The organism is Microbacterium sp. RG1, assembly GCF_005347485.1.
GTDB lineage: Bacteria > Actinomycetota > Actinomycetes > Actinomycetales > Microbacteriaceae > Microbacterium > Microbacterium binotii_A.
In genome coordinates, this window is record NZ_CP034121.1 from 1136182 (window position 1) to 1192381 (window position 56200).

55 protein-coding genes and 2 tRNA genes (2 of these 57 running past the window's edge) are annotated in these 56200 nt (G+C 69.1%); 24 read left to right on the forward strand and 33 right to left on the reverse strand.

The window, feature by feature from the left end:
- Window positions 1-135, reverse strand: partial view of a 3-isopropylmalate dehydratase large subunit gene (leuC, locus tag EHF32_RS05450; protein ID WP_137417175.1) — the 5' portion only. It extends 1335 nt beyond the left edge of the window; the window shows 135 of its 1470 coding nt (coding positions 1-135); its start codon is at window positions 133-135; the stop codon falls past the left edge of the window.
- A gap of 246 nt (window positions 136-381) precedes the next feature.
- Here leuC and EHF32_RS05455 point away from each other — a divergent pair, with 246 nt between their 5' ends.
- Both EHF32_RS05455 and EHF32_RS05460 read left to right on the forward strand, forming a co-directional pair.
- Window positions 382-1701, forward strand: a complete 1320-nt coding sequence (locus EHF32_RS05455; RefSeq protein WP_137417176.1) for an O-acetylhomoserine aminocarboxypropyltransferase/cysteine synthase family protein — start codon at window positions 382-384, stop codon at window positions 1699-1701.
- On the forward strand, window positions 1698-3014 hold the full coding sequence (locus tag EHF32_RS05460; RefSeq protein WP_137417177.1) for an LLM class flavin-dependent oxidoreductase: 1317 nt from the start codon (window positions 1698-1700) through the stop codon (window positions 3012-3014). Before EHF32_RS05455 ends, EHF32_RS05460 begins: the two co-directional genes overlap by 4 nt.
- Before the next feature lie 9 nt (window positions 3015-3023).
- On the opposite strand, the gene EHF32_RS05465 is transcribed toward EHF32_RS05460, so the two are convergent.
- A complete protein-coding gene (locus EHF32_RS05465) occupies window positions 3024-4022 on the reverse strand; it encodes a TerC/Alx family metal homeostasis membrane protein (protein ID WP_137417179.1) in 999 nt (332 codons plus the stop codon).
- A 121-nt stretch (window positions 4023-4143) separates the two neighbouring features.
- Here EHF32_RS05465 and EHF32_RS05470 point away from each other — a divergent pair, with 121 nt between their 5' ends.
- The 7 genes from EHF32_RS05470 (at window position 4144) to EHF32_RS05500 (ending at window position 8898) form a co-directional block, all read left to right on the forward strand.
- Entirely contained in the window at window positions 4144-4692 is a 549-nt protein-coding gene (locus EHF32_RS05470) for an RNA polymerase sigma factor (protein WP_137417181.1), read from the forward strand.
- The gene (locus EHF32_RS05475; RefSeq protein ID WP_137417183.1) at window positions 4689-5780 is read left to right on the forward strand and encodes a DUF4349 domain-containing protein; all 1092 of its coding nucleotides are present in this window, start codon (window positions 4689-4691) and stop codon (window positions 5778-5780) included. Before EHF32_RS05470 ends, EHF32_RS05475 begins: the two co-directional genes overlap by 4 nt.
- 64 nt (window positions 5781-5844) lie before the next feature.
- Window positions 5845-6444, forward strand: coding sequence for an ECF RNA polymerase sigma factor SigK (gene sigK / locus EHF32_RS05480; protein ID WP_192900699.1), 600 nt, complete (start codon window positions 5845-5847; stop codon window positions 6442-6444).
- On the forward strand, window positions 6444-7193 hold the full coding sequence (locus EHF32_RS05485; RefSeq protein ID WP_137417184.1) for an anti-sigma factor: 750 nt from the start codon (window positions 6444-6446) through the stop codon (window positions 7191-7193). The genes sigK and EHF32_RS05485 overlap by 1 nt, the downstream gene beginning before the upstream one ends.
- An 88-nt stretch (window positions 7194-7281) precedes the next feature.
- Entirely contained in the window at window positions 7282-7809 is a 528-nt protein-coding gene (locus tag EHF32_RS05490) for a hypothetical protein (protein ID WP_137417185.1), read from the forward strand.
- A 148-nt stretch (window positions 7810-7957) separates the two neighbouring features.
- A complete protein-coding gene (locus EHF32_RS05495; RefSeq protein ID WP_137417187.1) occupies window positions 7958-8365 on the forward strand; it encodes a DUF4383 domain-containing protein in 408 nt (135 codons plus the stop codon).
- Entirely contained in the window at window positions 8362-8898 is a 537-nt protein-coding gene (locus tag EHF32_RS05500) for a hypothetical protein (protein WP_137417189.1), read from the forward strand. Before EHF32_RS05495 ends, EHF32_RS05500 begins: the two co-directional genes overlap by 4 nt.
- A 4-nt stretch (window positions 8899-8902) precedes the next feature.
- Here EHF32_RS05500 and EHF32_RS05505 read toward each other — a convergent pair whose 3' ends face one another.
- Entirely contained in the window at window positions 8903-9376 is a 474-nt protein-coding gene (locus EHF32_RS05505) for a CinA family protein (protein ID WP_202876836.1), read from the reverse strand.
- A 173-nt stretch (window positions 9377-9549) separates the two neighbouring features.
- A tRNA-Glu gene (locus EHF32_RS05510) sits at window positions 9550-9625 on the reverse strand.
- Window positions 9626-9734: 109 nt separating this feature from the next.
- On the opposite strand from EHF32_RS05510, the gene EHF32_RS05515 reads away from it, so the two are divergent.
- Window positions 9735-10373 (forward strand): MBL fold metallo-hydrolase, encoded by a 639-nt coding sequence (locus EHF32_RS05515; protein ID WP_137417192.1) that lies wholly within the window; start codon window positions 9735-9737, stop codon window positions 10371-10373.
- 69 nt (window positions 10374-10442) lie between these two features.
- Here the strand turns inward: EHF32_RS05515 and EHF32_RS05520 are convergent, their stop codons facing one another.
- From EHF32_RS05520 to EHF32_RS05545, 6 genes are all read right to left on the reverse strand, one after another.
- Window positions 10443-10712: an HPr family phosphocarrier protein gene (locus EHF32_RS05520; RefSeq protein WP_137417194.1), complete on the reverse strand. Its 270-nt coding sequence runs from the start codon at window positions 10710-10712 to the stop codon at window positions 10443-10445.
- A gap of 33 nt (window positions 10713-10745) precedes the next feature.
- Window positions 10746-12806 carry a PTS fructose transporter subunit IIABC gene (locus tag EHF32_RS05525; RefSeq protein ID WP_137417196.1) on the reverse strand — a complete coding sequence of 687 codons (2061 nt, stop codon included), beginning with the start codon at window positions 12804-12806 and terminating at the stop codon, window positions 10746-10748.
- A 24-nt stretch (window positions 12807-12830) separates the two neighbouring features.
- Window positions 12831-13775, reverse strand: coding sequence for a 1-phosphofructokinase family hexose kinase (locus EHF32_RS05530; RefSeq protein WP_137417197.1), 945 nt, complete (start codon window positions 13773-13775; stop codon window positions 12831-12833).
- Window positions 13772-14557, reverse strand: a complete 786-nt coding sequence (locus tag EHF32_RS05535; protein WP_137417199.1) for a DeoR/GlpR family DNA-binding transcription regulator — start codon at window positions 14555-14557, stop codon at window positions 13772-13774. Before EHF32_RS05535 ends, EHF32_RS05530 begins: the two co-directional genes overlap by 4 nt.
- An 84-nt stretch (window positions 14558-14641) precedes the next feature.
- On the reverse strand, window positions 14642-15073 hold the full coding sequence (locus EHF32_RS05540) for a hypothetical protein (RefSeq protein WP_137417201.1): 432 nt from the start codon (window positions 15071-15073) through the stop codon (window positions 14642-14644).
- Between the two features lie 132 nt (window positions 15074-15205).
- Window positions 15206-15979: a hypothetical protein gene (locus tag EHF32_RS05545; protein ID WP_137417202.1), complete on the reverse strand. Its 774-nt coding sequence runs from the start codon at window positions 15977-15979 to the stop codon at window positions 15206-15208.
- Between the two features lie 162 nt (window positions 15980-16141).
- Here EHF32_RS05545 and EHF32_RS05550 point away from each other — a divergent pair, with 162 nt between their 5' ends.
- Entirely contained in the window at window positions 16142-18154 is a 2013-nt protein-coding gene (locus tag EHF32_RS05550) for a DUF262 domain-containing protein (protein ID WP_137417203.1), read from the forward strand.
- A gap of 10 nt (window positions 18155-18164) precedes the next feature.
- Here the strand turns inward: EHF32_RS05550 and EHF32_RS05555 are convergent, their stop codons facing one another.
- The 5 genes from EHF32_RS05555 to EHF32_RS05575 are packed head-to-tail and all read right to left on the reverse strand — an operon-like array spanning window position 18165 to window position 22974.
- Window positions 18165-19805: a M1 family metallopeptidase gene (locus tag EHF32_RS05555; RefSeq protein ID WP_137417205.1), complete on the reverse strand. Its 1641-nt coding sequence runs from the start codon at window positions 19803-19805 to the stop codon at window positions 18165-18167.
- A 5-nt stretch (window positions 19806-19810) separates the two neighbouring features.
- On the reverse strand, window positions 19811-21157 hold the full coding sequence (locus EHF32_RS05560; RefSeq protein ID WP_137417207.1) for a DUF2207 domain-containing protein: 1347 nt from the start codon (window positions 21155-21157) through the stop codon (window positions 19811-19813).
- A 32-nt stretch (window positions 21158-21189) separates the two neighbouring features.
- A complete protein-coding gene (locus EHF32_RS05565) occupies window positions 21190-21843 on the reverse strand; it encodes a formylglycine-generating enzyme family protein (protein WP_137417209.1) in 654 nt (217 codons plus the stop codon).
- 52 nt (window positions 21844-21895) lie between these two features.
- Window positions 21896-22123, reverse strand: a complete 228-nt coding sequence (locus tag EHF32_RS05570; RefSeq protein ID WP_137417211.1) for a hypothetical protein — start codon at window positions 22121-22123, stop codon at window positions 21896-21898.
- The gene (locus tag EHF32_RS05575) at window positions 22120-22974 is read right to left on the reverse strand and encodes a CPBP family intramembrane glutamic endopeptidase (RefSeq protein WP_137417212.1); all 855 of its coding nucleotides are present in this window, start codon (window positions 22972-22974) and stop codon (window positions 22120-22122) included. The genes EHF32_RS05570 and EHF32_RS05575 overlap by 4 nt, the downstream gene beginning before the upstream one ends.
- 218 nt (window positions 22975-23192) lie before the next feature.
- Here EHF32_RS05575 and EHF32_RS05580 point away from each other — a divergent pair, with 218 nt between their 5' ends.
- From EHF32_RS05580 to EHF32_RS05605, 6 genes are all read left to right on the forward strand, one after another.
- Complete coding sequence (locus EHF32_RS05580) at window positions 23193-24692, forward strand: amino acid permease (RefSeq protein WP_137419138.1); 1500 nt, start codon at window positions 23193-23195, stop codon at window positions 24690-24692.
- A gap of 113 nt (window positions 24693-24805) precedes the next feature.
- Window positions 24806-25822, forward strand: a complete 1017-nt coding sequence (locus EHF32_RS05585) for a phosphodiester glycosidase family protein (protein ID WP_137417213.1) — start codon at window positions 24806-24808, stop codon at window positions 25820-25822.
- Window positions 25823-25825: 3 nt separating this feature from the next.
- Window positions 25826-26980, forward strand: coding sequence for a bifunctional glycosyltransferase family 2/GtrA family protein (locus EHF32_RS05590; protein ID WP_137417215.1), 1155 nt, complete (start codon window positions 25826-25828; stop codon window positions 26978-26980).
- Complete coding sequence (locus EHF32_RS05595; RefSeq protein ID WP_137417217.1) at window positions 26977-27618, forward strand: DUF4956 domain-containing protein; 642 nt, start codon at window positions 26977-26979, stop codon at window positions 27616-27618. Before EHF32_RS05590 ends, EHF32_RS05595 begins: the two co-directional genes overlap by 4 nt.
- Window positions 27615-28457, forward strand: coding sequence for a polyphosphate polymerase domain-containing protein (locus EHF32_RS05600; protein ID WP_238343799.1), 843 nt, complete (start codon window positions 27615-27617; stop codon window positions 28455-28457). Before EHF32_RS05595 ends, EHF32_RS05600 begins: the two co-directional genes overlap by 4 nt.
- Entirely contained in the window at window positions 28442-29992 is a 1551-nt protein-coding gene (locus EHF32_RS05605; protein WP_137417218.1) for a carbohydrate-binding domain-containing protein, read from the forward strand. Before EHF32_RS05600 ends, EHF32_RS05605 begins: the two co-directional genes overlap by 16 nt.
- A 62-nt stretch (window positions 29993-30054) precedes the next feature.
- On the opposite strand, the gene EHF32_RS05610 is transcribed toward EHF32_RS05605, so the two are convergent.
- The 7 genes from EHF32_RS05610 to fepB all read right to left on the reverse strand — a co-directional run bounded on the left by EHF32_RS05610 (window position 30055) and on the right by fepB (window position 37569).
- Window positions 30055-31533 carry a glycoside hydrolase family 28 protein gene (locus EHF32_RS05610; RefSeq protein WP_137417220.1) on the reverse strand — a complete coding sequence of 493 codons (1479 nt, stop codon included), beginning with the start codon at window positions 31531-31533 and terminating at the stop codon, window positions 30055-30057.
- 60 nt (window positions 31534-31593) lie between these two features.
- Window positions 31594-32469, reverse strand: a complete 876-nt coding sequence (locus EHF32_RS05615; RefSeq protein WP_137417221.1) for a siderophore-interacting protein — start codon at window positions 32467-32469, stop codon at window positions 31594-31596.
- On the reverse strand, window positions 32466-33587 hold the full coding sequence (locus EHF32_RS05620) for an LLM class flavin-dependent oxidoreductase (RefSeq protein ID WP_137417223.1): 1122 nt from the start codon (window positions 33585-33587) through the stop codon (window positions 32466-32468). The genes EHF32_RS05615 and EHF32_RS05620 overlap by 4 nt, the downstream gene beginning before the upstream one ends.
- A complete protein-coding gene (locus tag EHF32_RS05625) occupies window positions 33584-34405 on the reverse strand; it encodes an ABC transporter ATP-binding protein (protein WP_137417225.1) in 822 nt (273 codons plus the stop codon). Before EHF32_RS05625 ends, EHF32_RS05620 begins: the two co-directional genes overlap by 4 nt.
- Entirely contained in the window at window positions 34396-35475 is a 1080-nt protein-coding gene (locus EHF32_RS05630) for a FecCD family ABC transporter permease (protein ID WP_192900700.1), read from the reverse strand. The genes EHF32_RS05625 and EHF32_RS05630 overlap by 10 nt, the downstream gene beginning before the upstream one ends.
- Complete coding sequence (locus EHF32_RS05635) at window positions 35472-36512, reverse strand: FecCD family ABC transporter permease (protein ID WP_137417227.1); 1041 nt, start codon at window positions 36510-36512, stop codon at window positions 35472-35474. Before EHF32_RS05635 ends, EHF32_RS05630 begins: the two co-directional genes overlap by 4 nt.
- A 61-nt stretch (window positions 36513-36573) precedes the next feature.
- Complete coding sequence (gene fepB, locus EHF32_RS05640) at window positions 36574-37569, reverse strand: Fe2+-enterobactin ABC transporter substrate-binding protein (RefSeq protein ID WP_137417228.1); 996 nt, start codon at window positions 37567-37569, stop codon at window positions 36574-36576.
- Window positions 37570-37712: 143 nt separating this feature from the next.
- Here fepB and EHF32_RS05645 point away from each other — a divergent pair, with 143 nt between their 5' ends.
- Window positions 37713-39164: a helix-turn-helix domain-containing protein gene (locus tag EHF32_RS05645; RefSeq protein ID WP_137417230.1), complete on the forward strand. Its 1452-nt coding sequence runs from the start codon at window positions 37713-37715 to the stop codon at window positions 39162-39164.
- A gap of 219 nt (window positions 39165-39383) precedes the next feature.
- On the opposite strand, the gene EHF32_RS05650 is transcribed toward EHF32_RS05645, so the two are convergent.
- From EHF32_RS05650 to EHF32_RS05660, 3 genes are read right to left on the reverse strand one after another with little or no spacing between them, the layout of a single operon-like run.
- On the reverse strand, window positions 39384-40355 hold the full coding sequence (locus tag EHF32_RS05650) for a FecCD family ABC transporter permease (RefSeq protein WP_137417231.1): 972 nt from the start codon (window positions 40353-40355) through the stop codon (window positions 39384-39386).
- Window positions 40352-41392, reverse strand: coding sequence for a FecCD family ABC transporter permease (locus EHF32_RS05655; protein WP_137417233.1), 1041 nt, complete (start codon window positions 41390-41392; stop codon window positions 40352-40354). The genes EHF32_RS05650 and EHF32_RS05655 overlap by 4 nt, the downstream gene beginning before the upstream one ends.
- On the reverse strand, window positions 41370-42254 hold the full coding sequence (locus EHF32_RS05660) for a siderophore-interacting protein (RefSeq protein WP_161594061.1): 885 nt from the start codon (window positions 42252-42254) through the stop codon (window positions 41370-41372). The genes EHF32_RS05655 and EHF32_RS05660 overlap by 23 nt, the downstream gene beginning before the upstream one ends.
- Window positions 42255-42318: 64 nt before the next feature.
- Here EHF32_RS05660 and EHF32_RS05665 point away from each other — a divergent pair, with 64 nt between their 5' ends.
- The 3 genes from EHF32_RS05665 (at window position 42319) to EHF32_RS05675 (ending at window position 44927) form a co-directional block, all read left to right on the forward strand.
- Window positions 42319-43335: an ABC transporter substrate-binding protein gene (locus EHF32_RS05665; RefSeq protein ID WP_161594062.1), complete on the forward strand. Its 1017-nt coding sequence runs from the start codon at window positions 42319-42321 to the stop codon at window positions 43333-43335.
- Between the two features lie 64 nt (window positions 43336-43399).
- Window positions 43400-44122, forward strand: a complete 723-nt coding sequence (locus tag EHF32_RS05670) for a TetR/AcrR family transcriptional regulator (RefSeq protein ID WP_137417239.1) — start codon at window positions 43400-43402, stop codon at window positions 44120-44122.
- Between the two features lie 100 nt (window positions 44123-44222).
- On the forward strand, window positions 44223-44927 hold the full coding sequence (locus tag EHF32_RS05675; RefSeq protein WP_238343800.1) for an ABC transporter ATP-binding protein: 705 nt from the start codon (window positions 44223-44225) through the stop codon (window positions 44925-44927).
- Window positions 44928-45404: 477 nt separating this feature from the next.
- Here EHF32_RS05675 and EHF32_RS05680 read toward each other — a convergent pair.
- Window positions 45405-45476 (reverse strand) — tRNA-Gln (locus EHF32_RS05680).
- 133 nt (window positions 45477-45609) lie between these two features.
- On the opposite strand from EHF32_RS05680, the gene EHF32_RS05685 reads away from it, so the two are divergent.
- Together EHF32_RS05685 and EHF32_RS16010 are read left to right on the forward strand one after the other, a co-directional pair.
- A complete protein-coding gene (locus tag EHF32_RS05685) occupies window positions 45610-46893 on the forward strand; it encodes an ArnT family glycosyltransferase (RefSeq protein ID WP_238343801.1) in 1284 nt (427 codons plus the stop codon).
- Window positions 46785-47516: a hypothetical protein gene (locus EHF32_RS16010; protein ID WP_238343802.1), complete on the forward strand. Its 732-nt coding sequence runs from the start codon at window positions 46785-46787 to the stop codon at window positions 47514-47516. The genes EHF32_RS05685 and EHF32_RS16010 overlap by 109 nt, the downstream gene beginning before the upstream one ends.
- 9 nt (window positions 47517-47525) lie before the next feature.
- Here EHF32_RS16010 and gltX read toward each other — a convergent pair whose 3' ends face one another.
- Window positions 47526-49040 (reverse strand): glutamate--tRNA ligase, encoded by a 1515-nt coding sequence (gene gltX / locus EHF32_RS05690; RefSeq protein WP_137417243.1) that lies wholly within the window; start codon window positions 49038-49040, stop codon window positions 47526-47528.
- Between the two features lie 11 nt (window positions 49041-49051).
- Window positions 49052-50017 (reverse strand): LysR family transcriptional regulator, encoded by a 966-nt coding sequence (locus EHF32_RS05695; RefSeq protein WP_137417245.1) that lies wholly within the window; start codon window positions 50015-50017, stop codon window positions 49052-49054.
- 84 nt (window positions 50018-50101) lie between these two features.
- On the opposite strand from EHF32_RS05695, the gene EHF32_RS05700 reads away from it, so the two are divergent.
- Entirely contained in the window at window positions 50102-51154 is a 1053-nt protein-coding gene (locus EHF32_RS05700) for an aminotransferase class V-fold PLP-dependent enzyme (RefSeq protein ID WP_238343803.1), read from the forward strand.
- Here EHF32_RS05700 and EHF32_RS05705 read toward each other — a convergent pair.
- The 5 genes from EHF32_RS05705 to EHF32_RS05725 all read right to left on the reverse strand — a co-directional run.
- Window positions 51151-52398, reverse strand: coding sequence for an MFS transporter (locus EHF32_RS05705; RefSeq protein WP_137417248.1), 1248 nt, complete (start codon window positions 52396-52398; stop codon window positions 51151-51153). The two genes, EHF32_RS05700 and EHF32_RS05705, sit on opposite strands and share 4 nt — an antisense overlap.
- Window positions 52391-53158, reverse strand: a complete 768-nt coding sequence (locus EHF32_RS05710; protein WP_137417249.1) for a fumarylacetoacetate hydrolase family protein — start codon at window positions 53156-53158, stop codon at window positions 52391-52393. Before EHF32_RS05710 ends, EHF32_RS05705 begins: the two co-directional genes overlap by 8 nt.
- 34 nt (window positions 53159-53192) lie before the next feature.
- Window positions 53193-54299, reverse strand: a complete 1107-nt coding sequence (locus EHF32_RS05715; RefSeq protein WP_137417250.1) for a branched-chain amino acid aminotransferase — start codon at window positions 54297-54299, stop codon at window positions 53193-53195.
- Window positions 54300-54360: 61 nt separating this feature from the next.
- A complete protein-coding gene (locus EHF32_RS05720; protein ID WP_137417251.1) occupies window positions 54361-55413 on the reverse strand; it encodes a 3-isopropylmalate dehydrogenase in 1053 nt (350 codons plus the stop codon).
- Window positions 55414-55442: 29 nt separating this feature from the next.
- Window positions 55443-56200 carry the 3' portion of an MFS transporter gene (locus tag EHF32_RS05725; protein ID WP_137417253.1) on the reverse strand. Its footprint extends 790 nt past the window's final position, so only the last 758 of its 1548 coding nucleotides appear in the window; the start codon falls outside the window, past its right edge — the gene reads right to left on this strand; its stop codon occupies window positions 55443-55445.

Below are 56200 nucleotides of genomic sequence, written 5' to 3' on the forward strand. Positions count from 1 at the left end.
CTCGTGCACGAGGTGCAGGTCGATGTAGATGAGGTCGGGCTGGCCGTCCTCGCCCTTGACCACCAAGTGGTTGTCCCAGACCTTCTCGGCCAGGGTGCGCGGCGCGGACGCCGCGGAGTGATCGGGATTGCTCATGCTGTCGTTCTCCTGAGATGACGGTGGATCAAGCCCGCAACGAACTCCGCGACGAGGGAGGCCTGGGTCTAGGACTCGTCGCGGCTGCGAAGGAGAAGGCGAGCGATCCGCACCCGCACAGGCTACCACCGCCCTCCGGCGCCGAGGCCCACCGCACGGGCCCGCAGGTGACGTTGTGTGTCGGCGCACTCGTCCGCGAGTGGTCGGTGCTTTTAGGCTGCTGCGACCCGAGACGGCAGGACCCTCATGACCGAACCCACCCACGGATTCGCCACGCGACAGGTGCACAGCGGCACCGAATGGACGGATGCGGCATCGCGCACCGTCCCGGTGTACATGACCGCCGGCTTCCGCTTCGACGACTTCGATCACGCGGCCGCTCACTTCGCGACGGGCGACGGCTACGGGTACACGCGCACCGGCAATCCGACCGTCGACGCCCTCGAGCGTCGCATCGCCGAGCTCGAGGGCGGTGCCGGTGCCGTGTTCGTCGGCAGCGGCCAGGCGGCCGTCTCCGTCGCGCTGCTGTCGCTGCTCTCGGCCGGTGACCACCTGGTCAGCTCCACCCACATCTACGAGGGAACGCGCGGGCTCGTGAACGACCTGCTGTCCCGGTTCGGGGTGACGGTCACCTATGTCGACGACATCGCGGACCCGCGGGCGTGGGAGGGGGCGATCCGTCCCGAGACCCGTGCCCTGTTCGCCGAGTCCATCGGCAACGCGCGCAACGATCTGCTGGACGTGCCCGCCGTCGCAGCCGTTGCGGACGCCCACGGCATCCCGCTCGTCGTCGACAACACCTTCGCCACGCCCTACCTGGTGCGACCGATCGAGCTGGGCGCGGCGGTCGTCGTCCACTCGGCGAGCAAGTTCCTCGCCGGCCACGGGGCGGCGCTCGGCGGCGTCATCGTCGACGACGGCCGGTTCGATGCCGCCCGATCGGGCGCGCTGTTCCCCCAGCTGGTGACCGCGCGCCACGACGGCGCGCCGAGCGTCTGGGAACGCCACGGCCCCCGCGCGCGTCTCGCCTATGTGCGCGAGTCCGTGGCACCGCGGCTGGGACCCACACCGTCGCCGCTCAACGCCTTCCTCGTGTCGCAGGGCATCGAGACGCTGCATCTGCGCGTGCGCGAGCAGTCGGCGAACGCGGGACGGATCGCGGCGTGGCTCGAGAGCCGCGACGAGGTGGCGTCGGTCGACTACGTAGGGCTTGCGAGCCATCCGCATCACGCGCTCGCGAAGCGGCTTCTCCCCCGCGGCGCCGGTTCGGTCTTCACCTTCACGCTCCACGGCGGCGAGAAGGCTGCTCGCGCCTTCGTCGAGAGCGTGCAGGTCGTGACCCACATGACCCACCTCGGCGACGTCCGCTCGCTCGTGCTGCATCCGGCCACGACGAGTCACGCGCAGCACACCGACGATGCGCGCGCCGCTCTCGGTGTGCATCCGGGAACGCTGCGTCTGTCGATCGGCATCGAGGATCTCGACGACCTGATCGCCGATCTCGAGCGGGCGCTCAAGGCCGCATCCCTCGCGGCGTCCACGCGGACGATCGAGGTCATCGGGTGAGTCGCCCGCAGCACTTCGGCTGGTTCCTGGCCCGCGGTTTCGGCCCGCACGGCTGGGGCCTGCCCGGCCTGGACTGGGACTACGACTGGACCGCCCCGCACCTGTACCAGGAGTCCGCACGCACCCTGGAGCAGGCCGGGTTCGATCTGCTGATCATCGAGGATGCGCCCTCGCTCGGTTCCGCGGAGACGATCGATCTGCGGGTGCGGCACGCCTTCGGCGGCCCCAAGCACGACCCGTTCGTGCTGGCCCCGTACCTGTTCGCCGCGACCCGGCACCTCGGAGTGGTACCCACCGTCAACCCCGCGGCATACCTGCCGTACACGGCCGCCCGGCAGTTCGCATCGCTCCAACACCTGAGCGGCCACCGGCTGGGGCTGAACGTGGTGACCGACACCGGCAGCGCCCGGCACTTCTCGACGGACGCGCCGCTCGGACACGATGCCGCATACGACCGCGCCGAGGAGTGGCTGGAAGGCATCCGCTCGCTGTGGCGGAGTTGGGACGAGGGCGCGCTCGTCCTCGACCGCGATGACGACCGCTACGCCGACGGCACCCGGATGCGGGCGGTGCGCCACCGCGGCCGGCACTTCGGATTCGACGGACCGCTCAACGCACTCCCCTTCACCGACGGTGAACCTGCGATCGTGTCACCGGGCGGGTCGGAGCGGGGTCTTGCGTTCGCCGGAGCGCACTCGGACGTGCAGCTGGCGCTCGCGCCCCTGGACGAGGCGAGCGTGCGCGCCTACCGGGAGCGCATCCACAGCGCCGCACGCGAGCGCGGTCGCGACCCGTCGGACGTGAAGGTGCTGTTCGCGATCCAGCCCGTTCTGGTCTCCTCCCCCGAGGAGGCGGACCGACTGGTGTCCGCGTCGCGCACGCCCGACGAATCAGCGCTGCGCGCGATCGCCAGGCGGCAGTCCTCGGATCTGGAGACCGATCTGACCGCGCTCGATCTCGACCGGCCGTTGCCCGAGGGGCTGTTCGCTCCGCACGTGTCGCACGGCAGCATCCGCCGGCTCGTCGGCGATCATGAGCCGCGCGAAACGCCGCTGCGGGAGATCCTCGCCGCGCACGCCCGCCTCGGCCGCATCTCGGACGGCACCGGGTGGGTGGGAACGCCGGGCGAGCTCGCTGATCGCATCGAGCAGCTGGGCGACTGGGGCAACGACGGCGTCCTGCTGTGGGGCGATGTGCATCCGGTCACCGTGCACCGCATGCTCGACGAGCTGGTGCCGATCCTCCGCCGTCGCGGCATCCTGCGCCGCGAGTACGACGGCGCGGGCCTCGGCGCGAACCTGCGCTCGTTCTGACCGCGCGACTCAGCCCTCGTCGACGGATGCGGCCTCGCGCCGTGCCGCCACGAGACTCGCGACGGTCGCGGTCGCCATCGCGACCACGATCACGATGAGCGAGACCCAGGCGGAGATGTCAGGCGCCCATTCGACGCCGTGGCCGCCGTTGATGAAGGGCAGCTCGTTCTCGTGCAGAGCGTGGAGGAAGAGCTTCACGCCGATGAAGGCGAGGATGAACGCGATCCCGTAGTGGAGGTAGCGCAGGCGATCGAGTAGTCCGCCCAGCAGGAAGTAGAGCTGGCGCAGCCCCATGAGGGCGAAGATGTTCGCGGTGAAGACGATGAAGGCACTCTGCGTGATGCCGAAGATGGCCGGGATGGAGTCGATCGCGAAGACGAGGTCCGTGAACCCGATCGCCACGAACACGAGCAGCATCGGCGTGAAGACCTTCTTGCCGCCGACAACCGTGCGCAGCTTCGACCCCTCGTACTGGTCGCTGATCTGGACGAAGCGCCGCAGCATCCGCACGACGGCGTTCTCGCGCTGCTCGCCGTGCTCGTCGTCCCCGGGAAAGGCCTGACGCCAGGCCGTCCAGACCAGGAACAGCCCGAACACGTAGAAGATCCACGAGAGGTTCTCGATCAGGACGGCACCGAACGCGATGAAGATGCCTCGCAGCACGAGCGCGATGATGATCCCCACCATCAGCACCTCCTGCTGGTACTTGCGTGGGACGGCGAACTGCCCCATCAGCAGGACGAAGACGAACAGGTTGTCGACCGAGAGGCTGTACTCCGTCAACCATCCGGCCACGAACTGGCCCGCCGCATCCGCACTGCCCGAGACCCACAGCAGGATGAGGGCGAACACGAGCGCGAGCGACACGTAGAAGACGACCCACAGGGTGGCCTCCCGCGCGGAGGGGATGTGGGGTCGACGGAGGATGAGAAGAAGGTCGGCGGCCAGGATCAGAACGAGCACGATCAGCGCGACGATCTGGAACCACACCGGGATCTCGAAGCCCATGAGAGCCTTTCGGAATCGGCGAACGCCACAGTTTATGCGGATCTGAGACGATCGGGCGGCCGAGGACACTTGAGGGTGAGAGAAGACGTCGGCGCGTCCGGCGCTGAGGGATTGGGGCACGATGACCAGCGATGGGGAGCTGATCGCGCGCGCGTCGCACGGAGACCACGAGGCCTTCCGCGCGCTGTATCGCGGCAACATCGACGCGGTCTACCGCATCGCGGCGATCCTGTTGCCGACGACAGCGGACGCCGAGGACGCGGCACAGGAGACGTTCGTCACGGCGTGGCGGAAGCTTCGCGGCTTCCGACTGGAGGGAGCCTCGGCTCTCCCCTGGTTCGCGACGATCTGTCGCCTGGTGTGCGCGAACCGCCTGCGTGCGCTGCGCCGCGAACGCGAGCACGTCGGCGCGACACTCGACGAGCGCATGCCGTCGCCGATCGACGTGGAGCAGGCGGTCATCGACTCCGAGCTGGCCGATCGCGTCGCCCGGGAGGTGGCGAGACTCGGCGATCTCGATCGCGAGCTCTTCGTCCTGTGCGCCGCGCACGGCTACGCCTACGATGCCGCGGCCGTCGAGCTGGGCCTCACCCACGGCGCCGTCCGCAACCGTCTCTCCCGCATCCGCAGCCGCCTGCGCGGCACCGTCCAGGAGGGGAACGCATCATGACGATCGACGACCGGGATCAGGGGCAGGAGCGCTCCTTGCCGGAGGGCCCGACCGCAGAGCAGATCGACCGGATCGAGCGAGGGATCGACCGTGATCTCGCGTTCGACTGGGTCCGCCGGCGGGCGCGACGCCGTGGCGGGTGGGCGGTCGCCGCCGCCGGTGTCGCGGTCGTCGCGCTGGCGGCGCTCGTCTCGCCCGTCGTCCTGGGCGGTCGCGGGGCCGAGGTCACCAGCCCGGTGTCCCTCTACGATTCGGCGCCTGTCGGTGTCCAGATCCAGGAGGGTGCCATCGCGGCGCAGGACATCGTGGGGGCCGACGGCGGGCGGTCCGCAGCGACGGATACGAGCCGCGAGGTCACCGCATCCGGGTGGATCCAGATGAGCGTGGACGACCCCGAAGACACCCAGCAGCAGATCACCGCGATCGTGACGGGTGTGCAGGGGTACGTCTCGTCGGCGAGCATCGCCGGCTCTCCGACCACGACCGATCCGGTGTACCCGGTGCCCGGGCAGAGCTCGATCACGGTGCGGGTGCCCGCCGACCGGTTGCAGGATGTGATCGATCAAGTCGGTGCTCTGGGAACCGTGTCGGCGTCGTCGGTGGATCGCTTCGACGTCACGGACCAGGCTGTCGACCTGCGGGCGAGGATCGCGGCGCAGGAGACGTCGGTCGCGCGCCTCACCGAGCTGCTTGCGCAGTCGGCGTCGGTCGCGGACCTGATCGCGGCGGAGTCCGCCCTCGCCGACCGTCAGGCGGCGCTGGATGCGGACCGGCAGCAGCTCGAGATGCTGGAGGATCAGGTGGCGATGTCGACGTTGACCGTCAACCTCGCTTCGAGGGACGCAGCGCCGCAAGCGGATCCCGCCGGATTCGGCGACGGGATCGCCGCAGGATGGGCGGGGCTCGTCGCGACCGTGAACGGGATCGTCATCGGGCTGGGCTTCCTCCTTCCTTGGCTCGCGGTGATCGCCGTCGCCGGCGTGATCGTGTGGGTGGTGCGACGTGCGCGTCGCGCGCGTCGCATCCGCCGATCAGACGATGCCGCTGACGCGTCCGGAGGCCCGGGCGCGTCCCAGCCATCGCGCTGAGTGACGGCCTACCACGCGGTCCTGTCCGCCGCGTGCCCGCAGGGGGTTGTGTGCGCGATAGGGCATGCTGGTGACTGTGGTGATCGACGGCGTCGAGGTTCCCGAGGACGGCTCGGGGGGTATCGATCATGTGGCGACGCTGCTCGCCGCGATCGCTGGGGGCGATCAGAACGCCTTTGCAGAGTTGTACGACATGCTGTCTCCGCGCATGTTCGGCCTCATCCGTCGCGTCCTCGTCGACCCTTCGCAGAGCGAGGAGGTGCTCCAGGAAGTCTTTCTCGAGATCTGGCAATCCGCTTCGCGCTTCGCTCCGAACAAGGGACAAGGAAGGTCGTGGGTTCTCACCATCGCGCACCGCCGAGCCGTCGACCGCGTGCGGGCGTCGCAGGCCAGCGCCGATCGTGATGCACGCGTCGGCCTTCGCGATCTCGACGTCGCATATGACGGCGTCGCCGAGACGGTGGAACTGAAGATCGAGGGCGGGCGCGTCTCCGAGGCGCTCGCCGGGCTACCCGAAGCGCAGCGCGAGACGATCGTCCTCGCCTACTACGGCGGTTACTCTCAGACCGAGATCGCCGCCCTCGTCGGGGCGCCGTTGGGAACCGTGAAAACACGCATGCGTGATGGACTGAGCAGATTGCGAACCAGGATGGGGGTGCAGTGATGGAAGAAGAAGAAGAGTTCCGCGACCTCGCGGCCGGCCATGCCCTCAACGCGCTCTCCACCGAAGACGAGATGCGCTTCCAGGAGCTTCTGGTCGCTCATCCCGCCTGGGACACGATCGTAGCCATGGAGCTGGACACCGCAGCGGCCCTTGCCGACGGCGCAGGCGACGTGGTACCCCGTCCGCAGGTCCGCGACGCGTTGCTCTCGCGGATCGCCACCGTGCCGCAGAACGCTCCGCGATCGACCGCTCCGGCTGAACCGACCGGGGACCCGACCCCCGCTCGGGCGCCGCGCCGCCCCCGCTCACGGATGTGGTTCGCACTCGCGGCCTCCCTCGCCTTCATCCTCGCCCTCGGCATCGGCGGCCTCTCGCTCGGGCGCCTGCTGACCCCCGAGGACGGCGCTCAGGTCGCCCTGGAGCAGATCCAGGACGCTCCCGACGCGCAGTCGGCGAGCGTCACCCTCGACGATGGCGCGTCCGCGACAGCGCATTGGTCCGCATCCACGGGACGGGCCGTGCTGGTCACGGACGGCATGCCGACGCTCGAGGACGACAAGACGTTCGAGATGTGGTTCATCCGCGATGGCGCCCCCCTCCCGGCCGGCACCTTCTCGGCCGACGACGCCGTCTCCGAGCTCGCCGGCACGTTCCAGCCCGGCGACGTGATCGCTGTCACCGTGGAGGCCGCGGGCGGATCGCCCAGCGGTCTTCCCACGACGGACGCGATGTTCGCCATCACGACCTGAGATCTTTCCTCCCATCCGATCGAGTCGCGGCTCCGGATGACCTGTGTGCGGCCGAAAGGTCGCAGACGGAAAACAAGGAGAGATATCGATGCGTACGAACACGAAGAACCGTCTGGCAATCATCACCGCTGCGGGAGCAGGCGCTGCAGCGATCGCTGTCGCCGGGTTCGCGCTGCCGGCCTCGGCAGACGAGCCCCGCGGAGGCGACTGGTCCACCTTCACCACGACGCTGAGCGCCCCGGTCGAAGCCGCGCAGACCTGGCTGACGAGCGCGATCGAGGCCGGAAGTGCTTCGGTGTCCCCCGACACATCCGTCGCCCCCGACACCTCTGTCGGCGATGTGAGCGTGATCCAGGGACCCATCGTGGGCGACGTGCTCTCCGGCAACCAGGCGCCGGTCGCGTCGGGCAACGACGTGCAGGCGCCGGTCGCCTCCGGTAACGACGTGCAGGCTCCTGTCGAGGCACCGGTCGGCTCCGGCAACGAGACCGGCATCGAGGCACCTGTCGCCCCCGAGACGTCGGTCGGCGGATCCGTCGGCGACATCGGCACGCAGGTGGGCGACCTCGTCGACGGCCTCACCTCCAACCTCGACCTCGGCGGTCTTCTCAACTGACATCACCGCGCACGGGGCGTCGTTCCTTCGGGAGCGGCGCCCCGTTCTCTGTGAGGAGCCTGAAAGTCCTCCCATCCGTTCTCGGGGCCGTGACGAACAAGTGATGGATGCGGCACACGGTCGCATCCTCCCTACACCGGAGGTCATCATGAGCTCTTCCCCGAACCGCCTCGTCGCGACCATCTTCGGCGCGATCTATCTCCTCGTCGGTCTCCTCGGCTTCGCCGTCACCGGTGGCGTGGGCTTCCTCGCCACCGAAGGAGGGCTCCTCCTCGGCATCTTCGCCGTGAACCCGCTGCACAACGTCGCTCACCTGCTCATCGGTGCGGCGCTGCTCGTCGCTGGCCTCGCCAACGTCCGTGCAGCCAAGACGGTGAACACCGTCGTCGGCGCCGCCTACCTGCTGCTCGGCGTGGCCGGGTTCTTCCTCGTGGGCACGGCCGCCAACATCCTGGCGCTGAACGTCCCCGACCACTTCCTGCACCTCGGCAGCGCCGTCGTGCTGCTGGCCATCGGCGTCGGCGCCGACCGCGGCGCCCGCGTCGCCACGGCATGAGCGCTCAGCACACCAGCGCGGCTACGGGTCGGCGGGCAGCCCTGCTCGCCGGCCCGTGGCCGGCCGCGCTCGCATGGGGCGCAGCGCTCGTGCTCGCTGCCCTCGGGGCGGGCGCCGTCGTCCTCCCGGACGCGACATCGGCGAATCGGGTCCTCGGAGTCGGTGCCGCTGCGCTCGGGCTCGGCGGACTCGGATGGGGCATCGCAGCACTCCGGGCCGGCCGTCTCCTCGCTCCTCGCTGGATCACGGCGGGAACCCTCCTCGCGGTGCTCGTCGCCACGTCGCTGCTGGCGAGCGAACCCGCACACACGAGCATCGTGGGCGTCGCCGTGTGCGTCGCCTTCAGCGTGACCCTCGGAGCCTGTGCGGCAGCAGCCACGCGCCGCGACGTCCCCGCGCAGCATCTGCGGGTCGGCCAGCTGCTCGCCGCTGCCGCCCTCATCGCGGTCTTGGTGACCCCCGCGCTCGGCGCCGTCCAGGACGGGATCCTGCTGCGCGATGACGGCACCGTCCCGGTCGTGCCGCACCACTGAGCCCTCAGCGGTCGTCGACGCCTGACGCACCATCCAGGACCTCGGCGAGCATCTCGAGCGCCGCGTGCGTGGTCGCTTCGACGATCTGCTCCGGGTCGTCTCCCTCGAAGGAGAACTCGCGCGCTCCGGCGTGCGGCCCCCGCGCCCAGCCGATGAAGACGGTTCCGGGGGCGTGCCCGTCCTGCGGATCCGGCCCGCCCACACCCGTCGTCGCGACGGCCGCATCCACCTCCAGCGCATCGCGCACCCCCGCAGCCATCGTCCGCGCGCACTCCGCCGAACACGGGTCGATGTCTTCGGGCACCCCGAGCACGAGATTCTTCGTCTCGATCGTGTAGGCGACGACTCCTCCGGCGAACCAGTCGGATGCGCCCGGCGTCGCCCCGAGGGCCGTGCACACCTGCCCTCCGGTCAGCGACTCCGCCGCCGCGACGCGGATGCCCGCGGCCGTCGCCAGCTCACCGATCTTCTCGGTCACGTCCACATCCTGCTCCCCTCGATCGTCTCGGACGTCGGCACCGTATGCCGTGACCGGACGCGACCTGAGGGGATTGCTTCGGTGACCCGCGCGCACTACACGAGAGGGACACCGCCGAAGCGGGAGCCATCCAGAAAACAAGAAAACCCCCGGATTGACCGGGGGTTTTCTGTTGGTGACCCCAGCGGGATTCGAACCCGCGTTACCGCCGTGAGAGGGCGGCGTACTAGGCCGCTATACGATGGGGCCGCTGCCGTGGCAACCGTTCAAGTATGCCATGCGGTCTTGCGTTGCGCCAAATCGAGGCCGGGATCCGTGTCGGGTTGCCTCGGCGACCCCTGAAGAGTTGACTCGCGTCATGCGAATCACCAAGCACGAGCATGCCGCCCTCACCCTCGAGAAGCAGGGCCGCAAGCTCATCATCGACCCCGGTTCGTTCACGACTCCCCTGCCCGACACGGCGAACGTCGCAGCCCTCGTGATCACGCACGAGCACCCAGACCATTGGACGGCCGATCACATCGACCGCCTCGTCGCCGCGAATCCCGGGCTGCCCATCTACGCGCCCGAGGGCGTCAAGAACGCGGCACCCGGTTACGACATCACCGTCGTGGCCCCCGGCGACACGGTTGATGTGGAGCCGTTCCGTCTCCGCTTCTTCGGCGGTCGCCACGCCGTCATCCACGAGAGCATCCCGGTGATCGACAACGTGGGCGTGCTGGTCGACGACACGTTCTACTATCCGGGCGACTCGTACGCCCCGCCCAAGGGACACGACGTGGCCGTGCTCGCCGCGCCCGTCGGCGCACCCTGGTTGAAGATCGGCGACGCCATGGACTTCGTCCTCGCCGTGAAGCCGCGCCAGGTGTTCGCCACACACGACATGACGCTGTCGGTCGCGGGCAAGGAGATGGGGCGAGCCCGCCTGAAGTGGTCCGCAGAGCAGCACGGTGGCGATCTCGTCGTTCTCGAGCCGGGCGACGCTCTCGAACTCTGAACAGGAACGACGAAGGCGGATGCGGCACCCGGAGGTGTCCGCATCCGCCTTCGGCGTCTGAAGGATGCCTTACTCGGCGTCGAGGTCCGTCTCGAGCAGGGCGACGAGCTCGTCGAGAGCCTGCTCGGCCCCCTCGCCCTCCGCCTTCAGGGTCACGACACTGCCGTGCGAAACACCGAGACCGATGATCGACAGGATGCTTCCCGCGTTCAGGTCGGGGCCGCCCTCAAGGGCGATCGTGACGGGGAGCTTCTTCTCCTGCACCGCCTGCACGAAGAGCTTGGCGGGGCGCGCGTGAAGCCCCGAGCTGCTGGCGATTGTCGCCTGACGTTCTGCCATGAGTGATTCCTCTCGTCTTACCCTTCTATGCTCTCAGGCCGCGACGGGTGCTGCCGCCGCTTGCGCCTGAGCGAGTTCTTTGCTTCCGACCCACTTCTTCAGCGCGACGACCGCCAGCGCGGTCACCAGGGTCCCTGCGACCAGTGCCACCAGGAAGCCCCAGATCGGGTCGATGGCGAAGAACACGAAGATCCCGCCGTGGGGCGCCAGGGACGAGACCCCGAGAGCCATGCTCAGTCCGCCCGTGACGGCACCGCCGATGAGGTTGGCGGGGATGACGCGCAACGGGTCGGCGGCCGCGAACGGGATGGCACCCTCGCTGATGAAGGCGGCACCCAGCAACCAGGCCGCCTTGCCGTTCTCCTTCTCGACGGGCGTGAACAGGCCGCGAGCCAGGACGGTGGACGCCAGAGCCATGGCCAGCGGCGGGACCATGCCCGCGGCCATGACCGCCGCCATGATCAGGAACGGCACGGCGTGGATGTCGGCGGTCGACGCACTCGCGAGACCTGCGGTGGCGAAGGCGTAGGCGACCTTGTTGACGGGGCCGCCGAGGTCGAAGCACATCATGAGGCCGAGGATGATGCCGACGACGACGATCGCTCCGGTTCCCGCGAGGTCGGTCAGGCCCACGTTCAGCGCGTCCATGAGAGCCGCGATCGGCCGGCCCAGGAAGAGGATCATCAGACCCGAGGCGATGATCGAGCCCACCAGCGGGATGATCACGACCGGCATGAGACCCCGCAGCCAGCGAGGCGGGTTGAGGCGTCCGAGCCACCAGGCGATGAAACCGGCGAGCAGACCGCCGATGATGCCGCCGATGAAGCCCGCGTTCATGAGTACCGCGACGGCACCCGCGACGAAACCGGGGGCGATGCCGGGGCGGTCGGCGATCGCGAAGGCGATGTAGCCCGCCAACGCAGACACCAGGAAGCCCATCGACGTCGCGCCGATCATGAAGGCGACGGAGCCGAGGTATTGGCCGATGGGACCCAGCGGCGACGTGATGTTCTCCGTCGGCAGGTTCCACAGCGAGTTGTCGATGATCACCTTGCCGGCGTCGGCGGTCACCTGATAGCCGCCCAGGAGGAATCCGAGCGCGATCAACAGACCGCCGCCGGCCACGAACGGGATCATGTAGCTCACGCCCGTGAGCAGGATCCGCTGGATCTTGGCACCCCATCGCTCGTTCTGTGCGGGAGCGCTGCTGGTAGCCGAGGCGCCGCCGGACGCAGCCGGGACGCGCGCACCGCTCGGGTCCTTCGCCGCCGCGAGGGCCTCCGTGATGAGGGCGACGGGCTGCTCGATGCCGCGCTTAACCCCCGAGCGCACGACGGGCTTACCGGCGAAGCGCTGCGGCTCGCGCACATCCACGTCGACGGCGAAGATCACCGCGTCAGCGTCGTCGATCACGCTCTGCGGAAGCGCCTTGTAGCCACTGGAGCCCTGGGGCTCGACGATGAGGTCGATGCCCTGCTCCTTGCCGGCCGCGGTCAGCGCGTCGGCGGCCATGAAGGTGTGCGCGATACCGGTCGCGCAGGCGGTGACGGCGACGATCCGTGCGGGGCGACCGTCGACCTCGAGCGCGGTGGAAGCGGATGCGGCGGGCGCCGACGGGGTCGCCGCGGGCGCTGCGGCCTCCTCCTCGCCGATCGCCTGACGGACGATGGACACCACGGCGATCGCATCTGCGGCCTGGCGCAGGTCGCTCGTGAACGATTCCTGCATGAGGCTTCGGGCCAGGCGGGACAGCACGGCGAGGTGCTCCTCGGCGGCGTCCGCAGGCGCCGCGATGAGGAAGACGAGATCGGCGGGGCCGTCCGCGGCGCCGAAAGCCACCGCGGGCTTCAGCCTGGCGAAGGCAAGAGAGGCCTGCGAGACGGCGGGGCTCTTGGCGTGCGGGATCGCGATGCCGCCGGGCAGGCCGGTCTCATCCTTCTCCTCGCGCGCCCAGGCGTCGGCGAAGAGAGCCTCGGCATCCGTGGCCCGACCCGCGGCGACCACGCGCGCGGCAAGGGCCCGGATGACGGCTGCCTTGTCGGCGCCGAGATCCTCGTCGAGGACGACGAGCTCCGGTGTGATGGTGTCGGACACGATGACCTCCAGTGGTCGGGTTCGTCAGCGGATGATCCGCTGCACGGGAATCTCGGCGGTGACAAGATCCGCCGGGGTCGGGGGTTGGGTTCCGGGAAGGGATGCGGCGGCGGCGCCGTAGCGCATCCCCCTGCGCAGACGTTCCTCAGGCTCGGCGCCGGCGACATCGGCCAGTAGATATCCGGCGAGGGAGCTGTCGCCCGCGCCCACCGTGCTGACCGCGGTGATGCGCGGGGCCGTTCCCACCCAGACGCCGTCCTCGGTGACCAGCAGGGCCCCTGCTGCGCCGAGCGTCACCAGTGCTGCACCGACGCGCGGGCCGACGAGGTCCTGAGCGAGCGCGATGATCCCGTCGATGTCACGGGTGTCGGCGGGGGCGCCGGTGAGTTCGGCGAGTTCATGCTCGTTGGGCTTGATGAGGTCCGGGCGAGCCTCGGCCACAGCGGCCGCGAGTGCGACACCCGAGGTGTCGACGGCGATGCGAGGCGTCGCGTCGCCGTGCGCGGCGCGAACGGCGAGGATCACGCGCACGTAGAAGTCGTCACCGGCACCTGGCGGGAGGGATCCCGCGAGCACGAGCCAGTCGGCGCCCGCGGTGGCCGCCACGATCGTGCCGATGAGCGCGTCCGCATCCGCCGCGTCGAGCTCGGCGCCGGGCAGATTGATCTTCGTCGTCGTCCCCTGCGGATCGGCCAAGGTGAGGTTCGCACGGGCGTGGCCGTGGACGGGGACGGATCGAACGGGGATGCCGGTCTGCGCGAGCGCCGCTGCGTACGGATCCTGCTCGGCGAGCGGAAGCACGGCGAGTGTCGGCGTTCCCGCCGCGGCGACGACGCGGGAGACGTTCACGCCCTTCCCTCCGGCATCCTCGCGGACGCCGAGAGCGCTCTGCACCTCGCCGACCTCGAGCGGGCCGGCAAGCGAGACCGCTCGGTCGAGAGAGGGGTTCGCGGTGACGGTGACGATCATGCCTGCACCACCTCGATGTCGGCGCGCTCCAGCGCTTCGGCCAGCGAGGACGGCGGGGCCGCATCCGTCACGAGCACGTCGAGCGCGGCGAGCGGCGCGAACGAGACGAGCAGCTCGAGGTCGAACTTCTGGGCGTCGCAGAGGACGACGACGCGGCGTGCCGCCGCGACCGCCGCGCGCTTGACCGCCGCCTCCTCCGGGTCGGGGGTGCTGAGGCCGAACGAGGCGGAGAGTCCGTTGGTACCGAGGAAGGCGATGTCGGGTCGAAGGTTCTGGATGGCGGCGACGGTGGTCGCCCCGACCGCTGCGCCCGTGACGCGACGCACGCGACCGCCGACGAGGGTGAGGTCGATGCCGTCCTGTTCGGCGAGCAGAGGTGCGTGTGCGAAGGAGTGGGTGACCACATCCGCTCGTCCTCCGCGCGCAGCCAGATGCGATGGCAGCTCCTGGGCGAGTGCGCCGACTGTGGAGCCGGCGTCCAGCAGCACGGATCCGCTGAAGCGGTCGCCGAGGAGGTTCAGTGCGGCCCGCGCGATCCGTCCCTTCGCGTCGCTGCGTTCATGGATGCGCTCGCTGATGGACGTCTCGCGGGTGCTGGAGCGGCCCTGAGCGACGGCGCCGCCGTGCACACGCTGCAGAACACCGCGCTGCTCCAGAGTCGCGAGGTCGCGGCGCACGGTCTCGGTGGTGACATCGAAGCGCGCCGCGAGGTCGACGACCACAAGTCGTCCCTCGGCGTCCAAGATTCTCTCGATCGCCGCCTGGCGCTCCGTTGCGTACATGATCCTCCTCGAAGGATCAACACATTACAACACAAAGCCACACAAAGGAACGGTTGCGCCGGGTAAAAACCACATGCGCTGTGGTCACAGGAGCCGCGGCCCCGCAGGCGTGAGAGTGACGATCATCCAACTGCGTTGCCCGTCGGAGGTGCGCCGCATCCGCGCCCAGTGCCCGGAGGACGTGACGACGGAGTCTCCGCGCAGGACACGCCGCGCATCGACGTGTCCGTATCCGGCGTTCGCGACGGCGAACTCGATCGCTCTCATGTCGGTCGAGAACATGTCGACGCGCACGAACGACGCCACGATCGCGATGACGAAGAGCAGGAACCCTCCGAAAGCGAGAATCAGCGCGGCAGGCACCACACCCATCCCTACGGACGCGATCATCAGCCCGAGAATCGCCGCCACGATCAACGCGCACCCTCCCACGATCGTGCAGACGACCATGACGATCATCCACGTCCGCACGGCGCGCGCTCTGGGCGCGTCGACGACCACCTCACTCGGCTGCATGCCCTCCCCCTCGTTCGGTTTCATCCTGCGCGATCACTCCCTGCGAACATCGCCTCTTGACGCGCGGACGTCGGCACGCAAAACGGTGGCCCGGTCCGCAGTGCGGACCGGGCCACCGTTGTGCGAGGCGGTTCAGGCTTCGCTCATGGCCTGGACGGCCGCCTGGCCCTTCGCCGCGTAATAGGCGGCGCGCGCCGCATCCTTGCGCGCCTGCTCCGCGTAGCCGTGCTCGAGCACGTCCTGCGGCACCTCGACGCTCTCGACGTGGTTCACGCCGTGGTACTTCTCGATGTAGGCGTCGAGCTCGGGGCCCGACGTCCACGAGGTGATGAGGCAATAGCGCGGGTCGGTGCCGTTGTGCGTGGCCGCGTGCCAGAGGCGCTGCGTGTCGATGATCAGCTGCGCGCCGGCGGGGAGCGCGATGCGCACCTCGCCACGCGGGTCTGTGCGGTTCTCACGCAGGACGAAGTAGCTGTCCTTGTCGTCCGTCAGGTTGAAGAACCCGCGCACGACCCAGCCGGTGCCGTCCGGGTTCAGGCGGTTGTTGTCGTCCTGGTGGAGGTTGTAGAGGCAGTCGCCGTAGGGCGTGGGCTGCAGCTCGATGACGCGGCAGCGGCCGACGTTCGCGCCGGGCTCCTGCGCGCGACGCACGAGGTTCGGAGCCTTGGCGACCTGCGAGTCGATCCAGACGCCGTCCTTGTCGGTGCGCGGCGGCTTGTGGTTCCAGAACCCGTTGCACTCGATCTCGCCGAAGGCACTGGCGAGAGGAGCGAACCGGGTGTCGCCCGAGGACTTCCAGTCGTTGTACTCGATGTCGAGCCACTCTTTGGGATCGAGCTCCTGGTTGTAGCTGTCGAGGACGACGTAGCCGGTCTCCTCGAGAGCGGCGGACTTGATGTAACCCATGACGAATCATGCCTTTCGGTGGGGGGTCAGCGCGTTTTTACTGGCCCAGGTAAGGTCAGCCTACTCGGGCACCTCTGCAATACCCGGGAGGCCCGAGGCCCCGGCCTAGAGTGGTCTGGTCGCCCCGCGCGACGCGCTCCGCCCGCAACGAGATCGAGGATCATGGCCACCGCCACCAACGTCGATGCGACCGCCGTCAACACGATCGCCTGGCTCAGCGATCCCGACCTCGCCATCGTCGTTCCCGTGTACCAACGGCAGTACCGATGGGACATCGGCGGATGCGAGCAGCTGCTGGCCGACGTCCGCCAGGTCGCCGATCTCCCGGAGGGCCACACGCACTTCCTGGCCTCCATCCTGTCGTCGCGCGGCGGGGAATCCGACGACGCCGAGCTCGTGCTCATCGACGGCCAGCAGCGCATCACGACGCTCATGCTTCTGGTCGCCGCCCTCGAACACACCGTGCGCGACACCGACCCCGCGCTGGCGGCACGCCTGCACGAGGTGCTCGTGCGCGGCGGCGAGAGCCACCGGACGAAGCTGCGCCCCCACCGGGCGTGGGCGGACGTCTTCGAGAGCGTGGTGCTCGATCGACGAGGTGCGGACGCCGAGGATCGCACATCGCGCTTCGACGACAACTACGCGTTCTTCCGCAGCCAGATCCGGCCCGAGGAGGCGCCCCGCATCTGGCGAGGGCTTCAGCGCCTCGAGCACGTCGCCATCGCGCTCGGCGCCGACGCCAACGCGCAGCAGATCTTCGAGAGCCTGAACTCGACGGGTGAGCCCCTGCGGGATCACGAGCTGATCCACAACTACATCCTCATGGGTCTCACGCACGCGGAGCAGACCGAGATCGAGGAGCGGTTCTGGCTGCCGATCGAGCAGAACACCGGCGAGGCCATCGCGGACTTCTGGCGCCACTACCTGGTGATGCGCACCGGCCGAGAGCTCACGGGCGGCACGACGCGCGCCGTCTACGACGCGTTCCGCGGCGAGTTCCCGGTGCTCGAGGCCGAGACGCTGGAGAGGGACGCGGCCGAGTGGAAGGCGTACTCGGAGATCTACCGCGTCCTCCTCGAACCCGCGCACACCCCCGACGAAGGCGTCGCCGCGCAGCTCCGCTTCCTGGGCACGTTCGGGCGCGGCACCTTCCCGCTGGTCATGGCCGCGTACCGAGACCGCGAGCAGGGTCTCATCGGCCGCGACGCACTGATCGAGACGCTGGAGGATCTGCAGGCGCTGCTGCTGCGTCGCCTCGTCGCCGGCCTCACCAACGACCGGCTCGTCGCCCGTCTGTGTCGCGCACGCGCCGAAGGCGCTGAGGCATTGAGCCACGCCTTCGGACGCATCACGCCCTCCGACGAGCGGATGCGGATCGCCCTGAAGTTCACTCCCCTGCCGCATCCGGCGTACGTGCTGGCACGGCTGGCCGGACGTGACTCCGCGGCGGATCTCGACGTCGAGCACATCGTTCCGCTCGCACCGGGAGACGGATGGAGCGGCGACGGCGTGCGCACGTGGAGCGAGTTCTCGGAGGACGAGCAGAACAGCCACCGGGCGCTCGCGGCGACGCTGGGCAATCTCGCGCTGCTCGAAGAGCCGCTCGCGGAGCGCGCGCTCGACCGTTCGTTCCCGGACAAGCGCGACCTGTACCGCCGCAGCGCCGTCGAGCTGACCGCATCCGTCTCCGACCTCGAGGCGTGGAACACCGCCGCGATCTCCCGGCGCACCGTGGAGCTCATCGAGCTGTTCCTCACGGTGTGGCGCCGCCGAGCCGATGTGCTCATCGACGACGACGATCTGACCCCCATCCTCGACGCGAAGAAGCGCCGTGGCTTCCCGCCGGGCTGGCAGCAGGAGTGGTCATACGTGGAGTACCGCGGCGAACACTGGGAGATCTACGACATCGCGTCCTTGTTCAACCGCATCTTCAAACGGCTCTGGGCCGACGCCCGCGAGGACCTCCTGTCGTTCAGTGCGCGACGCGGTGGTCCCGTGTATGAGACGCGAGCGTGGAACGGGCAGTGGGACGAGCTCGGCGACGGCGCCTTCCTCTACATGGGCTGGGACTCGCGTTACATGCTCGCTGCCGTACAGGGGGTGCTCGAGGAGGCCGGGATCGCCGCGGAGGTCTTCGTGAAGTACTCCTACATCGGCAACGCGATGCGCGACTGAGCCGCAGGGCTCAGGCGTCTCGCTGCGGGTCGCGCGCCCGCATCCAGGCGCGGTTGTCGGGTCGCCGGGGTGCAGCGACGGGCCGCACCGCGACAGCCGCGGCGATGGCGGCGACCAGAGCGAGACCGCACGCCGGCAGTTGCAGGGCCACCTCGGGCCAATCGGCGGGGATGTCGGCCGTGGCCCACACGCCCACGATGATGGCACCCAGTGCGGCCGCCGGAGTGAGCCACCAGAAGACGTCGCGGACGAGGCCGGGTGACATCTGGCGGGTTCCTCGCACGCGCCAGACGATGACCGCGGCGACACCCAGGATCACCGCGACGGAGGCCGTCGAGAGCACGATGATCGTGGGAAGCGCCCACGCGAACTGCTTCGCGTCACGCGCGGCGGGATCGGTACCCGCCCACGTTCCGGCGGGGAACTCCATGAGGATCCCGAGATCCGAGTAGAGGCTGTCCGTGGGGTAGCCGTACTCACCGTGGGTGACCTCGAACGAATGCACACGCGCATCCGACGAGGTGTCGTCCGACTCCGTGATCGTCCCGCCCTTCGCCCCCGAGGAGGGCGGGGGTTCCAACTCGCTCTCGAGCGTGCCGAACGGGTACGACGAGTCCTTCCAGTCGCGCGAATCCTCGGATGTCGCGGGGTCCTCCCGCAACCAACCGGCCGCGAAGGCCTGCTGCGCCACATCGTCGTCCACACGCACCGAGACGGTGACCGGATCGGGCTTGGACGGGTACGTCCACCCGCTCTCCCACCCGTCCACCAGTCCCGCCCATCGGATGCGGTCGACCCGCTCCCCCTCTCGCCCCGATGCCCGCGACGCCTCCCCCGCCACGGCCGGCGAGGTGTAGGTGTAGCGCACCTCGACCTCGCCCCTGCCGCTGCGCACCTCGGTCATGGCGGTCGTGATGGTGCCGGCGTCGTCGCGGATCGACAGATGGAACGGTACTGCCTCGCCGTCGACGCGCACCTCGTCGACCTCCAGGCCGAGGGACTGCCCCTCGACCCGGGCGAGGACGGGGGTCGCGAACTGCGGCACGCGGGCGGACTCGTCGTCGAAGTCGACGACGGTGGTCTGCACCACGTCGAGACGCGGCTTGTCGCCGTCCGCGCTGAGGCGCGCCTCGACGGACACGCTGGTGACCTGCGTGTAGAGCGTGCCCGCGTCCTCGAAGTCCCACCGGTCGTACGTGCTGAGTCGAAGGTAGGGATTGGGCATCACCGCGGCGATGCCCACGGCACCCGCGACGATCAGGAGCGCGGCGGCGCGCACGAGCAGACGCGGCCATGAGAGGAAGTCCGTGGTGCGCCATGCCCGCAGCTCCGCGTCGCCGCCGAGCTCCCGCTCGACGAGCGCCGAGACGCGGCGTCCAGCCTCCCGCGGGTCGGCCACGACCACGGCGTAGGGCAGCAACGCGTCGTCGAGCGTGGTGCGCTCCAGCGCCGACGTGCGGCGGGCGTAGACGTCGATGCCCGCCAGATACTGCCGTGCGAGAGCGCCCTTTCGGGTCAGCGGCCGGGCGGAGACGGCGAGCCACAGCACGACGGCGGACACCGCCAGCGAGACGAGGACGAACACACCGGGCCACCAGATCACGGCGAGCGTCTCCTGGTGCGAGAGCTGACGGATGATGGCGAGCTGCACCACCGTCAGCGCGAGCGGCGCTGCGATGAACCAGTCGCGGACGAAGCCGCTCGGAATGCGTCGGAACCCCTCCGCGATCTGGCTCGGTCGAGCGGGTACCCCGCGCGCGCCCGGAACCGGTCGCCCACCCGACCGGTCCGCCGCGCCGCGCGTCCCGCGGCGATCAGGGCCGTGCGTCGGGCGGAGCGCCGCGTGCCGCTCACCGCATCCAGGGCGAGCGCGAGCTCACGGGTGCGCGGCCGACGCACGATCTGGACGGCCTGTGCGACGGAAACACCCTTCGGCGGATCGTCCTGCGCGACGTACCAGGGGCGACCGCGGGCATCGCTCCACGCCACAGCGCGGGCGGCGATGGCGAACGGCAGCGTGAGAAGCAGGATCGCGAGCGGCAGAAGGGGCCCGAAGGTCTGCACCAGGAACAGCCCGGTGGGCGGCGGCATGGCGAAGGTGCCGGCGGGGAAGAGCATCCGGAACCACGCGGCCGCGTGCGGGGGGACGTTCTGGTCGACGGCGAATCCGTACACCTTCTGGCCCGGCGGCGCGTTCTCCTCGGGCTCCAGCCAGTCCGTGCCGCTCACAAGCGTCCACGCGACACCGCCGGAGGGTTGACGAACGAGCAGCGCGTCGAGCTCGTCCGGCACCGTGACGCTGACGTCCAGCGCCGCGAATCCCTGCGGCCAGTCCGGCCCGAACACGCTCCACTCCAGCAGATCGACGGCGTCGCCCGTGACGTCATCGGTCGATATGTAGGCGAGGTCCTGGATGCGGTAGCGCAGCACGAACTCGTGATCGCCGCTCAGCCGTTCACCGGTGTCGAGCACGAACGTGAGTCGGTCCCCTCGCTCCCGCAGGCGGGGCTCGACAGCGACGCCGTCGATCGACGCCGTCACGTCACGCGGCGCGAGGTCGTGTCCCTGGTACTGCGTCGACAGCACGCGCCGGATGCCCGACTCATCCACGTCGTCGGGGAAGAAGGCCGTGATCGTCTCGACGACCTCCGCCTGCAGCCGGCCCTCATCGTCGCGCGTCAACGTGTAGTCGACGTCGAAGTCCCGCGCGATCCAGGTGTCGGTGGCGTTCTTGGCGGAGTCGGTGATCTCCTCCAGCCCCAGCGGCGGGTTGATGACCGGCCCCACCAGAAGGAAGGCGGCGACCGCCGTGACCACGAGCCAGAAACCGCCGATCGCCATGCGAAGCGGCCGACCGCCGTGAGAGCGAAGCCACCCCTCCCACCGCACCAGCCACCGCGACAGCAGTGCCCAGAGCGGGGTCGGCCGGGGACGGTCATCGGCGAATCGCTCTTCGCCGTCCGCGCGCGGGGCGAGCTCCCCCGGGTCCTCCTCGCCGCTCATCCGACCCAGCGTAGGGGGTCGCGGAGGGTGCGCTACGCCTCTTGTGGACCGCGGGCCAGGCGCATCCCGATGTCGTCTCCGCCCGCATCCGGCAAGGCGCCGCGACGCGTCGAGGCCCTGGCACTGAACGCATCACTCGCGAAGCTGCCGCCGCGGAAGACCCGACGATCGTCGTCGCCCGACGGGTCGAGGAGGTCCCAGCACCACTCCCACACGTTGCCGAGGGTGTCGAAGAGTCCGTTGAGGTTCGGCATCTTCCCACCCACCGGCTGCGGACGAGTCGCTCCGTCCGCCGCCGTCCATGCGACCTCCGTCAGGGGGCCGTAGTGCGCGGCCGTGGAGCCGGCGCGGCACGCGTACTCCCACTCAGCTTCGGTCGGGAGGCGGTAACCGTCGGCATCCCGGTGCCAGGTGACCTCGGCACCGTCGAACCCGTAGGCGGAATCGAGTCCCTCCCACTCGGATGCGGCGTTGCACAGTCGAACCGCGCGCAGCCAACTGAGGTGGGTCGCGGGCACCCGCGGGCGGCGCACCTCGATACCGAGAAGCTCCGCGAGCACCTCCTCCGTCACGGGGTACACACCGATCTCGAAGGCGCCGACCTCGACGGTCCGCCGCGATCGTCCGCGCGCATCCGAGATCACCACCGCCCCGGCATCGAGCGCCCGCATCTCGATATCGACCATCCCGCCACCCTACGTCGGCCCTGGGCCGGCGGATTCTCCGCGAGAGGGCGGGCTAGACGATGCCGCCGATCATCGCGTCGCGGCGCAACTGATCATGGGTCGCGTGGAACTTGCCGTCCGGCGTCCACCACGCCTCGTGGCCCGCGGCATCCGGATGCTGCTCGACGACGGCGGGCCAGTGCTCCTTGATGTTCTTGAGGTAATAGCGGAGCTCGCCGCCCACCGTGCGCTTCTCGACCTTGTCGGATGCTTCGAGCTGTTCCTTCGTTGGCTCAGTCATGGGGTGAGCATAGGGGCGCGCACCGGGCTGTGGCGAGCGTCTCGCCACAGCAGCCAGGCGCAGACGAGCCCCTGCGCCATCACGATCGCGCTGATCGTCGACGCGATGACGCCCGCGGATTGATCCGCGGCTGTCAGTAAGTCGAATCCGGCGTGCAAGATCAGCACCGGCACGATGCTCCAGCGTGCACCTTGAGCCATCCAAGACAGAAGGAACGATCCCGTGATGAGCGCGAGGATCCAGCCGATGATCCCCGCACCCATGGCGGTGTAGGTCGGATTGAAGAGGAACGCCGGAGCGTGCCAGCCGATCCAGACCGCGGCGACGACCAACGTCGCCCAGAACACCGACATCCGGCGTGCGAGGGCGGGCAGGAGCCACCCGCGCCATCCCGACTCCTCCCCCAGCCCGAAGGTGAGAACCCACACGAGCGCCACGAGCGGCCAGGCAAGACCGGGCAGCTTTTCTGTCGCACCGAACTGTGAGGCATCGGGCCAGGATCCGGACACCACCGCGGCGACGCCGTATCCGACGACGACGTAGACCACGGGCATGCCGATCGCGGCGATCCACCACCGCGCGGGGAACCGCACGGAGAACGCGCGCCGCACCCACCGCGCCAGCTCCGCGGGTCCGCCCTCCCAGAGGGATGCGGCCACCGCGCCGCAGGCAGGTCCGAGCGAGCCGAGGAAGAACGTCCACGGCACCGTGGCGAGCCCGCCTTGCTGCGCCTCGACGGCCAACGGTGCCCACACGATCCACGTCACGCCGAACGACACGCACAGGAACACCGCAACACCGCCGCCGCCGCGGCGTGCGGCGGCGTCCGGGATGCGGCCCGAACCGGTCATGTCTCCAGTGCACACCCTATCGCTTCGCCGCGCTTCGGCCGCGCGCCGGGAAAATCCGTCGACCTGCGCCGACGGAATCCGTCGCGCGCCGCCGGTCGAGTACCACTCCTGTGCGCAGTTGTACACACGGCGGGACACACCCTGCGCACGCCGTCGACGGCGGATATCCTCCCTGAGTGGCTTCGGACGCCACGGAATCCGTCGAAAGCGAGCACCACGTGAGTCTTCTCCGCACCAAATCGGTCGAGCAGTCCATCGCCGATACCGAGGAACCGGAGTTCCGCCTCAAGAAGTCGCTCAGCGCGCTCGATCTCACGGTGTTCGGCGTGGGAGTCGTGATCGGCGCCGGAATCTTCACGCTCACGGGGCGCGCCGCGCACGAGGTCGCCGGTCCGTCCATCGTCATCAGCTTCGTGATCGCGGCGATCGCGTGCGGCCTCGCGGCCATGTGCTACGCCGAGTTCGCCTCGACGGTGCCGGTGTCGGGTTCGGCGTACACGTTCTCCTACGCGTCTCTCGGAGAGTTCTTCGCCTGGATCATCGGGTGGGACCTCATCCTTGAGATGTTCCTCGGCGCCAGCGTCGTCGCGCAGGGATGGAGCGCCTACCTCGGCGCCTTCCTCGAGCAGCTCGGTATCGTGCTGCCCGAGCAGCTCTCGTACGGCGGTGCGGTGGACGTGCCCGCGATCCTGCTCGTTCTCGTGCTCGGCGCACTCATGACGATCGGCATCAAGGAGTCGCTGCGCGTCAACCTCGTGCTCGTCGCGGTCAAGCTCTTCATCGTGCTGTTCGTCATCGTCGCCGGACTCATGTTCGTGAACCCCGCCAACTACGCCCCGTTCGTCCCGCCCGCCGAGGCGACCGCATCCACCTCCGGACTCACGCAGCCGCTGCTGCAGTTCCTGTCCGGCATCGAGCCGGCCACGTTCGGCGTCGGCGGCATCCTCGCCGGTGCCGCTCTCGTGTTCTTCGCCTACATCGGGTTCGATGTCGTGGCGACGACCGCCGAGGAGACTCGGCGCCCGCAGCGCGACATGCCCATCGGCATCATCGCCTCGCTCATCATCTGCACGATCCTCTACTGCGCCGTGGCACTGGTGGTCACCGGCATGGTCTCCTACCGCGATCTCGACCCCGCGGCCGCCCTCGCCAACGCGTTCGCGTACCACGGCCAGTCATGGATGGCGACGGTCATCTCGGCCGGCGCGGTCGCGGGGCTCACCACGGTCGTGCTCACGCTGCTGATCGGTGCGACGCGGATCATCTTCGCGATGTCGCGCGACGGTCTGCTGCCGCAGAAGCTCGCGCGCGTGCACCCGCGCTGGCGCACCCCGTGGGTCATCTCGATCGTGGTGACGATCGTCGTCGCCGTCGTCGCGGGGGTCACGCCCGTGGGCGTCCTCGAGCAGATGGTGAACATCGGCACGCTGTCGGCCTTCGTGCTGGTCTCGGTGGGTGTCGTGGTTCTTCGTCGCACACGTCCCGATCTGAAACGCGGGTTCCGTGTGCCCTGGAGTCCCGTGCTCCCGATCCTTTCGGCGCTGATCTGCACCTACCTGATGCTGAACCTCTCGGTCGAGACGTGGCTGCGCTTCCTCATCTGGCTCGCCCTCGGCGTCGCGATCTACTTCGCCTACTCCCGTCGGCACGCGCGCGTCGGCACCGGCGACTTCCTGAACCCCGCGACGCCCCGGGTCGTGGCGCCTCCCGAGAAGTGAGCGTCTCCGAGGACGCCGCGTCCTCGGAGACCACAGCGGACGCATAGCGTCGCATAGCCCCGTCGACGCTGAGACATGGGTCGCACAGGCAACCGCCCCGTATCCATGGAGGCATGGCCCCCAAACGTCGACCTCCCACCGCCGACTCGTTCGCCGACGGCGCGCGACCCACGAACCGACGACGCAGACGATGGAGCAAGCGCTCCCGACGCGTCGTCGTAGCCACCTCGGTGACGCTGGCCCTCACCGTCGGGGGCGGCGCGTGGTGGGCCGCGGATCGCTTCCTCATCCCCCACGTCGAGATCTCGGACGTGTCCGCCTACGAAGCGGAGCATTCGACGGTCACCGCGACGACGGAGGCGTCGTCGCCAGCGACCACCGTACTGACCGACACGCAGTACAGCGCCGGGTCCACGACGGTGACGATCTCCACGGTCACCGAGGGCAGCGGCTCCGACACGGTCACGTACTACGTGGCGGACGTGGTTCTGGGAGACGCCACAGATCTCCGCTCCGCGTTCGCAAACGATCAGTTCGGCGAGAACATCATCGAGACGACGAGCGCGATCGCCGAGGACAACGATGCCGTCTTCGCCATCAACGGCGACTACTACGGCTTCCGTTCGACGGGCATCGAGATCCGCAACGGAGTGATCTACCGCGACGAACCCGCCCGCCAGGGACTGGCCTTCTATACGGACGGCCATGTCGAGGTCTACGACGAGACGCAGACGAGTGCGCAGGCCCTGCTCGATGCCGGAGTGTGGAACACGCTGAGCTTCGGACCGGCCATCGTCCAGGACGGGCAGACCGTATCGGGCATCGAGGACGTGGAGATCGACACGAACGTGGGCAACCACTCGATCCAAGGCGATCAGCCTCGAACTGCGGTCGGCGTGATCGATGACAACCATCTCGTGTTCGTGGTCGTCGACGGCAGGCAAAGTGGCTACAGCGAGGGCGTGACCCTTCCCGAGCTGGCCGACATCATGATCTCGCTCGGCGCGACCACCGCGTACAACCTCGACGGCGGTGGTTCGTCCACCATGTACTTCAACGGGCAGGTGATCAACTCGCCGTCGAACGGGGGCGAACGCGGCACGAGCGACATCCTCTACGTGGCGGGCTGAGTGATGTATGTGTTGATCCCGTCCTTCGAGCCCACAGCGCAGCTCCCCGAGCTCGTGGCCCGGCTCGCTCAGACAGCTCCGGAGCTCGACGTCCTCGTCGTCGACGACGGGAGCGGACCCTCCTCTGCTGCGCTGTTCGATGCGGCGCGCGCCGCAGGGGCCGAGGTGATCGCGCACGAGCGCAACCGAGGCAAAGGCGCCGCCCTGAAGACAGGGCTGGGGCACATCGCCGCCCACGACCCGCACTCGGCCGTCGTCACCGCCGACTCCGACGGCCAGCACACGGTCGCCGACATCCTGCGCGTCGCCGAGACGCTCCGCGCCGACGCGGATGCCGGCGGGGCTTCGCTGATACTCGGCGTGCGACTCTTCCGCGGACGCGTGCCGCTGCGCAGCCGCGTGGGCAACGCGGTCGCCGGTGGGCTGTTCCGCGCCGCCACCGGACGGCGCATCTCCGACACCCAGACAGGACTGCGCGGCATCCCCGCGGCGCGCATCGCGTGGGCACGCCGCATCCCGGGCGAAGGATTCGAGTACGAGCAGAGGATGCTCCTGCGCCTCGCGCCGGATGGCGTCCACCTCCGTGAGGTTCCCATCGCCACCGTGTACCTCGACCGCAATGCGTCCAGTCACTTCCGCCCCGTTCGCGACTCGCTGCGCGTGCTCCTTCCGGTGCTGCTGTTCGCCGGATCCTCGTTCGCGGCCTTTCTGATCGACACCGCCGTGCTGTTGGTCATGGAGGCTGTCACCGGCTGGCTCATCCCGTCGATCATCGTGGCGAGGATGCTCTCGGCCACCGCCAATTTCCTGATCAACCGACGGGCGGTCTTCCGTGCTCGAGAGGGGGCGATGGCCGGCCAGGCGGTCCGGTACGCGCTCCTGGCGGCCGCTCTGCTCGCCTCCAACATCGCGTGGATGTCGTTCCTCACGAGCGCCGGGTTCGCGGTGCTGCCCGCCAAGGTGGTCACGGAGTGCGTGCTGTTCGTCCTGAGTTACGGCGTCCAGCGCAGCCTGGTCTTCGCCCGGGCGGATGCGGATGTGCGCTCATACGAGGCGCACAGCGATCGGAGAGATTCCGCTGAAGCGGTGGAGACGGATCGCATCAGTGCGATCGGTGGAATCGAGGGCATAACGACCATCACAGGGAGAACCCGATGACGCCCATCGCCTTCGCGCTCGTCGCGACCGACATCCTCGCCGCCGTCGCTCTGAGCGCCATCTATTTCCACCGGCACCGCCGTCGCGACCTGGTCGTGGCCTTCCTCGGCGTCAACGTGGGAGTGCTCGCCGTCGCGTCGGTACTCGGGACAGCGGAGGTCGCGCTCGGGCTCGGACTCGGCCTCTTCGGCGTCCTCTCGATCATCCGGCTGCGCTCGAGCGAGATCACGCAGCGGGAGGTCGCGTACTACTTCGCGGCGCTCGCCCTCGGCCTGATCTGCGGTCTACCCCACAGCGAGCTCGCCGCACCGATCATCCTCGTGGCTCTCATCGTGTCGGTGCTCGCGATCGCAGACCACCCCCGCGTCCTGTCGCGAGCGCGCCATCAGGTCGTGCACCTCGATCGCGCGATCGCGGACGAGATCGAACTGCGTGCCGAGCTGGAGAACATCCTCCACGGCGATGTGACCGCCCTGACCGTGCAGCAGCTGGATCTCGTCGACGACACGACACTGGTCGACGTGCGCTTCCGCGCCCGGCCGGCTGCGCAGGCGCCATCCGCACAGGCGCCTGCTCGACGGCAGTCCGACACCACACACGGTGCGACCTTCGCCGATATCGTGGGGGGCACCCAGTGAGCGTCGGCACCGGACTCGATGCTGTCGTCGCGGCGCTTCCCGCGGTCGATCTCGACACGATGACAGCGGACGCGGCTCTGCTCAGCCGGGTGGATCGCAAGTACGTCGTACCGGTAGAGGATGCGCGACGACTCCTTGCCTCGGTGGGCGAGATCGCGGGAGTTCCGGCGGCGTTGGAGATCGACGGCCAGCGCGAGCTCACCTACCGTTCGGTCTACTTCGACACGCCCGACCTGCTCAGCTACAGGCTGGCTGCGCGGGGACGTCGCCGCCGATTCAAGCTGCGTACCCGCACCTACATCGACACCGGCGCCGCGTATCTCGAACTCAAGACACGCGGCGCGCGTGGACTCACGCTCAAGGAACGAGGCGCGTACGACCCGGATGAGGCCGACCGTCTCACGAGCGATGCGCGTGAGGAGGTGGCCGTGGCGTTCGGTGCCATCGGAGTGGACCCGGCACGGGCGGATGAGCTCGACGCGAGGATGCAGACGATGTACCGGCGGGCGACGCTGCTCTGGCCGGGCGGCGCGGGCGCTGCCTCGTCGCGATCGACGATCGACACGGATCTGCGTTGGGTCGACGCCGACGGCGAGGGCTTCACGCTGCCGCGGTTCGCCGTGATCGAGACCAAGACCGATGGGAGGCCCGGGGCGCTCGATCGTGCCCTCTGGCGCGCGGGACACCGCCCCCAGCGCATCAGCAAGTACGCCACCGGGATGGCGGCAATGCGCGTGGAACTTCCCCGCAACCGGTGGCACCGGGTCCTGTCCGGAGCCTTCGCCTCCTCGACCGAACTCCGCACTGATCGAAAGGACGCGACATGCGACGCCGACTGATTCCCCTCACGCTCTCCCTCGGGCTCGCCGGTCTGGTCCTGGCGGGGTGCGCCGTGACGACGCAGGCGACCACCACGTCGCAGGCGACGACCTCGACCACGGAACTGATCTCCGACGTCGATCCCGCGATCCCACAGGCCGCCGCCGAGCTGCTGGCAGCGAACGCCGACGGCACGGTCGTCACGGACGACGAGTGGAGCCTGGCCGATGCCGTCTCGATCACCCTCTCGGGCAACACAGCGTCGACCGATGCCGAAGGGGTGGACATCTCCGGGTCGACCGTGACCGTCACCTCGGCGGGTGTGTACCGACTCTCGGGCGAACTCGCCGGACAGGTCGTCGTCGACGCTCCGGACGACGCACTCGTCGTGCTCGTCCTCGACGACGCGACGATATCCGCCGTGAACGGGGCGGCCATCCAGGTCGTCGGGGCGGACGATGTCGCGGTGAACCTCGCCGGCGGCACCACGAACTCGGTCACCGCCTCCACATCCTCCGAAGACGAGGCCAGCGCGGCGATCTATGCCGACACCGACCTGACCATCTCCGGGACGGGATCATTGTCCGTCACCGACACGGGCAACGACGGCATCTCCGCCACCGACGATCTCGCCGTCATCGGCGGCACGATCACGGTCGAGGCTGCGGATGACGGGTTGCGCGGCAAGGATTCGCTCGTGATCTCGGCCGGCGCCATCACTGTCACCGCAGGAGGCGACGCGCTCAAGAGCGACCAGACCGACGACGCCGCCCGCGGTTACGTCTGGATCACCGGAGGCACGCTCGAGGCCACGGCAGGCGATGACGGAATCGACGCTCAGACCGACGCGATCATCACCGGCGGAACGATCGAGCTAGCTGCGGACGACGACGGCATCCACTCCGAGACCGCGCTGGCGATCGCCGGTGGCTCGATCACGATCAGCCGCTCATACGAGGGCATCGAATCCGCCGACATCCGCATCGCCGGCGGCGCCACCGAGGTCAATTCGTCCGATGACGGGCTCAACGCCTCCGGGAACACGTCTTCGGGCGCCGCGGGCGGTGGCGGGATGAGCGACAGCGGGGAGACCCTCACGATCTCCGACGGCACGCTCCTCGTGAACGCCGACGGCGATGGGCTGGATTCCAACGGCACGATCGAGATGACAGGTGGCACGGTGACCGTCTACGGTCCGACCGCGCAGAACAACGGGGCGCTCGACTCCAATGGCGGCATCACCGTGTCCGGCGGCGTCCTGGTGGCGATCGGCAGCAGCGGAATGGCCGAGTCGCCGGAGGAGTCTTCGCCGCAGGGATGGCTTGCGGCGAGCGCGAACGGATCGGCCGGCTCCACGGTGGAGATCAGCGATGCCTCGGGCGCGGTGATCGCCTCCTACACCGCCACCAAGACGTTCGCCTCGGTCGTGTTCTCATCGTCCGACGTGACAGACGGCGAGAGCTACACGGTGGCCGTCGACGGCTCCACGACGACGGTGACCGCCGGGCAGGCCGCCGCGGGCGGAATGGGCCAGGGAGGAGGCGGACGACGGTGAGTGAGACGGGTGCCCGCGGACTCTCTGCTCCGTGGGCACCCGCACGCCTACGTAGGGATCGATCAGAGCGGCGGATAGGGCGGGAAGCCACACGATCCCGCCTGGGGCGCACCCGTACGGCTCGACGCATTGGAGACATGTACGTCGCCATCGCTCGAGTCCAGTTCGGCCCCGCCGAAGACAGCTCCGGATGCGGTGATGTCCGCGTCGGAGGCCTGAACCGCGCCGGCGTCGACGTCGACGTTCTCGAGTCGCACGCGCAGCGGGTGCGCGGCGTCCGCCCCCTTCAGCACCGAGGTCGCTCCGTGTGGCGAGTTCGTGGCGCGCAGATCCGACACGACGATGTCCTGGAACCGGGGGACGTTCGGACCGTTCGTGCCCCCGTAGAACGGATCGATGTCGATCGGCGCCTTGACGGCATCGACGCAGATGCGCCGATACGTCACCTGCTGCACGACACCGCCGACCTTGGGCGAGCTCTTGATCCGGATGCCGGTCGATGACGCACTGACGTTTCCCAAGGCGTCGGTGCCGCTGACGGTGTCGTCGGCGACGAGCACGTCGCTCACGCCGGCCGTCGTCTCGCTGCCGATCGAGATTCCGTGGGTTCCGAAGAGGTGGTTCCCGAGGATCGAGATGTGCGCTGACGGTTGCGAACCGGCCTTGATGGCGATGCCGTCATCCCCGTCCATGATCCACGAGTCGGCGATGGTGACATCCGTCGCGCCGGCCGGATCGATCCCGTCGGTGTTGCGTGCGGTCGCGGGTGTCTGGATGCGCACTCCCCAGATGGTGAGCCCGTCGGCGTTCTGGAAGGAGACGTGAACACCGGGGGCGTCGACCAGGTCGACGTCGTGCAGGGTGACGTCATCCGCCTTCGACGCTTGGACGAGCCGTGGCACGTTCTGGATCCCGTGGCCCTTCGCCGCCTGTGCGAGGTCCCACCAGCTCTGCTGCGCGCCCCACATCGTCTGTCCGCCGCGTCCGTCGACGCGGCCCTGGCGCCCTGCCGCATCGGGTGCCGACGTCAGACCGGTGTGCGCACCGGAGAGAGTCAGCAGCGGCGCGCACCCGCCGCCGCTTCTGCCCACCGTGCCGCAGGCCTCTCGACCCGCGATCTGGTAGTCGGCGGGATTGCGCGAGGCGTAGAGCGTCACGGAGGAGTCGAGCACGAGCACCTCGCCCTGCCGAAGCGTGAGAGGTGCCGTGAGGAAATCCGCGAACGGTCCGGATGCGGCCAACCGCACCGCCACGACGGAGTCGCCGGTCTGCGCGCAACCGTCCAGCGCTTGTTGGATCCGTACCGTGTCCGGCGGGGTGGCCTCATCGGTGTCGTCGGCAGTGCCGTCGGTCAGGGTGAGCTGGGCGGTGACGGTGGCGCACGTCTGAGCGGGGGCCGTGGGTTCCGAGACCGCTCGGCGATCCCCTGAAGCGAGCGTCGACGGGTCCGGCGTTGCGAGGCCCCGGAGAGCCGCGCACCCGCTCACTGTTGTCAGGGCGAGGAGCACACCGATGGCGACGGCGAGAGATCGGTTCGACACGCCGACACGCTGCCAGGAAGGTGTATGCGTGGGCCGAGTGTCAGCGCCCCGCAGCTCTGATCACTCCTCGTCGCCGTCGGCTTTCGCGTGGTGATCGAGATTCGCGATGCCGCGCTTCCAATATCCGTCGACCTCGACACGCTCCTGGGGCAGACGGAGTTCTCCTCGCAGGTACCGACGTATCGGAATCAACGAGGTCGCCTCGCCTGCGACGAAGACGAATGCGGGCTCCGCGTCGGTCAGCGGCACCGCTCTGATCGCATCTTCCAGCGGCGATGCGTAAGCGCTTCCGCCGCGGTGAACCCAGCGAATGTCTGCCGCGACTCCCGGCCGAACTCTCAGCGGCTGCTCGTCTGCGACGTCGTCGACCTCGACCACCGCCGTGACTCGAGAGCCCACCGGCGCTTCCTCCAGCGCACGCATGATGACCGGTAGCGCCGTCTCGTCTCCCGCGACGAGGTAGCGTTCATGCCTCACCGGGAAGAGGACATGCCCTCGCGGACCGAGCTGGCCGAGCTGATCACCGGGACGCGCTCGCGCCGCCCAGGATCCTGCGACCCCATGCGGGTGCACGACGAAATCGACGGTCAGCTCCCCCGTTCCGGCGTCGAAGCCGCGCACGGTGTAGTCGCGGAAGAGCGGAGCCCCCGCATCCGGCGGCACCTGCCACCCGCGCTCCGTGATGACAGGAACGACGAGGATGCCGGTGCGCGGATCGGGGAAGAACAGCTTGATGTGGTCGGCCGGCGCGAAGAGACGGAACGGGAACCCCGTGCTCGGATCGTCGAAGCGGAACGTGATCCGCCGGTAGCGCGGGGTGAGCTGGTGCACGCGGGCAACGCGAAGAATGCGACGGCCGATCGTCGGCAGCACTTCGACACGCGTTCCACGCTCACGGTTCGGCCGTGCCTCGCCGACACCCGTCGAGTCACTCATCCTGCTCCCTCACTGTCGGCCGTGCGCACATGTCGCGGACGGAAGTGGGCTGTCGGCGTCTCAGAGACGAGTCCGAGCTCGCGCAGACGCGGCATGACCGCATCGCACAGAAGCTGGACCGAACGCCAGGATCCGATCGGGAAGGCGATGAACCCGTCGATCGATCCGGCGCGCGCCCTCGCCGCGATCGCGGCGACCGCGTCAGCGGCTGTACCCACCACCGACCAGTGGGGTCCGACGGCGGGGCGGCCGTAATCTGGCGGGTAGGTGTCGCGTTCGATCTCGAACGCCTCCTCGCGGCTGTCGGCGAGCAGGAGGCTGAGGCCGGGGAGCAGGCGCGGCCGTCGGGCTCGCCCCGTGAGGGCCGCCGCGTCATGGATAGCGGCGCGCTGAGCTGCCGCTTCTTCCGCGTGGATGGCTGCGGCGAACATCGCGTCGGCCCGCCGGCCCGCCAGCGACACGCTCGCCTCACCGGCTCCTGCAACCATGAGCGGAAGAGGACCGGCGGAGGGCGCCGGCAGCGGCAACGGCCCCGCGACCCGGAAGTGCGCGCCGACGTGATCGCTCGCCCGGATGTGGTCGACGTCGATGAGAACGCCCGCTTCCCGATCCGCGATGAACGCGTCTGTGCGAAACCCGCGACGCAACGATTCGACGAGATCGATGAGCTCCTCCGCGCGCTGCCACCGCTCGGCGGAAGTCGGCGGCCTCGGAGACGTGAACTGCGTGTCGCCGCTGCGCGACGTGACGACGTTCCATCCGATCCGCCCCGGTGCGAGGTGTTCCAGCGAGACCAGCTGACGCGCCACCGTGTACGGTTCCGCGAACGTGGCCGACACAGTGGTGATCAGTCCGATCCTTCGCGTCGCGACCGCCAATTGCGCCGCCTGCACGATCGGGTCGAGTCCGAAGTGTGCAGGATCGCGTCCGATCGTCTCCAGCGGAAGGGTCAGAGCGTCCGGTCGGAACGCGATGTCGAAGCCCGCCGCCTCCGCCATGACCACCGCCTCGACGATCGGCCCGCCCGAGAACAACTCCTCCACGCGCGAGTCGGCGCGGCGCCACGCCGCCGCGCGCATCCAGGTCGGCGCCGTCGAGAACCCTGCGAGCAGACTCACTCAAGAACCTCCCGGTCGATCGACTCCACCGGCGCGATGGGTACCACCATGGGGCTGCCGGTCACCGGGTGAGGCTGGACCAGAGCGCGGAGACCGAAAGCCTCGGCGACGACCTCTTCGCTCATGACGGCCGCGGGCGCGCCGCTGCGGAGTATGCGACCGCCCCGCATGACGATGAGGTGATCCGCGTATCGGCAGGCTTGGTCGAGGTCGTGCAGGACGAGCACGATCGTGCGCTGCTCGATGCGGTTGAGCCGGCGACACAGCTCGAGCACCTCCATCTGATGCGCGATGTCCAGATATGTCGTGGGCTCGTCCAGAAGCATGACCGGTGTCTGCTGCGCCAGCAGCATCGCTATCCACACCCGCTGACGCTGTCCGCCCGAGAGCTCGTCGATCGCTCTCTCACGCAGTCCGTCCACGCCCGTGGCCCGCATGGCGCCGTTCACGGCATCCGCATCGTCCGACGACCATTGCTGGAGGAATCGCTGATGCGGAAAACGCCCTCGTGCCACGAGTTCTGCCACCGTCACACCGTCGGGCGCGGACGCTGCCTGAGGCAGGAATCCGAGCCTGCGGGCGAGCTTCTTCGGCGACATACCTCGGACGTCCTCGCCGCCGAGCAGTATCCGTCCAGCGGACGGGATGAGAAGACCCGCGAGAGCTCGCAACAGCGTGGACTTGCCGCAGGCATTCGCCCCCACGATGACCGTCACTCGACCCTCCGGCACCACAGCATCGAGCCGATCGACGATTGTGCGCGTCTGATAGCCGAGCGTGAGGCCTCGCGCTTCCAACGAGTTGTCGATCACCGCCATCCCCTCCCTTCGTCCGTCCCACGGCGGGGAACAAGCAGCCACAGCAGATACAGACCTCCCACGACGCCGGTCATCCGCCCGACCGGCACCGCGAAGCCGACGGGCAGAATCTGAGTCACGACGTCCGCGACGAGCAGGAGAACTGCCCCCATCGCGGCAGCTCCGACCGCGGGCGGAGCCTGGGCGCGCAGGAGTCGTCGCACCAGCTGCGGCGCGGACAGTGCGATGAACGCGATCGGTCCGACGGCGGCGGTCGCTGCCGCCGCGAGCGTCACCGCGCAGAGGATGAGGGCAAGTCGGGTGCGCTCGACGCGGATGCCGAGTTGGGCGGCGATGTCATCGCCGATTTCGATGAGACCCGCCCGACGTGCGAGCACGACGACGACGGGCAGCAGCGCGGCCACGACGATCAGAACGGGGATCGCGTGAGCCCATTGCCGAGCGTCGAGAGAGCCGGAAAGCCAGAGGTTGGCCTGGCTCGACGCGTCGATCGTCCCCCGCACCAGCAGCAGCCCGTTGACGGCGGATGCCACAGCGCCCACTCCTATCCCCACCAGGATGAGCTGGCGGCCGGTCACGCCGCCGCTCCTGCGCGCAAGGACGAGGACGAGCCCTGCTGTGACCGCGCCTCCGAGAACCGTGCCGATGGCCACCTGCGTCGGTCGAGCGCCGAAGAGCACGATCTGAACCAACGCCCCGGTCGCCGCACCCGTGGTGAACCCGATGACATCGGGCGAGCCGAGCGCGTTGCGCGCGAGCGACTGGAAGATCGCACCGGACACGCCCAGCGCCGCACCCGCGCCGATCGCGCTCAGGACGCGTGGGAGCCGTACCCCCTGCACCGCTCGTATCGTCCTCGGTTCTTCGCCGATCCCGAACACCGCGGGCAACACCGCATCCCAGGCGACGGGCAGGCTGCCGACGGTCATCGCGAAGCATGCGACGAGCACCGAGAGCACCACCAGGGAGGACGTGATCAGGATGCCGCGCGGGCCGACCAGCACTGTCAGGCCCCCGAATCGCACGGCTCGGCGCCCCCCGGGCGCACGAAGCGGGGTGATCTCCCTCATAGCGGATCCACCCGTCGACGGCGCACGAGGGCGACGAAGAACGGGCCGCCGAGGATCGCGACCATTATCCCGACGCCCACCTCCCCAGGAGGAGCGACGACACGACCCAGGATGTCCGCGATCAAGACGAGGGCGGCGCCCAGCAGCATGGCGACGGGGAGCATCCGACGATAGTCCGAGCCCACGACCCGACGCGCGGCGTACGGCGCCGTCAAGCCGACGAAGGCGATGGGCCCCGCTGCCGCGGTGGCACCACCGGACAGCACGACAACAGCAAGCCCTGCGCACCCCCATACGAACGCGGGCCGCGCCCCCAGAGAACGCGCGGTCTCGACACCGAGCGACAGGGCGTTCAGGGAGCGGGACAGGCCGACAGCGATGAGCACTCCCGCGCCGATCATGAGCGCGGCGGGCCAGAGGACGTCGGCGTCACGCCCCGCCAGCGAACCGACGGCCCACGCACGGAATCGGTCGAAGACCATATCGTCTCCGTTGACGATCACGACCTGCGCCAGGGCACCGAGCACGACCGACAGGGCTGCGCCGGCCAGCACCAGCCGAACGGGATCGGACCCCCGACGCACCCCGCCCAACATCATGACGAGGAGCCCGGCGCATGCGGCGCCGATCAGGGCAGCGGCGAAGTACGCCATCGGCGTGACGATTCCCAGAACGGCGATCGAAACCGCCACCGCGACGGCGGCGCCCGCATTCACTCCGAGGAGACCGGGTTCCGCGATCGGATTCCGGGTTAGGGCCTGCATGACGACTCCGGCAGCACCCAGCGCCGCCCCCACGAGCACCGAGAGCACCGCGCGGGGAATCCGTCGATTGAGGAGAAGAAGATGCGCGTCGTCCGTCGGGTCGAAAGACGACACCGCGCCCCACAGATCGCTCGGTGCCAACATGTGCACGCCGATGAGAGAGCTGAGCAGGACGAGAAGGGCGACACCGAGCACCGCACCAATCGTCACCATCGCGGTGCGATGGGTCGCCGCTCGTGCGAGTGCGGCGGGCCGCGCGATGTCAATCGTCATGAGGTGTATCGCAATGGGTCGGTCCGGTCGGCCGCGCCGCGAGCGCAGCCGACCGGAGGAATCAGGAGAACAGATCCTCGACGTGCTCGACGATCTCTCGCGAGCTGTACGGATCCATCCGGAAGGAGTTGACACCCAGGCCGTAGACCCGGCCGGCGGAGACCGAGGGCAGATTGGCAAGCACCGGATCATCCGCGAAAACCTGAGCCTGCGCGTCGTCGGCCGCGAGGATGAACGTGGTCTCGCTCGTCAACTGCAGCAGGTTCTCGTACGTCGCCCACACGAAATCGGACCGCTGCTGCGCTTGCGTGTGCCAGGCGGGGTTCGGGTCCTCGACCGTAAACCCCAATGACTCGAGCAGGTCGGCGTGCGACCCGCCCTTCCTCGCGATCGGGTTGTCCTGCCCGGAACCGTTGAACGAGATGACGTTGACGGTGCCCTCCGGCACCGTGATCGCCGCAGCGGCATCCTCGACGAGCTCGTTGAACGAGGAGATCGTGGTCTCCGCCTCCTCCTCCAGCCCCGTGGCCTCCCCGAGCTCGACCGCGAGATCCTGCCAGGTCTGCGCGCCGTAGTCGACGACGATCGTCGGCGCGACGGACTGCAGGTCGGCGACCTGGTCGGTCAGCGCGTCACGGCCACTCGTGGCGACGACGATGAGGTCGGGCTCGGCGGCCAGCACGGCCTCGAGGTCGAATTCGCCGACGCTCCAGAGGTTCTCCACGCCGCGCTCGTCGGCGATGTCGGCCCACTGATCGAACCAGACACCGCCCACTTGGGACCCGCTCGCAACGACGGGCGCATCGATCGCCAGCAGCGTGCCGGTCACCGAGACAGCGGTCGAGAGCACCCGCCGCGGCTGCTCGGGAATCTCCGTCGTCGAGCCGTCTGCGTTCTCGAAGACCCTCGGCCAGGATTGCTGGGTCTGCGAGAAGTCATCGCTCTGCGACGGTGGGGCGGATGGATCGCCCGCGCATGCGGTCAACGCGAGAACCGCGCTCGTGACCAGCACGACGGGCGTGATCGCCCAACGTCGTGCATGAGTGTGTGAGGACATGGGTTCCTTCCAATGAGAGACAGGTGTCAGCGCAGGATGCCCTCGGCATGCGCAGTGATGCCGGCGGGACGCGGAGCTCGGGCACTCCTCGTAAGAGGTTAGGGTTGCCTTAGTTGTCTCAGTGAACTCAGATCGGCGGATCCTTGTCCTCACTCCTTCGACTTGACCTCAGCCGTCTGCCCTCCGGCCCGACCCGCGTGGAACTCGACGCGACCTCCCCCGTCGCGGTGTGGGTCGTGACGGGCAGTGCCGACGTGACGACGGCATCGTCGCGCCGCTCACTCTCCGCCGGTGAAGCGTTGTGGCTCCCCGCGGGCGCTCGCGCCACGGTGCGGGGCACGGACGGCGCCTGCATCCTGCCGATCCGCGCCCGCGACGAGCCTGAAGCCGGCCCGACGAGCGCCATCACGATTGCTGTGCCGCCCGCGGCTCGACGTGCGCTCCTCTCCCTCTTCACTCGCAGCCTCGGCCCCCTCAACGGCGACGGTGTCCCCGCAGCGACCCTGATGAGCGCGTTGGGAAGGTCTCGCACTCACGTCGACCCGCCGCGCATGCCCAGATCTCGGGAGCTTCGCCGCGTCGGCGACACCCTGATCTCCGAGCCGACGCGAACACTGCGGCAGATCGCCGCCTCACACGGTATGAGCGAGAGCGTGATGATTCGAGGATTTCGGGCGGAGACCGGATGGACGCCGGCGAGGTGGCGGGCGCGTCGTTCTCTCGCCGGCGCGGCGGAACTGATCGCCGGAACCGGTCGAGTGTCGGCGGGGCTGTCGGCGACGGCCTACACGAGCCCGCAGGCCTTCACACGCGCATTCCGCCGGGAGTGGGGGGTCGCACCCAGCGCTCTGCTCGATCGCGCTCTCTCGCGCACTGCACCGCCCTCGCGCACGGGCGACACGCTCGGGCCCCAGCGAAACGGCTACCACGTCGTCTGCTGGCTGGCCGCCGGCACGGCGCGTCTCTCGATCGACGATCAGACCGTCTCGCTGGTTCACGGCGACGTCGCCTGTCTGCCGGCGGGCCACATAGTCGGCTACCGCACAGAACCCGAGTCCGCGCTCATCCCCCTCGGTTGGCTCCCGGGCGGGGCGCCGATGAGTTCGGGACTCATCGCGCGCGTCGACGATGCCGCAGCGCCCGCCCTCCTGCGCCTCGCATCCTGGACGTATGCGAGCGTCTCGCCACTCGACGGCGGCGACGCCCGGCACGCTTTGGAGGCGATGCTGGGTCTTCAGGAAGTGCGAGCCGCACGTGAGGAGGTGACTCGTGCCGCCTACACCCTGCTCGAGGAGCTGTCGAACGATCCCGCCGACGACGCATCCGCCGCGGAGCTCGCGAGGCGCATGGGCGTGGGCGCCGCCGAGCTACGCGACGCCATCGACACGCTCACAGGAACGAGCCTGCCGTTGTGGCGCTCTCGGATGCGGATGGCGTGGGCACGACGACTCCTTCGCGAGGGCGCACACGCCACGCAAGTCGCGCACCGACTGGGCTATTCCGATCCGGCCTCGTTCAGCCGCGCCTTCGCGCGCGCGCACGGCTGCCCGCCGGCGACGTACCGCCGGCGTGAGATCGCCGAGCGCACCGAGTGACGCGGCGCTCGGCCTCGGTCAGCGCTCCGCCGGAATCCACCGCCGGTATGATCACAGGTTCGACAGCGATGCCGCTGACCCCGGCGAAGCCCACACGGGCACGTCGACGACGAACGCGAGCCGATCGAGCGCCTGCGCCAGCGGAACCGGGAACGCGGTGGTCGAGCAAGCGCCTGCTGATCTCCGCGGGCTGCCTGTCTCACTGACGGGAAGAACGGCTCATCGACGAAGCAGCATGACCATGAGGTAGACGCCACCGAGCACCGTGGTCACCAATCCGGCCGGCGGGCCGCCAGGGAGCATGTGCTGGGCGATGAGGTCAGCGATCGCGAGCAGCACGGCAGCGACCATGGCCGACAGAGCGAGCGGCGTCTCCGAGGTGCGCGTGAGTGCACGCGCGATCGGCGGGGCCACGAGGGGCAGCAGGCCGATAGGGCCGCACACCGCGGTGGCGATCGCGGCGAGGGCGACAGAGATCAGGATCAGCTGCACACGGAGCGAGCGGGGAGCTGCGCCGAGGCCGGCGGCGAGGTCGTCTCCCAGAGCGTGTACCCGAAGGCGACGCACGGCGAGCCCGCACAGCACGGCACCGAATGCCAGCGCCGCGCCGGAGAGCCACACGGTGCTCCAAGTCGAGGCTGCGAGAGAACCCGCGCCCCACGTCGCTGCAGCCATCGCCGACTCCAGCGAGGCCGACACCACGATCCAGCTGTTGATTCCTCCGAGCAGGGCCGCCAAGGCGACGCCCGCGAGAAGAAATCGACTCCCTTCGCGCTGCGATCGCGATCCAGCTGCGGTGAACAGAACCGCGGCGGCCAGGAGAGCACCCGTGAGTGCGGCGGGAGCCATATACAACCACTCCGCGCCGAGGAGGACCACGAGGATCAAGACCGCGGTGTACGCTCCTCCGGATATCCCGATCAGGTCGGGCGACGCGAGGGGGTTCCGCGTCACGGTCTGCAGCAGAGCGCCGCTGAGCCCCAGACACGCGCCGACCGTCAACGCGGCTGCAGCTCGAGGGACACGCCATTCGAGGACGACAGTGCGCTCGAAACCCTGGATCTGCCCCGTCAGAACACCCCAGATCTGGTCGGGCGGGATGTCGTAGGTGCCGAGGAGAGCGCCCATCACGAGTGTGATCACGGCGATGGCGACGACGGTCGAGTAGGCGCAGAGGCGAATGAACGTCATGTCAGGCTCCGGGTTCGACGAACGATCCACAGCAGGAACGGCGCGCCGACGATCGCGGCGACGATTCCCGCGGGCAGCTCCCCAGGCCAGAGCGCGACCCGCCCCACGAGGTCGGCACCCAGCAGGAGCGCAGCGCACAGGGATGCCGAGAGGATGTACCTGCAGCCGGGGCTCAGCCCCAACCTGCTCGCGGCGAGTGCAGCCGCACGCGCCGCGATGAGTCCCACGAAACCTATCGGCCCCACGAGCGCGGTCGCGGTCGCAGCGGCGATGGCGACCGCAACCACCGCCAGGGCACGTGTGACGAACAAACGCGTTCCGAGTGCGCGCGCGAGATCATCGCCCAGCAGCGTGACCTCCAGAGGACGAGCGATACACATGGCGAGCGTGAGCGATGCCGCGACCATCACCGCTCCGTACGACGCGGACTCGACCGGTACACCGACCATCGAGCCCGACAGCCAGCTACGCATCCCGTCGAACGCCTCGGGCACGGCCAGCATGATCCCGGTGGTGATCCCCGTCAGCACAGCGCTGAGCGCGACACCGAACAGGATCAATCGGGTCGGCGAGTAAAACCTTCCGCTCAAGCCGATGACACTGACGAGCCCTGTCGCGACGAACGCTCCGGTCAAGGCCCACGCGCTCTGGGCGGCGAAGTCGGCGGCGAAGCCGCTCGCCATTCCGATCGCGATCATGACCGTCGCGCCCGCGTTCGACCCGAGCAGCCCAGCATCCGCGACGGGGTTACGGGTGACAGTCTGCAGCAGAGACGCCGCGAGCCCGAGACCGAGTCCGGCGATGACCGCGGCGAGCGTGCGCGGCAGGCGGATCTCTCCCACGATCGCCCGGAGTTCCAGCTCGGAGTTCCCCGTAAGCACCCCGAGAACCTCGACGGGGCTCGTCGGTCGACCCCCGACGAACAGACCGACGAGGACCGCAGCGACGACCAGTGCCAGCGAGGCGGCGACGACGACAGGCCCGCGTGGGGCGCGGCGGGCGGCGTGCCGACGCTCAGTCGTCGACGTCGAAGTCATCGAGCACTGTCATCCGCGGGTTCAGCGCGAGGGCTTCCTCGTATCGTTGCAGGCGAGCTTCGTCGATCTGGGAGCTCGTGCGCCCGCGCCGCCAGTAGCCGAAGACCTGCACGTCTTCGCGCCGCATCTCCCGATCGCGTCGGAAGTGATCGCGGATACGCCGCATCTCCTGGTGTTCGCCACAGGCCCACACAGTGATCGGTTCGGGATGCACGGCGCTCGCCTCGATCGCCGCATCCACGAGGCGCCCGGTTGTCCCCGGCGCCTCGGGGACCGCACGAGGCAGCCAGTGGATCTCGACGCCCTGCGGGCGGGGGATCTCGTCGATCACGGCTCGGTCGGGAGTCTCCGCCCACACAAGGCCGGGGTGTGCTTCCGGCCAGTCGCGAAGGATCGTGGTGAGCGCGGGAATCGCCGTCTCGTCCGCGAACAGGAGTGCGGGACGCCCGTCGATGAACGAGGGGCAGAAGTGGGGACGGGGTCCGAGGATTCTGACCGAGGTGCCGCGGCGGACGCCGGACAGCCACTGCATCACGGGGCTATCCCCCGTATGCCGGACGATATCGACGTCGATGAGACGTCGAGACCCGACCTCTCGATACGAGCGCACCGTGTAGACCCGGGAGACCGTCGATGAGCCGTCGACATCCGGAAGCTCCAGTCGAAGAGCCGGATTGGTGGCCAGCCATCGAGACGCATCCCCCTCGTGGTCCAGGAGCGCCTCCAGACGCACGACGGACGGAGCGACGTCGATGATCGTCGTGATGGTCATCATGCCGTGATTGATGCCTTTGCGATGGTCCGGGTGCTCCAGCACGCGGCGGTGTCGACCGCCGTACACGACGGGGATGGGATCAGTCATTCGAAATCTCTTCATTAGTGCAATAAGGTTGCCCTTACCTTACCCCTATCCCGAAGGAAGAGACATGCCAGGCATTCAGCACCGCGTGATGAAGGTGATCGCGCTCACCCTCGGCGCGGCCACAGTGCTCTCCGGATGCGCGTCGAACGTCGCCGAGTCGAAGCCCACCGCCGCGAGCGAGGGGGCCATCGTCGTCGAGCACGCCTACGGCACCCTCGAACTCGGCTCGGCACCCGAGCGGGTGATCACGCTCGGTCTGCTCGAGACCGACGTCGCCGTGAACCTCGGCATCACCCCCGTGGCGATCGCCAAGTTCTTCGCCACGGCGGACGGGGTTGCTCCGTGGCTCGCCCCCGAGCTCGACGACGTGCCCGAGATCATCGACACCACCACGACCGGCGCGAACGGCGCCGAGCTCGATGTCGAGTCGATCGCGGCGCTGAAACCCGACGTCATCATCGCGACGACGTACTCGCAACTCAGCCAGTACTACGACCAGCTGTCCGCCATCGCTCCCGTGCTCGGCCCGTCCGACAAGAACTATCTGCAGCTGCCCTGGCGCGATCAGACGCGCGCGATCGCAGCGGCGCTCGGGCTCTCGGACGAGGTCGAGGCGCGCATCGATCTCGTCGAAGAGCAGCTCGCCACGGCAGCCGCCGACAACGCGGTGACAGACGGGCACGACTACACGCTCTCCCTCGGTACCCCGGATCAGATCAAGGTGATGAACGATCCGGCCGACGCCAGCGTCGAGGTCATGAACGCCTTCGGAATGACCTTCAGTACCACGGCCGCTGCGCTTCCCGGCCTCGGCGACGGCTCCGGGTCTGCGGGCGTCTCGGAGGAGAACATCGCCGCGCTGGACGCCGACATCGTGATGATCGGATACTTCGGAGCCGACACCCGGACGTTCTGGGAGAGCTCGACGCTGTTCCAAGAGCTCTCCGCTGTGAAGGACGGCGGATACATCGCGATGGACCTCTCTGACAGCACGGCTCTTCGCAATCCCTCGCCGCTCTCGATCCCTTACGTGATCCAGAGCGTGATCGTGGAGCAGATCGTCCCAGCGCTGCAAGGCTGACGCGATCGCTCGCCGGGCGTGAGCGATCATCACGCCCGGCACCCCGGCTGAAAGGATGGGGATCATGGTGCCAGAACCCGCTCAGCCCCGTCGCGGTCGACCTCGAAAGATCACACGCGAGGCAATCGCCGACGCCGGGCGCAGGCTCACGCTCCCGAAAGCGACGCTCACCGATGTCGCGAACGAACTCGGCGTGGGCGTGCGGGCGCTGTACAAGCACACCGAAGGGATCTCCGATATCCAGGTGATCACCGCCGAAGCGATCTTCGCGTCGTGGGAAGCCCCCGCTCCACAGGGAGAACCCCTCGCGGAGCACCTCTTGAACGTCGCTCTCTCGCTTCGCGCCCTCGCCCTCGAGAACCCGGGGATAGCCGGCTTCCTGGTGCGAGCATCCACCGAGATCTCTCCTGCGGTCGTGCGATCGATGGATGCGCACCAGCAGTCGGTCGCACAGAGCTATGGCCTCTCGCTGGCACGCAGTTCCGTGCTGTTGGGCCTGGTCGCCGAGCACGCCCTCGCGGTCACCGACATCGTGAACGCGAGCGGCGGCCGCCGGCGCGATCTCGCACGGATGTCCGAGGACCAGAGGTTTCCCGCGCTGTCCGCCGCAGCCCGACGCAGTGAGGTACGAGACCCGGCGGGTTCCTTCGAATTCGGCGTTCGCGCACTCATCCAAGGGCTGCTCGAACTCACGGCGGACATAGACGACGTAACGTCGAACGAAGGAAATGACACACATGAACGATCTGTTCACACGACGCCGGCGGAGAGCAGCCCGACCGACTGAGGCAGCGTCGGCAGGGACTCTTGCGGCAACGGGCCTGCGGCTGGCGTACGAGCGGCGCGAAGTCAGCCGCGATCTCCATCTCGCGATCCCGCGCGGTAAGGTGACCGTCATCATCGGCCCCAACGCTTCGGGCAAGTCGACCGTTCTGAGAGCCCTCGCGCGGCTGCTGCGCCCGTCCGAAGGTCAAATCGTCCTCGATGAGAAGGACATCCACGAGTACAGACCGAAGGACTTCGCGAGACGGCTGGGCCTGCTCCCCCAGTCCTCCGTCGCGCCCGGCGGCATCACCGTCGCCGACCTCGTCGGTCGCGGACGATTTCCTCACCAGCAGCCCCTTCGACCACCGACCGTGGAAGATGCGGAAGCCGTCCGCAGAGCGATGGCGGCGACACGCGTCGATACACTCGCCGATCGTCCGGTCGAGGAGCTGTCCGGCGGGCAGCGCCAGCGGGTGTGGGTCGCGATGCTCCTGGCGCAACAGGCCCCCGTGATGCTCCTGGACGAACCGACTACCTATCTCGACGTCTCCCACCAACTCGACATCCTCGAACTCGTGCGAGAACTCAATCGGTCGGAAGGGCGAACCATCGTTCTCGTCCTGCACGACCTCAACCAGGCGATCAGTTACGCTGACGAACTCGTCGTGGTCCACGAAGGGCGCGTCGTCGCCAACGGAGCACCGGTCGACATCATGACCAGCGATCTCCTCAGATCGGTCTTCTCGATAGACGCTCGTATCATCCACGACCCCGACATAGCTCATCCCGTCGTCGTTCCGCTCACGAGCGCTCGACCCGCGATCTGACCCAGGCGCGACCGAAATTCGAGAGATGCGCCATCTCATCGTCTCCGTGAGGAACGCGGACCGATCAGCGTGCAGAAGCCTCACGTGCTCTCGGCAACAGGAAGTGCGCGGGCGCACGATCTGCTCGATCTTCACATTCTCGAGGCCGGCGAACCGATGGATCTGTCGTTGATCAAGGCGACGTGCACGAGACCGACCTTCGGGTATCGCCATCTCGCCGACGAGGTCCGCCAGGCGGGGTGGGGGACGAGTCGAACCGCATCGTCCGTTACTCGATCTCGGACCGGATCACCGTCAGCGAGCCCAGGACACCCTCGGCGGGTTGACGTACATCGACGTCGAACCCACGCTCGCCGAGCCGCTCACATTCGCCGCGTAAAACGAACCTGTCACCGGTTCGTCCCTCATGCCCGAAGGAGGTAATCAGGCAGCTCAAGCAGTTCGCTGTTCTGCCCGATTCGAAGAAGAACTATCTTGCTGGGGTACCTGGACTCGAACCAAGAACAACTGAACCAGAATCAGCCGTGTTGCCAATTACACCATACCCCACCGGCTTCTACCGAAGTAGCGCCAAGAGAAGAGCTTAGCCCACGCCCGCGGCAATCCCAAACCGAGGCGGGCTCACGGCGATGCCATCGACGGCTCATCCCTAATCCCTCGGTGGAGCCCGTACGGTCCCGCCATGACCGCTGTCTCCGCTCCGCCTGCCCGTTTGCGGCTGACCCGTGCCGCGTGGCCCGTGGGGCTCGTGCTGATCGTGATCGCCGCCGCCGTCTTGACTGGATGGCAGGTGTCCGCATCGATGAGCGACTACTACGGCGCCGTCGCCATGTCGATGAGCAAGAGCTGGTCGAATCTCTTCTTCGGCGCCTTCGACCCCGCCGGCACGGTCTCGCTCGACAAGATCCCCGGCTCCTTCTGGATCCCCGCCCTCGCCGTACGTCTGTTCGGCTTCTCACCGGCGGCCGTCATCCTTCCCAATGCCATCGCCGCCACGGCCGCGGCTGTCGTCGCCGCGTTCACCGCGCGTCGGTTGGTGGGGACGACGGGTGGTCTGCTCGCGGGTGCTGTCGTGGCCACCACACCGATCCTCGTCGCGGTGGCACGGTCCAATCAGCCGCAGGCGTTCTTCGTCCTCGCACTCGCGCTGGTGGCGTGGGCCGCCGTCCGTGCCATCCAGCAGCGCAGCCTCGGCTGGTATCTCCTCGCCGGAGCACTGATCGGCGTGGCCTTCCAGACCTACATGCTCGAAGCGTGGGCGGTCTGGCCGGCGCTCGCGGCGGCCTACCTGTGCACGCGCCAGCGGTGGTGGCGTCGCATCTGGCACACGCTCCTCACGGGCGCCGTGAGCCTCGTGGTCTCGCTCGCCTGGGTCGCCGTCGTATGGCTCGTTCCCGCATCAGATCGCCCGTACGTCGGCGGAACGAACAGCAACAATCCGTGGGAGATGGTGTTCGGCTACAACGGGCTCGGACGCTTCAGCGCCACGGCCGACTCAGACGCGTACCGCTCGTTCACGCCGGCCTTCTCCGGCGACCCTGGCCCGCTGCGTCTGTTCAACACCGAGCTCGCCGGCCAGATCGCGTGGCTGCTCCCCGCGACCGTCGCGGCCATCGTCGTCCTGTTCATCCTGCGGTGGCGCCCCGCCACCGGCGTGTTCCTCGGGGGTGGTTCGCGACCGAGGTGGCGATGTTCTCCCTCGTCGCGGGGATGCACCAGTTCTACACATCCGCGCTCGCGATCCCCGTCGCCCTCCTCGTGGCGGCGGCCTTCGCCGTCGCGCGTTCACGGCGCCTGCTCTGGCCGCAGCTCCTGCTCATCGCCGTCGCGGCGATCACGGCGGTTCTCATCGCGGCGATGTACTCCGAACCGAGCCCGATCATCGCCTGGGTGCAGGTCGCGGTCGCCACGGTCGCGATTCTGCTTCTGGTTCGTGAACGCCGGGTGCTGGCGCTGCGCTGGGTGACCGCCGTGGTCGCGGCGATCGCCCTCCTGCTGACGCCGGCGGCCTGGTCGGCGCTGACCATCAGCACACCGAGCTCGATCAACCCCACGGCCGCCGGAGTCTCGCAGATGCCCGGTGGCGGCGGGGGCTTCGGTGGTTTTCGACCTGGCGGCACGACGTCCGGCGGCTCGGCGAGCGGCGCGAGACCGCACGCGCCGTCCGGCGGCGCGCAAACCGGCGCCCGTGGCGGGATGCGTCCCACGGGCGCGCCGGGCGAGAACACCTCGGACGCGGCGCTGCTGCTGTACCTCACGGAGCGACAGGGCGACGCGAAGTACCTCGTCGCCACGTTCGGCGCGCAGTCGGCGGCGCAGTTCATCCTCGCCTCCCACGGCGGGTCCGTGCTGCCCATCGGCGGATTCGACGGCAGCGACGATGTGCCGACCCTCGCCGCGTTCCAGCAGATGGTCGCCGACGGCGAGGTCACCTACGTGCTCGGCTCCGGCGCATCGGGAGCAGGAGCTGGAGGCACACGCGCCGCATCGCCCGCCACGAAGGACATCAGCGCGTGGGTGGAGTCCGCGTGCACACTCGTCGCAGATGCACCCGCGGGTGCGACCCTCTACTCCTGCACCGCAGGATGAGCGAAGGCGTCAGCCGATCCTCTGCACGAGGGCATCGAGCCGGCGGATGCTCTCGCTCTTGCCCAGCAGCTCCATCGACTCGAACAGCGGCGGCGACACCCGACGACCGCTGACCGCCACGCGGAGCGGACCGTACGCGACGCGGGGCTTCAGACCGAGCTCTTCGATCAGCGCCTTCTGCAGCGCCTCCTGCACGGATGCGGCGGCGAACTCCGCGTGCGGCACGAGCTCGAGCGCGTTGACCGAGGCGACGAGCACCTCGCCCGCGTTGGTCGGCAGCGACGCGAGGGCGTCGTCGGCGTACTCCACGTCGTCGCGGAAGAGGAAGCCGAGAAGGCCCGGCACGTCGCCCAGCAGCTGCACACGCTCCTGCACGAGCGGCGCCGCCGCGGCGATGAGCGCCCGCTCGCGATCGTCGAGCGTCTCGCCGATGATCCCGGCGTCGCGCAGGTACGGCAGGATGCGGGTCGCGAAGTCCTCGGGCGCCAGCATCCGGATGTGATCGCCGTTGATGGACTCGGCCTTCTTCTGGTCGAAGCGGGCCGGGTTGGGGTTCACGTCGGCGATGTCGAAGGCCTCGACGAGCTCGTCGAGCGAGAACACGTCGCGATCGGGCGCGAGCGACCAGCCGAGCAGCGAGAGGTAGTTGAGCAGGCCCTCGTGGATGAAGCCCTTCTCGCGCTGCAGGAAGAGGTCGGCCTTCGGGTCGCGCTTGGAGAGCTTCTTGTTGCCCTCCTCCCCCAGCACCAGCGGCATGTGCCCGAAACGCGGCACGAAGTCGGTGACGCCCGCCTCGATCAACGCGCGGTACAGCGAGAGCTGACGCGCGGTGGAGGGCATGAGGTCCTCGCCGCGGATGACGTGCGTGATGCCCATGAGCGCGTCATCGACCGGGTTCACGAAGGTGTAGAGCGGCACGCCGCCCGCGCGCACGATGACGAAGTCGGGGAAGGACCCTGCCGGGAAGGTGACCTCGCCGCGGATGAGGTCGACGTAGGTGAGGTCCTCGTCCGGCACGCGCAGGCGGTAGGCGGGCTCGCGTCCCTCGGCGCGGAAGGCGGCCTTCTGTTCCTCGGTGAGCGTGCGGTCGTAGTTGTCGTAGCCGAGCTGCTTGGCGCGGCCGTTCGCCTCGTTGCGCGCGTCGATCTCTTCGGCCGTCGAGTAGCTCTCGTACACGACGCCGGCGGCGAGCAGCTTGTCGAGCACCTCGCGGTAGAGCTCGTGTCGCTGCGACTGCCGGTACGGCGCGTGGGGACCGCCGACCTCGACGCCCTCGTCCCAGTCGATCTCGAGCCAGCGCAGCGCCTCGAGAAGCTGCTGGTAGCTCTCCTCGCTGTCGCGGGCCGCATCCGTGTCTTCGATGCGGAAGACGAGCTTGCCGCCGTTGTGCCGGGCGTAGGCCCAGTTGAACAGCGCGGTGCGGATGAGGCCGACGTGCGGCAGGCCCGTGGGCGAGGGGCAGAACCGCACCCGGATGTCGGAGCCGGTTGCGGTTGTGGTGCGGGGATCGGGTGCGGAAACCATAGGCTCTCAGCCTACCCGCGTCGCCCCGCCGTGCCGCGGCCCACTCCCGCTGCCTGCGCCGCCTCGCCGACCGCCGCGAGTGCCAACCGAAGCGCCGGCACGCGGTGCGCGTCGGCGGCCGTCACGACGTGCAGCGTGCGCTGCTCCCCCGGCGGCAGCGGCACGGCCTGCACGCCCGGGAGCAGCGGGAACGAATCGAGGGCGAGTCCCGGCAGGGTCGCCACGCCGGTACCGCGGGCCACGAGGTTCTCCACCGCGACGATGTTGTCGGTCTCGAAGGCGATTCGCGGCGTGAACCCGGCACGGGCGCACAGCTCCAGCAGGTGACCGCGGCACCGCGGGCAGCCCGCGATCCAGGATGCGTCGGCGAGCTCACCCAGCTGAACAACGGATGCTCCGACGAGCTCATGACCCTCGGGGACCACGACGAACATGCGGTCCGCACCGAGGGTGCGCACCACGAGCCCGCGCGCACTCTCGCCGTGCGGGTCGTTCTCGTCGCCCGGATAACTGAACGTGAGCGCGATGTCGGCGCGGTCTTCGCGCACCGCGGCCATCGCCTCCGGCGGTTCCGCCTCGACGTAGGTCACCGCGAGTCCCGGCGCCTTGTCCGAGAGCGCGGCGAGCACCCGCGGGACCAGCGTGGGCGACGCGGAGGGGAATCCGGTCAGCCGCACGCGGCCCGACGCGAGCCCGCGCAGCTGTGCGAGCTCGTCGGCGGCCGCGTCGATGGAGCGTGCGACCGCATCCGCATGCCGGGCGAGCACGGCACCGGCCTCGGTGAGGCGCACCCGTCGTCCGACGCGCTCGACCACCGGCATGCCGACGCGGCTCTCGATCCGGCGCACCTGCTGGCTGACGGCGGGCTGACTGTAGCCGAGCGACGCGGCAGCAGCCGTGATGGAGCCGGTCTCGGCGATCGCACGCATCACACGGAACGCCTGCACGGCGAGGTCGCCCTCATCCTGATCGGCCATGAACCGAATATATAACCTCAGCTTATGAACCCGATGCCGCTTCTGTCGTAGACCCCGACCTCGCGCATCCCGATGCTGGAGAACATGACCGCACCGCTGGATCTCGTCGCCGTCCGCGCGGCCTTCGACGGCGGTCGGGACTACCTCGCCGCGTGCACCGGCGGCTTGCCGCCGCGCAGGAGTCGAGACGCGCTGATCGCGGACATCATGCGCTCGGTCACGCACGGCGCGGATGCGGCGGCCTACTCCGCCATCGTCGAGCAGACCCGCCAGCACGCCGCCCGGCTTCTTCAGGTGAGCCGGGATCGTATCGCGATCGGGTCGCAGACCTCGGTCCTGGTGAGCCTCATCGCCGCATCCCTGCCCGAGGGCAGCGAGGTGCTCGTGCCGGACGGTGACTTCTCCTCCCTCGTCCTCCCGTTCGTACACCGCGGCGGCCTCCGCGTGCGCTGCGCACCGCTCGCAGAGCTTGCCGACGCGGTGCGTCCCGACACGGCGCTGGTGGCCTTCTCGATCGTGCAGTCGGCCTCGGGCGAGGTCGCCGATCACGCGGCGATCACCGCCGCCGCCCGCGCGGTCGGCGCCCGCACGCTGTGCGACGGCACGCAGGCGGTCGGCTGGCTTCCCGTGGACGCCTCCGCGTTCGACGCGTTCGTCGTGCACGCCTACAAGTGGCTGTGCGCGCCGCGCGGCGTCGCCTTTCTCGCACTCACGGAGGAGTTCGCGGCCACCCTCACGCCGCTCCACGCCGGCTGGTACGCGGGGGCCGACCCGTGGCAGTCCTGCTACGGCGACGCCGCGACGCTGGCCTCAGACGCCCGCCGCTTCGACGTCTCCCCCGCCTGGCAGGCGTTCGTGGGCGCCGAACCCGCACTCGGGCTCTTCGCGAACGCCGACATGTCCGCCATCCACCGGCACACGACGGAACTCGCGACGCGCTTCCTCTCCGGAATGGGCCTGCCCTCACCCGCCACGCCGAGCGCGATCGTGACGTGGCCCGACCCGGATGCCTCCGACCTCACGCGCCTGCAGGCCGCCGGCATCACAGCCTCAGGCCGCGCGGGTCGCGCGCGTCTCGCGTTCCACGTCTTCAACGACCAGGATGACGTCGACCGCGCGATCCGCGCCCTGCGCTAAGCCGCTCCGCGTCTCGAGCGCGCCAGCGGAGACGCCACCACCACGAGCACCACGAGCGCGAGGGTCACGAAGGCCAGACCGCCGAATCCGATCCAGCCGAGGATGAGTCCGGCCAGGATCGCACCGGCCGCTCCCACCAGGTTCATCGCGAGGTCGCTGCGTCCCTGCCTGCGGGTTCGCATCGCCTCACTGCTGGTCTCCACGAGCAGCGCCGCGCCCGCCACGGTCGAGGCGCTCCAACCGAGTCCGAGGAGCACGAGGCCGACGGTGACCGCGATGTTCGAGTTCTGCCCCAGTCCCGACACCAGCAACGATGCGGCCAGCAGCCCCTGTCCGAGCAGAACCGTCGTCACCCGACCGATCCGGTCGGCGAGGATGCCGAACACCGGCGAAAGGGCGTACATCCCGGCGATGTGCAGGCTGATGGTGAGCCCGACGACGGTGAGGCTCGCACCGTGGTGGACGAGGTGCACGGGCGTCATGGCCATGACGGCGACCATCGTGCCGTGAGAGGCGGCGATCGCGAGGATCGCGTACCGCGCGGCCGCGGGCCGGTCGGCACGCGCGATCCGAGGGCCCGCGCCCGCCGCATCCCTGGCGACCAGGCGCTGCGCCAGCACGAGCGGATCGGGCCGCAGGGCGGCGACGTACAGAACGACCGCGAGCACCTGAGCCACGATCGTGAACAAATAGGGGCCGGTCAGCAGCGGCATGCCGACGAGATCTCCGAGCACCTGGCCGGGTCCGACGAGGTTCGGGCCCAGGACCGCGCCGACCGTCGTCGCCCAGACCACGACCGAGATGTCGCGACCGCGCGACGCGTCCGTCGCGAGATCGGCCGCGGCGAAACGCGACTGCAGGTTCGCCGCCTGCCCGGCGCCGATCAGCACGACACCCGCCAGCAGCAGCGGGAAGGATGCGGCCGCCACCGCCCCGATGACGAGGAGGACGCCGACAAGTGCCACCGAGAGTCCGGCCGCGAGCGCGGGACGGCGCCCGTTCCGACGGGCGAGGGCCGCGAGCGGGATGGCGAACGCTGCGGCGCCGAGGGTGACCGCCGCCGTCGCCCAGCCCGAGAACGCCTCGTCACCGGACAGCTCGGTGGCCAGGATCGCGCCGAGCGAGATCGTCGCCCCGAACGCGATACCGCCGAGGATCTGTCCGGACGAGAGCAGCCACAGAGTGCGGCGGCGGATGCGGGTCAGCTCCGCCGCATCCGGCAGCCGGTCGGTGATCTCAGGCATCGCGCACGGTGTTGCGCAGAACCCCGATCCCCTCGACCTCGACCTCGACCTCGTCACCGGCCACGAGCGGGCCGACGCCGGCGGGGGTTCCGGTCATGATGACGTCGCCGGGAAGCAGCGTGAACACCGACGACGCGTACGCGATCAGCTCGGCGATCGGGAACATCAGATCGGTGAGCGGCGCCGACTGTCGCTCATCGCCGTTGACGCGGGTCACCACACGCGCGGCGGATGCGGGATCGAACTCCGTCTCGATGACCGGTCCGAGCGGGCAGAAGGTGTCGAAGCCCTTGGCACGCGACCACTGGCCGTCGCTGCGCTGGAGGTCGCGCGCGGTCACGTCGTTGCCGACCGTGTAGCCGAACACGACGTCGAGGGCCTTCTCGACCGGCACATTCTTCGCGATGCGACCGATCACCACGACCAGCTCACCCTCGAAGTCGACCCGCTCGGACTGCGTGGGGCGCACGATGACGTCGCCGGGACCGATGACCGCGGTGTTGGGCTTGAGGAACATCAGCGGCTCGGCGGGAACGTCGTTGCCGAGCTCCTCCGCGTGGGCGCGATAGTTGCGTCCGATCGCCACGACCTTGGATCGCGGGATCACCGGCGCCAGCAGCGCCACATCCGCGATCGGGATGCGCGTGCCCGTGGGCTCGAACCCGGCGAACATCGGATCCCCGGCGAGCTGCACGAGCTCGTCGTCGTCGACGATTCCGTAAGCGATGGCGTCCTGGTGGCTGAAACGAGCGATCTTCACCCGCTCAGCCTATCCAGGACGCCCCGCTCGGGACTCAGGCGTCGAGGCGCACGAGCCAGTTGTGCGTGTCTTCGCGACGTCCGTACTGGATGTCGGTGAGCTCCTCGCGCAACGAGAGCGCGAGCGAGCCCGTCGGCTGCTCATCGAAGAAGTTCTTGCCCTTGAGCTGACCGATCGGCGTCACCACGGCGGCCGTGCCACAGGCGAACACCTCCACGATGTCGCCCGACGCGACGCCGTCGCGCCACTCGGCCAGCGACACGGCGCGCCCTTCGACCTTGTGGCCGCGGTCGATCGCGAGCTGGAGGATCGAGTCGCGGGTGATGCCCTCGAGGATCGAGTCGGACTGCGGGGTGACGAGGGTACCGTCCTTCTTGACGAACACGATGTTCATGCCGCCGAGCTCTTCGACGTTGCCGTCCTGGTCGAGGAAGACGACCTGGTCGCACTCGTTCTCGTACGCCTCGGACTGCGGCAGCAGGCTCGCGGCGTAGTTGCCGCCGGTCTTCGCCGCGCCCGTTCCGCCCTTGCCGGCGCGCGAGTAGTCCTCGCTCAGCCAGATCGAGACCGGCTGCACGCCGCCCTTGAAGTAGGCGCCCGCGGGGCTCGCGATGACGTAGTACGCGACCTTCTGCGCCGGGCGCACGCCCAGGAACGCCTCTTTGGCGAACATGAACGGTCGCAGGTACAGGCTCTGGTCCGCCCCCGAGGGCACCCAGGCCGCATCCACCTTGATCAGCTCGCGCAGCGACTGCACGAAGTACGACACCGGCAGCTCCGGCAGCGCGAGCCGCCGCGCCGAGCGCTGCAGCCGCCGGCCGTTCTGGTCTGGGCGGAATGTGTGGATCGAGCCGTCGGCGTGACGGTAGGCCTTGATGCCCTCGAAGATCTCCTGGCCGTAGTGCAGGACGGCGGCGGCCGGATCCAGCGAGATGGGGCCGTAGGGCTGCACGCGGGGACGGTGCCAGCCGCCGCGCATCGACCAGCAGATGTCGACCATGTGATCGGTGAAGGCGGTGCCGAAGCCGGGGTTCTCGAGGATCTGCTCGCGCTCCGCGGCGCCGCGGGCGGCGAGGTTGCGGGTGACGGCGAACTCGAGCGGTGCGAGGCCCTGGTCGGGATCGGTGTCGAGGAGTGTCATGAGGATCTCGCTTCATCTGCGCCTGGCGGCGCGGTCACGGGCGACGGCTGCGGGCTCCAGGTTACGCCTGAAGCCGCGCGATGATCGCGTCGCCGATCTGTGCTGTGGTGCGGACCGAATCGGGCCTCTCGGCGATGTCGGCCTCGACCGCGCGCGTGAGGCGGTCGGCGTCATCGCGCAGTCCCAAGTGGTTCAGCAGGAGAGCGACCGAGAGGATCGCGGCCGTGGGGTCGGCCTTCTGCTGGCCCGCGATGTCCGGAGCCGAACCGTGGACGGGCTCGAACATCGACGGGAAGTCGCCGTCGGGATTGATGTTCCCGGATGCGGCGAGGCCGATGCCACCGGTGACGGCACCTGCCAGGTCGGTCAGGATGTCACCGAAGAGGTTGTCGGTGACGATCACATCGAAGCGGCTGGGGTTCGTGACCAGGAAGATCGTGGCCGCGTCGACGTGCAGATAGTCTACGGCGACGTCCGGGTGCTCCGTCGCCACCTCGTCAACGATCCGCTTCCAGATGCCCCCGGCGTGCACGAGCACGTTCGTCTTGTGCACGAGGGTGAGCTTCTTGCGGCGACGCTCGGCCTCGGCGAACGCGAAACGCACGACACGCTCCACACCGAAAGCCGTGTTCACCGAGGTCTCGTTGGCCACCTCGTGCGGGGTACCGACGCGGATCGCGCCCCCGTTGCCGACGTACGGTCCCTCGGTCCCCTCGCGCACCACGACGAAGTCGATCTCGCCCGGGTCGGCGAGCGGACCGCTCGCACCGGGGTACAGCTTGGACGGGCGCAGGTTCACGTAGTGATCGAGCGCGAAACGCAGCTTGAGCAGCAGGCCCCGCTCGATGTTCGCGTTCTTCAGGCGCGGGTCGCCGGGCACTCCCCCGACGGCGCCGAGCAGGATCGCATCGTGCGAGGCGATAGCCGCCAGGTCATCGTCGGTGAGGGTGTCGCCCGTCTCGAGATAGCGCGCGGCGCCGAGCGAGAACCAGGTGCGCTCGAACGTGACGTCGGTGCCGGCGGTCACCGCTTCGAGCACCTTGTCGGCTTCGGCGACGACCTCCGGACCGATGCCGTCACCGGGGATGACGGCGAGCTTCACGACGCGCGACATGGCACTCCTGTCTCAGGATGCCGCGGGCATCACCGCCGCGGCGAGTTGCGGGATGATCCCAGCGTAGTGGCGGCGATGACCGCTGCCACGACGACGAGACCCGCGCCGATGAGCGAGGTGACACCGACACCGGCGTCGAAGGCGTGCGCGGCCGCATCCCGGAGCGCGGCTCCGGTCTCGGGGGCGAGTCCGTTCGCGGCGCTCACCGCTCCCGCCAGCGTTTCGCGGGCCGCATCCGCGACGTCCGCAGGAACACCCTGCGGCACGACCAGGTTCGCGCGGTAGAGCGCGGTGAGCAGTCCGCCGAGAAGCGACGTGCCCAGCACCGCGCCGACCTCGTACGCCGTCTCGGAGACCGCGCTGGCGGCCCCCGCCTTCGCGGGCGGGGCGCTGGCGAGCACGAGCTCGTTCGAGACGGTCTCGGCCGCGCCGATCCCGATGCCCAGCACGATGAAGGCGACCACGAGCAGCGCCACCGAGCCGGGGTCCGTCGACAGCGCGACCATGACGTATCCCGCGAACGAGAACACCAGAGCCACCGGGATGACCACGCGCGGCGAGACGCGCTTCGCGACGGGCACGACCGCGAGTCCCGCCACGATCATGAGCGCGAGACCGGGCACGAGCGCCAGACCCGCGGTCATCGGCGAGAGACCGACGATGAGCTGCAGGTGCTGCGAGACGAAGTAGATGAAGCCGACCAGCGCCAGCACGCTCAGCAGGTTGACGAGCAGCGCTCCGCTGAACGCGCCGCGCGCGAACAGCCGCACATCCAGCATCGGCGTCT

Coding starts and splice junctions, on each gene's coding strand:
- EHF32_RS05455 (WP_137417176.1), top strand. CDS start 382: ATGACCGAACCCACCCACGGATTCGCCACGCGACAGGTGCACAGCGGC.
- EHF32_RS05465 (WP_137417179.1), bottom strand. CDS start 4,022: ATGGGCTTCGAGATCCCGGTGTGGTTCCAGATCGTCGCGCTGATCGTG.
- EHF32_RS05470 (WP_137417181.1), top strand. CDS start 4,144: ATGACCAGCGATGGGGAGCTGATCGCGCGCGCGTCGCACGGAGACCAC.
- EHF32_RS05475 (WP_137417183.1), top strand. CDS start 4,689: ATGACGATCGACGACCGGGATCAGGGGCAGGAGCGCTCCTTGCCGGAG.
- sigK (WP_192900699.1), top strand. CDS start 5,845: ATGCTGGTGACTGTGGTGATCGACGGCGTCGAGGTTCCCGAGGACGGC.
- EHF32_RS05485 (WP_137417184.1), top strand. CDS start 6,444: ATGGAAGAAGAAGAAGAGTTCCGCGACCTCGCGGCCGGCCATGCCCTC.
- EHF32_RS05490 (WP_137417185.1), top strand. CDS start 7,282: ATGCGTACGAACACGAAGAACCGTCTGGCAATCATCACCGCTGCGGGA.
- EHF32_RS05495 (WP_137417187.1), top strand. CDS start 7,958: ATGAGCTCTTCCCCGAACCGCCTCGTCGCGACCATCTTCGGCGCGATC.
- EHF32_RS05500 (WP_137417189.1), top strand. CDS start 8,362: ATGAGCGCTCAGCACACCAGCGCGGCTACGGGTCGGCGGGCAGCCCTG.
- EHF32_RS05515 (WP_137417192.1), top strand. CDS start 9,735: ATGCGAATCACCAAGCACGAGCATGCCGCCCTCACCCTCGAGAAGCAG.
- EHF32_RS05520 (WP_137417194.1), bottom strand. CDS start 10,712: ATGGCAGAACGTCAGGCGACAATCGCCAGCAGCTCGGGGCTTCACGCG.
- EHF32_RS05530 (WP_137417197.1), bottom strand. CDS start 13,775: ATGATCGTCACCGTCACCGCGAACCCCTCTCTCGACCGAGCGGTCTCG.
- EHF32_RS05535 (WP_137417199.1), bottom strand. CDS start 14,557: ATGTACGCAACGGAGCGCCAGGCGGCGATCGAGAGAATCTTGGACGCC.
- EHF32_RS05540 (WP_137417201.1), bottom strand. CDS start 15,073: ATGCAGCCGAGTGAGGTGGTCGTCGACGCGCCCAGAGCGCGCGCCGTG.
- EHF32_RS05545 (WP_137417202.1), bottom strand. CDS start 15,979: ATGGGTTACATCAAGTCCGCCGCTCTCGAGGAGACCGGCTACGTCGTC.
- EHF32_RS05550 (WP_137417203.1), top strand. CDS start 16,142: ATGGCCACCGCCACCAACGTCGATGCGACCGCCGTCAACACGATCGCC.
- EHF32_RS05560 (WP_137417207.1), bottom strand. CDS start 21,157: ATGAGCGGCGAGGAGGACCCGGGGGAGCTCGCCCCGCGCGCGGACGGC.
- EHF32_RS05565 (WP_137417209.1), bottom strand. CDS start 21,843: ATGGTCGATATCGAGATGCGGGCGCTCGATGCCGGGGCGGTGGTGATC.
- EHF32_RS05570 (WP_137417211.1), bottom strand. CDS start 22,123: ATGACTGAGCCAACGAAGGAACAGCTCGAAGCATCCGACAAGGTCGAG.
- EHF32_RS05575 (WP_137417212.1), bottom strand. CDS start 22,974: ATGACCGGTTCGGGCCGCATCCCGGACGCCGCCGCACGCCGCGGCGGC.
- EHF32_RS05585 (WP_137417213.1), top strand. CDS start 24,806: ATGGCCCCCAAACGTCGACCTCCCACCGCCGACTCGTTCGCCGACGGC.
- EHF32_RS05590 (WP_137417215.1), top strand. CDS start 25,826: ATGTATGTGTTGATCCCGTCCTTCGAGCCCACAGCGCAGCTCCCCGAG.
- EHF32_RS05595 (WP_137417217.1), top strand. CDS start 26,977: ATGACGCCCATCGCCTTCGCGCTCGTCGCGACCGACATCCTCGCCGCC.
- EHF32_RS05605 (WP_137417218.1), top strand. CDS start 28,442: ATGCGACGCCGACTGATTCCCCTCACGCTCTCCCTCGGGCTCGCCGGT.
- EHF32_RS05615 (WP_137417221.1), bottom strand. CDS start 32,469: ATGAGTGACTCGACGGGTGTCGGCGAGGCACGGCCGAACCGTGAGCGT.
- EHF32_RS05625 (WP_137417225.1), bottom strand. CDS start 34,405: ATGGCGGTGATCGACAACTCGTTGGAAGCGCGAGGCCTCACGCTCGGC.
- EHF32_RS05630 (WP_192900700.1), bottom strand. CDS start 35,475: ATGAGGGAGATCACCCCGCTTCGTGCGCCCGGGGGGCGCCGAGCCGTG.
- EHF32_RS05635 (WP_137417227.1), bottom strand. CDS start 36,512: ATGACGATTGACATCGCGCGGCCCGCCGCACTCGCACGAGCGGCGACC.
- fepB (WP_137417228.1), bottom strand. CDS start 37,569: ATGTCCTCACACACTCATGCACGACGTTGGGCGATCACGCCCGTCGTG.
- EHF32_RS05650 (WP_137417231.1), bottom strand. CDS start 40,355: ATGACGTTCATTCGCCTCTGCGCCTACTCGACCGTCGTCGCCATCGCC.
- EHF32_RS05655 (WP_137417233.1), bottom strand. CDS start 41,392: ATGACTTCGACGTCGACGACTGAGCGTCGGCACGCCGCCCGCCGCGCC.
- EHF32_RS05660 (WP_161594061.1), bottom strand. CDS start 42,254: ATGACTGATCCCATCCCCGTCGTGTACGGCGGTCGACACCGCCGCGTG.
- EHF32_RS05665 (WP_161594062.1), top strand. CDS start 42,319: ATGCCAGGCATTCAGCACCGCGTGATGAAGGTGATCGCGCTCACCCTC.
- EHF32_RS05670 (WP_137417239.1), top strand. CDS start 43,400: ATGGTGCCAGAACCCGCTCAGCCCCGTCGCGGTCGACCTCGAAAGATC.
- EHF32_RS05685 (WP_238343801.1), top strand. CDS start 45,610: ATGACCGCTGTCTCCGCTCCGCCTGCCCGTTTGCGGCTGACCCGTGCC.
- EHF32_RS16010 (WP_238343802.1), top strand. CDS start 46,785: ATGTACTCCGAACCGAGCCCGATCATCGCCTGGGTGCAGGTCGCGGTC.
- gltX (WP_137417243.1), bottom strand. CDS start 49,040: ATGGTTTCCGCACCCGATCCCCGCACCACAACCGCAACCGGCTCCGAC.
- EHF32_RS05695 (WP_137417245.1), bottom strand. CDS start 50,017: ATGGCCGATCAGGATGAGGGCGACCTCGCCGTGCAGGCGTTCCGTGTG.
- EHF32_RS05700 (WP_238343803.1), top strand. CDS start 50,102: ATGACCGCACCGCTGGATCTCGTCGCCGTCCGCGCGGCCTTCGACGGC.
- EHF32_RS05705 (WP_137417248.1), bottom strand. CDS start 52,398: ATGCCTGAGATCACCGACCGGCTGCCGGATGCGGCGGAGCTGACCCGC.
- EHF32_RS05715 (WP_137417250.1), bottom strand. CDS start 54,299: ATGACACTCCTCGACACCGATCCCGACCAGGGCCTCGCACCGCTCGAG.
- EHF32_RS05720 (WP_137417251.1), bottom strand. CDS start 55,413: ATGTCGCGCGTCGTGAAGCTCGCCGTCATCCCCGGTGACGGCATCGGT.